Annotated in this window: 52 protein-coding genes, 1 tRNA gene and 1 other RNA gene (1 of these 54 running past the window's edge); 29 read left to right on the top strand and 25 right to left on the bottom strand. The window is 37.6% G+C overall.

Annotated features, from left to right (window positions below; genetic code table 11):
* The 4 genes from rtxA to HMPREF3129_RS18680 all read right to left on the bottom strand — a co-directional run.
* Positions 1 to 3,368, bottom strand: the 5' portion of a protein-coding gene (gene rtxA, locus HMPREF3129_RS19160; RefSeq protein WP_254668241.1) for an MARTX multifunctional-autoprocessing repeats-in-toxin holotoxin RtxA. The gene continues 901 nt to the left of window position 1, outside the view; only the first 3,368 of its 4,269 coding nucleotides appear in the window; the start codon lies at positions 3,366 to 3,368; its stop codon lies beyond the left edge, outside the window.
* Entirely contained in the window at positions 3,331 to 4,110 is a 780-nt protein-coding gene (locus HMPREF3129_RS18895) for a hypothetical protein (protein ID WP_223302943.1), read from the bottom strand. Before HMPREF3129_RS18895 ends, rtxA begins: the two co-directional genes overlap by 38 nt.
* A gap of 208 nt (positions 4,111 to 4,318) precedes the next feature.
* Positions 4,319 to 4,513 (bottom strand): hypothetical protein, encoded by a 195-nt coding sequence (locus HMPREF3129_RS08245; RefSeq protein ID WP_223302942.1) that lies wholly within the window; start codon positions 4,511 to 4,513, stop codon positions 4,319 to 4,321.
* Positions 4,514 to 4,546: 33 nt separating this feature from the next.
* Positions 4,547 to 4,693 carry a hypothetical protein gene (locus HMPREF3129_RS18680; protein ID WP_164527127.1) on the bottom strand — a complete coding sequence of 49 codons (147 nt, stop codon included), beginning with the start codon at positions 4,691 to 4,693 and terminating at the stop codon, positions 4,547 to 4,549.
* A gap of 673 nt (positions 4,694 to 5,366) precedes the next feature.
* Between HMPREF3129_RS18680 and acnB the strand changes: the two genes are divergently transcribed.
* From acnB to HMPREF3129_RS08220, 5 genes are all read left to right on the top strand, one after another.
* On the top strand, positions 5,367 to 7,964 hold the full coding sequence (gene acnB / locus HMPREF3129_RS08240) for a bifunctional aconitate hydratase 2/2-methylisocitrate dehydratase (protein WP_004244067.1): 2,598 nt from the start codon (positions 5,367 to 5,369) through the stop codon (positions 7,962 to 7,964).
* A gap of 170 nt (positions 7,965 to 8,134) precedes the next feature.
* Positions 8,135 to 8,506, top strand: a complete 372-nt coding sequence (locus tag HMPREF3129_RS08235; RefSeq protein ID WP_004244066.1) for a YacL family protein — start codon at positions 8,135 to 8,137, stop codon at positions 8,504 to 8,506.
* Positions 8,507 to 8,597: 91 nt separating this feature from the next.
* Positions 8,598 to 9,458: a small-conductance mechanosensitive channel MscS gene (mscS, locus tag HMPREF3129_RS08230; RefSeq protein ID WP_004248539.1), complete on the top strand. Its 861-nt coding sequence runs from the start codon at positions 8,598 to 8,600 to the stop codon at positions 9,456 to 9,458.
* A gap of 168 nt (positions 9,459 to 9,626) precedes the next feature.
* Positions 9,627 to 10,250 (top strand): arginine exporter ArgO, encoded by a 624-nt coding sequence (argO, locus tag HMPREF3129_RS08225; protein ID WP_004244063.1) that lies wholly within the window; start codon positions 9,627 to 9,629, stop codon positions 10,248 to 10,250.
* A 90-nt stretch (positions 10,251 to 10,340) separates the two neighbouring features.
* Complete coding sequence (locus HMPREF3129_RS08220) at positions 10,341 to 11,075, top strand: oxidative stress defense protein (RefSeq protein WP_004248538.1); 735 nt, start codon at positions 10,341 to 10,343, stop codon at positions 11,073 to 11,075.
* Between the two features lie 167 nt (positions 11,076 to 11,242).
* Here HMPREF3129_RS08220 and HMPREF3129_RS08215 read toward each other — a convergent pair whose 3' ends face one another.
* The 3 genes from HMPREF3129_RS08215 to HMPREF3129_RS08205 all read right to left on the bottom strand — a co-directional run bounded on the left by HMPREF3129_RS08215 (position 11,243) and on the right by HMPREF3129_RS08205 (position 13,062).
* Complete coding sequence (locus tag HMPREF3129_RS08215) at positions 11,243 to 11,773, bottom strand: hypothetical protein (RefSeq protein ID WP_223302941.1); 531 nt, start codon at positions 11,771 to 11,773, stop codon at positions 11,243 to 11,245.
* A complete protein-coding gene (locus HMPREF3129_RS08210) occupies positions 11,739 to 11,960 on the bottom strand; it encodes a hypothetical protein (RefSeq protein WP_004244060.1) in 222 nt (73 codons plus the stop codon). The genes HMPREF3129_RS08215 and HMPREF3129_RS08210 overlap by 35 nt, the downstream gene beginning before the upstream one ends.
* A 202-nt stretch (positions 11,961 to 12,162) precedes the next feature.
* Entirely contained in the window at positions 12,163 to 13,062 is a 900-nt protein-coding gene (locus tag HMPREF3129_RS08205; RefSeq protein WP_004244059.1) for a LysR family transcriptional regulator ArgP, read from the bottom strand.
* A 160-nt stretch (positions 13,063 to 13,222) separates the two neighbouring features.
* Here HMPREF3129_RS08205 and rpiA point away from each other — a divergent pair, with 160 nt between their 5' ends.
* Both rpiA and serA read left to right on the top strand, forming a co-directional pair.
* Positions 13,223 to 13,879, top strand: coding sequence for a ribose-5-phosphate isomerase RpiA (gene rpiA, locus HMPREF3129_RS08200; RefSeq protein ID WP_004244058.1), 657 nt, complete (start codon positions 13,223 to 13,225; stop codon positions 13,877 to 13,879).
* A 355-nt stretch (positions 13,880 to 14,234) separates the two neighbouring features.
* Positions 14,235 to 15,485, top strand: coding sequence for a phosphoglycerate dehydrogenase (gene serA, locus HMPREF3129_RS08195; protein WP_004248535.1), 1,251 nt, complete (start codon positions 14,235 to 14,237; stop codon positions 15,483 to 15,485).
* A gap of 76 nt (positions 15,486 to 15,561) precedes the next feature.
* Here the strand turns inward: serA and HMPREF3129_RS08190 are convergent, their stop codons facing one another.
* From HMPREF3129_RS08190 to zapA, 6 genes are all read right to left on the bottom strand, one after another.
* Complete coding sequence (locus HMPREF3129_RS08190) at positions 15,562 to 17,685, bottom strand: type I secretion system permease/ATPase (RefSeq protein WP_036918794.1); 2,124 nt, start codon at positions 17,683 to 17,685, stop codon at positions 15,562 to 15,564.
* A gap of 13 nt (positions 17,686 to 17,698) precedes the next feature.
* Positions 17,699 to 19,039: an HlyD family type I secretion periplasmic adaptor subunit gene (locus HMPREF3129_RS08185; RefSeq protein WP_070486934.1), complete on the bottom strand. Its 1,341-nt coding sequence runs from the start codon at positions 19,037 to 19,039 to the stop codon at positions 17,699 to 17,701.
* 32 nt (positions 19,040 to 19,071) lie between these two features.
* On the bottom strand, positions 19,072 to 21,138 hold the full coding sequence (locus HMPREF3129_RS08180) for a peptidase domain-containing ABC transporter (RefSeq protein WP_070486933.1): 2,067 nt from the start codon (positions 21,136 to 21,138) through the stop codon (positions 19,072 to 19,074).
* An 89-nt stretch (positions 21,139 to 21,227) separates the two neighbouring features.
* The gene (locus HMPREF3129_RS08175; RefSeq protein ID WP_036918790.1) at positions 21,228 to 21,845 is read right to left on the bottom strand and encodes a 5-formyltetrahydrofolate cyclo-ligase; all 618 of its coding nucleotides are present in this window, start codon (positions 21,843 to 21,845) and stop codon (positions 21,228 to 21,230) included.
* A 170-nt stretch (positions 21,846 to 22,015) separates the two neighbouring features.
* Positions 22,016 to 22,200, bottom strand: a non-coding RNA gene (gene ssrS / locus HMPREF3129_RS08170) — 6S RNA.
* Positions 22,201 to 22,310: 110 nt separating this feature from the next.
* The gene (gene zapA / locus HMPREF3129_RS08165; protein WP_004244048.1) at positions 22,311 to 22,640 is read right to left on the bottom strand and encodes a cell division protein ZapA; all 330 of its coding nucleotides are present in this window, start codon (positions 22,638 to 22,640) and stop codon (positions 22,311 to 22,313) included.
* Between the two features lie 176 nt (positions 22,641 to 22,816).
* Between zapA and HMPREF3129_RS08160 the strand changes: the two genes are divergently transcribed.
* From HMPREF3129_RS08160 to gcvP, 7 genes are all read left to right on the top strand, one after another.
* Positions 22,817 to 23,401, top strand: a complete 585-nt coding sequence (locus tag HMPREF3129_RS08160; RefSeq protein WP_004244047.1) for a YecA/YgfB family protein — start codon at positions 22,817 to 22,819, stop codon at positions 23,399 to 23,401.
* A gap of 53 nt (positions 23,402 to 23,454) precedes the next feature.
* Positions 23,455 to 24,765 (top strand): Xaa-Pro aminopeptidase, encoded by a 1,311-nt coding sequence (gene pepP, locus HMPREF3129_RS08155; protein WP_070486931.1) that lies wholly within the window; start codon positions 23,455 to 23,457, stop codon positions 24,763 to 24,765.
* A gap of 13 nt (positions 24,766 to 24,778) precedes the next feature.
* On the top strand, positions 24,779 to 25,951 hold the full coding sequence (gene ubiH, locus HMPREF3129_RS08150) for a 2-octaprenyl-6-methoxyphenyl hydroxylase (RefSeq protein WP_004244045.1): 1,173 nt from the start codon (positions 24,779 to 24,781) through the stop codon (positions 25,949 to 25,951).
* A 29-nt stretch (positions 25,952 to 25,980) separates the two neighbouring features.
* Positions 25,981 to 27,216 (top strand): FAD-dependent 2-octaprenylphenol hydroxylase, encoded by a 1,236-nt coding sequence (gene ubiI, locus HMPREF3129_RS08145; protein WP_004248529.1) that lies wholly within the window; start codon positions 25,981 to 25,983, stop codon positions 27,214 to 27,216.
* A 414-nt stretch (positions 27,217 to 27,630) separates the two neighbouring features.
* A complete protein-coding gene (gene gcvT, locus HMPREF3129_RS08140) occupies positions 27,631 to 28,725 on the top strand; it encodes a glycine cleavage system aminomethyltransferase GcvT (RefSeq protein WP_004244043.1) in 1,095 nt (364 codons plus the stop codon).
* 32 nt (positions 28,726 to 28,757) lie between these two features.
* Positions 28,758 to 29,150, top strand: a complete 393-nt coding sequence (gcvH, locus tag HMPREF3129_RS08135) for a glycine cleavage system protein GcvH (RefSeq protein ID WP_004248528.1) — start codon at positions 28,758 to 28,760, stop codon at positions 29,148 to 29,150.
* 108 nt (positions 29,151 to 29,258) lie between these two features.
* Positions 29,259 to 32,135: an aminomethyl-transferring glycine dehydrogenase gene (gene gcvP / locus HMPREF3129_RS08130; protein WP_004248527.1), complete on the top strand. Its 2,877-nt coding sequence runs from the start codon at positions 29,259 to 29,261 to the stop codon at positions 32,133 to 32,135.
* Positions 32,136 to 32,232: 97 nt separating this feature from the next.
* Here the strand turns inward: gcvP and HMPREF3129_RS08125 are convergent, their stop codons facing one another.
* Both HMPREF3129_RS08125 and ygfZ read right to left on the bottom strand, forming a co-directional pair.
* Positions 32,233 to 32,835 carry an HD domain-containing protein gene (locus tag HMPREF3129_RS08125; RefSeq protein WP_004248526.1) on the bottom strand — a complete coding sequence of 201 codons (603 nt, stop codon included), beginning with the start codon at positions 32,833 to 32,835 and terminating at the stop codon, positions 32,233 to 32,235.
* 26 nt (positions 32,836 to 32,861) lie between these two features.
* On the bottom strand, positions 32,862 to 33,848 hold the full coding sequence (ygfZ, locus tag HMPREF3129_RS08120; protein ID WP_004248524.1) for a tRNA-modifying protein YgfZ: 987 nt from the start codon (positions 33,846 to 33,848) through the stop codon (positions 32,862 to 32,864).
* Positions 33,849 to 34,108: 260 nt separating this feature from the next.
* Here ygfZ and sdhE point away from each other — a divergent pair, with 260 nt between their 5' ends.
* A complete protein-coding gene (gene sdhE / locus HMPREF3129_RS08115; RefSeq protein ID WP_026090407.1) occupies positions 34,109 to 34,384 on the top strand; it encodes an FAD assembly factor SdhE in 276 nt (91 codons plus the stop codon).
* A gap of 307 nt (positions 34,385 to 34,691) precedes the next feature.
* Positions 34,692 to 35,099 (top strand): protein YgfX, encoded by a 408-nt coding sequence (locus tag HMPREF3129_RS08105; protein ID WP_004244035.1) that lies wholly within the window; start codon positions 34,692 to 34,694, stop codon positions 35,097 to 35,099.
* A gap of 100 nt (positions 35,100 to 35,199) precedes the next feature.
* On the opposite strand, the gene fldB is transcribed toward HMPREF3129_RS08105, so the two are convergent.
* Entirely contained in the window at positions 35,200 to 35,718 is a 519-nt protein-coding gene (gene fldB / locus HMPREF3129_RS08100; protein WP_004244033.1) for a flavodoxin FldB, read from the bottom strand.
* Positions 35,719 to 35,825: 107 nt separating this feature from the next.
* Between fldB and xerD the strand changes: the two genes are divergently transcribed.
* From xerD to HMPREF3129_RS08070, 6 genes are all read left to right on the top strand, one after another.
* Complete coding sequence (xerD, locus tag HMPREF3129_RS08095; protein WP_036918788.1) at positions 35,826 to 36,767, top strand: site-specific tyrosine recombinase XerD; 942 nt, start codon at positions 35,826 to 35,828, stop codon at positions 36,765 to 36,767.
* Between the two features lie 33 nt (positions 36,768 to 36,800).
* On the top strand, positions 36,801 to 37,508 hold the full coding sequence (gene dsbC / locus HMPREF3129_RS08090) for a bifunctional protein-disulfide isomerase/oxidoreductase DsbC (protein WP_036918785.1): 708 nt from the start codon (positions 36,801 to 36,803) through the stop codon (positions 37,506 to 37,508).
* A 9-nt stretch (positions 37,509 to 37,517) separates the two neighbouring features.
* Positions 37,518 to 39,251 carry a single-stranded-DNA-specific exonuclease RecJ gene (gene recJ, locus HMPREF3129_RS08085; RefSeq protein ID WP_036918783.1) on the top strand — a complete coding sequence of 578 codons (1,734 nt, stop codon included), beginning with the start codon at positions 37,518 to 37,520 and terminating at the stop codon, positions 39,249 to 39,251.
* 171 nt (positions 39,252 to 39,422) lie between these two features.
* Positions 39,423 to 40,521 (top strand): peptide chain release factor 2 gene (gene prfB / locus HMPREF3129_RS08080; protein WP_096043105.1). Its coding sequence is split into 2 segments (ribosomal slippage): positions 39,423 to 39,497 and positions 39,499 to 40,521, totalling 1,098 coding nucleotides; the frame shifts between segments, so codons are not numbered across the junction.
* A gap of 8 nt (positions 40,522 to 40,529) precedes the next feature.
* Positions 40,530 to 42,044 carry a lysine--tRNA ligase gene (lysS, locus tag HMPREF3129_RS08075; protein WP_004244024.1) on the top strand — a complete coding sequence of 505 codons (1,515 nt, stop codon included), beginning with the start codon at positions 40,530 to 40,532 and terminating at the stop codon, positions 42,042 to 42,044.
* Positions 42,045 to 42,208: 164 nt separating this feature from the next.
* Positions 42,209 to 42,282, top strand: a tRNA-Gly gene (locus tag HMPREF3129_RS08070).
* A gap of 71 nt (positions 42,283 to 42,353) precedes the next feature.
* On the opposite strand, the gene HMPREF3129_RS08065 is transcribed toward HMPREF3129_RS08070, so the two are convergent.
* The 6 genes from HMPREF3129_RS08065 to HMPREF3129_RS08040 form a co-directional block, all read right to left on the bottom strand.
* Positions 42,354 to 42,713, bottom strand: coding sequence for a DUF4156 domain-containing protein (locus HMPREF3129_RS08065; RefSeq protein ID WP_017827173.1), 360 nt, complete (start codon positions 42,711 to 42,713; stop codon positions 42,354 to 42,356).
* Positions 42,714 to 42,875: 162 nt separating this feature from the next.
* A complete protein-coding gene (locus HMPREF3129_RS08060; RefSeq protein WP_017827172.1) occupies positions 42,876 to 43,424 on the bottom strand; it encodes an Ail/Lom family outer membrane beta-barrel protein in 549 nt (182 codons plus the stop codon).
* Positions 43,425 to 43,639: 215 nt separating this feature from the next.
* Complete coding sequence (locus HMPREF3129_RS08055) at positions 43,640 to 44,122, bottom strand: hypothetical protein (protein WP_004244020.1); 483 nt, start codon at positions 44,120 to 44,122, stop codon at positions 43,640 to 43,642.
* Positions 44,095 to 44,835, bottom strand: a complete 741-nt coding sequence (locus HMPREF3129_RS08050) for a winged helix-turn-helix domain-containing protein (protein ID WP_036918780.1) — start codon at positions 44,833 to 44,835, stop codon at positions 44,095 to 44,097. Before HMPREF3129_RS08050 ends, HMPREF3129_RS08055 begins: the two co-directional genes overlap by 28 nt.
* A gap of 225 nt (positions 44,836 to 45,060) precedes the next feature.
* Positions 45,061 to 45,561 carry a hypothetical protein gene (locus HMPREF3129_RS08045; RefSeq protein ID WP_004244018.1) on the bottom strand — a complete coding sequence of 167 codons (501 nt, stop codon included), beginning with the start codon at positions 45,559 to 45,561 and terminating at the stop codon, positions 45,061 to 45,063.
* Positions 45,534 to 46,280, bottom strand: coding sequence for a winged helix-turn-helix domain-containing protein (locus tag HMPREF3129_RS08040; RefSeq protein ID WP_036918778.1), 747 nt, complete (start codon positions 46,278 to 46,280; stop codon positions 45,534 to 45,536). Before HMPREF3129_RS08040 ends, HMPREF3129_RS08045 begins: the two co-directional genes overlap by 28 nt.
* Positions 46,281 to 46,797: 517 nt before the next feature.
* On the opposite strand from HMPREF3129_RS08040, the gene HMPREF3129_RS08035 reads away from it, so the two are divergent.
* The 5 genes from HMPREF3129_RS08035 to HMPREF3129_RS08015 are packed head-to-tail and all read left to right on the top strand — an operon-like array spanning position 46,798 to position 52,740.
* A complete protein-coding gene (locus HMPREF3129_RS08035) occupies positions 46,798 to 47,334 on the top strand; it encodes a fimbrial protein (protein ID WP_004244016.1) in 537 nt (178 codons plus the stop codon).
* Positions 47,335 to 47,392: 58 nt separating this feature from the next.
* Entirely contained in the window at positions 47,393 to 48,151 is a 759-nt protein-coding gene (locus HMPREF3129_RS08030; protein WP_017827170.1) for a fimbria/pilus periplasmic chaperone, read from the top strand.
* Positions 48,135 to 50,699, top strand: coding sequence for a fimbrial outer membrane usher protein (locus tag HMPREF3129_RS08025; protein ID WP_036918776.1), 2,565 nt, complete (start codon positions 48,135 to 48,137; stop codon positions 50,697 to 50,699). The genes HMPREF3129_RS08030 and HMPREF3129_RS08025 overlap by 17 nt, the downstream gene beginning before the upstream one ends.
* A gap of 3 nt (positions 50,700 to 50,702) precedes the next feature.
* A complete protein-coding gene (gene stbD, locus HMPREF3129_RS08020; RefSeq protein WP_026164610.1) occupies positions 50,703 to 52,046 on the top strand; it encodes a fimbrial usher protein StbD in 1,344 nt (447 codons plus the stop codon).
* Positions 52,012 to 52,740: a fimbrial assembly chaperone gene (locus HMPREF3129_RS08015; protein WP_004244011.1), complete on the top strand. Its 729-nt coding sequence runs from the start codon at positions 52,012 to 52,014 to the stop codon at positions 52,738 to 52,740. The genes stbD and HMPREF3129_RS08015 overlap by 35 nt, the downstream gene beginning before the upstream one ends.
* Positions 52,741 to 53,008: 268 nt before the next feature.
* Here HMPREF3129_RS08015 and HMPREF3129_RS08010 read toward each other — a convergent pair whose 3' ends face one another.
* The 3 genes from HMPREF3129_RS08010 to HMPREF3129_RS08000 all read right to left on the bottom strand — a co-directional run bounded on the left by HMPREF3129_RS08010 (position 53,009) and on the right by HMPREF3129_RS08000 (position 54,784).
* The gene (locus HMPREF3129_RS08010) at positions 53,009 to 53,218 is read right to left on the bottom strand and encodes a sigma-S stabilization anti-adapter protein IraP (RefSeq protein WP_004244007.1); all 210 of its coding nucleotides are present in this window, start codon (positions 53,216 to 53,218) and stop codon (positions 53,009 to 53,011) included.
* A 307-nt stretch (positions 53,219 to 53,525) separates the two neighbouring features.
* Positions 53,526 to 53,735, bottom strand: coding sequence for a hypothetical protein (locus tag HMPREF3129_RS08005; RefSeq protein ID WP_004244005.1), 210 nt, complete (start codon positions 53,733 to 53,735; stop codon positions 53,526 to 53,528).
* 500 nt (positions 53,736 to 54,235) lie between these two features.
* Positions 54,236 to 54,784 carry an NADPH-dependent FMN reductase gene (locus HMPREF3129_RS08000; RefSeq protein ID WP_036918774.1) on the bottom strand — a complete coding sequence of 183 codons (549 nt, stop codon included), beginning with the start codon at positions 54,782 to 54,784 and terminating at the stop codon, positions 54,236 to 54,238.
* A gap of 462 nt (positions 54,785 to 55,246) precedes the next feature.
* On the opposite strand from HMPREF3129_RS08000, the gene HMPREF3129_RS07995 reads away from it, so the two are divergent.
* Positions 55,247 to 55,699: an outer membrane protein assembly factor BamD gene (locus HMPREF3129_RS07995; protein ID WP_036918772.1), complete on the top strand. Its 453-nt coding sequence runs from the start codon at positions 55,247 to 55,249 to the stop codon at positions 55,697 to 55,699.
* 5 nt (positions 55,700 to 55,704) lie between these two features.
* A partial coding sequence (locus HMPREF3129_RS07990; RefSeq protein WP_254668240.1) for a sugar transporter occupies positions 55,705 to 57,671 on the top strand: 1,967 nt, incomplete at its 3' end.

Here is a 57,671-nt window from a genome sequence, read left to right as displayed (position 1 = left end):
CCTGGAATGGTAAAAATAAGACGATTATTTTCTGCATTTGCGGTTAATTTAATTTGTTGTTGTTGCCATGCTATTGACTTATCATCACTTGATGAAGTGAAGACAACCTCACCATTCCAGATAACACTTAATTTATTCTCTGTTGGCGTATTATCTTGTCGTTCATACTCAAAACTTAATTCAATCACCTCATTTTGCATTAAACCACTAATATCTTGATATATAGCGATATTTGGTTCATGTTCTTCCTTGTATTCTGCTATAAGTCCACCATCCCAATAATCTTTATTATTAGTATTAGTTGGTGTATCAATAGAGGCTCTATGTCCATATTGGCTAATTGCTGTAATTTTATCCTGAGTATATGCAATATTCCAACTTTCTGTTACAGGTTTAAATCCATGTTTAAAGTCACCATTTATGATCAAATTCGGACTGTTATTGGTTAAGTTGGATTCATCTGTATTAACATCACTTAAACTAGGGGTTTCTACCTCTGTGATATGACCTTTTAAATTTATATCAATGTTACTCTTCACTTCGTCGATTTTGTTCATTTTGAAACCGTCGATTGAAGATTTTTCAATTAAATGAATAGCGCCTTTGCCTTTGCGGGAGCCGGAAGTGGTTACATCATCACCTTGTACTAAATAGTTAATAGCCTGACTCCCGATCATACCAAGTACACTCTGTTTTATATTGCCGAAGAAAGTAGCGAGTTTATTACTTTGAGTATTACTAGAAGCAACCGATAAGCTGTAGATATCACCATTACCAATTTTAACGATGACATTGTTTTTTGCGTAAGAGGCGTTAATACCTAAACCGTTACCAACATGGATATTTGCATTAGCGGTACCTTTCATGACCGAAACATTTAAGCCGTCACCCACTTTGGTACTTACGTTATATTTCCCCCAAGCAACGTTTACAGATACACCATTCCCCACTTTAGTATTGATATTTGCGTTGCCGTATGTAACGGTAACACCTAGGCCATCACCTACGGTTGTTGTAATATTTGCTTGGCCTTTTGCTATGGTGACTTGCGTGCCATTACCTACTTTTGTCGAAATATTGGCTTTACCCCAAACTATGCCATAGTTGTCACCTTTTCCGAGCATAGTGACAATATTTGCATGACCTTTTGCTAAGGCGACCTGACGACTATCACCAATTTGTGTTACAACATTCCCATTGCCCCATGCACCAGTATAATTATTTCCACTACCTACGTGTGTAATAATATTGATATTACCTTTAACAACAGAGGTTTCTTGTCCATTACCTACTTTGGTAATGATGTTGGCATTTCCTTTGGCGAAGTTATATCGTTCACCATCGCCGATATGAGTGAAAATATTAGCTTTACCCCATGCCGCATTAATGCCTAAACCATAGCCTACTTTTGTGATGATATTGGCGTTGCCTTTGGCAAAACCAATCGTGGTGCTATTACCAATATGGGTCATAATATTTCCCACCTTTGAAATCAGCAGACCTACGGTGAGCCCATCGCCCACTTTTGTGGCTATATTGCCTATCGCTAACATTAGAGCAACCGACATTCCATCACCCACATGAGTGAACACATTCCCTTTGGCGATCATTAGTGCCAAAGTATTCCCATTGCCTATTTTGGTATAGACGTTGCCTAAACCTCCCATTAGTGCCCAAGCTTCACCATTACCTATATGGGTGAATATATTGCCACCACCGACCATGGCACCCATACTGGTTCCATTACCGACTTTAGTGAAAATATTCCCCACAGCGCCCATTATACCTAGGGTTTGCCCATCGCCAACATGTGTTAGTACATTACCAATACCTAGCATAATGCCTGAAAGATCACCATTACCTACTTTAGTTAAGATATTGGCACCTCCAAGCATAACGCCATGTATGTTACCGTTTCCGATATGTGTTAGGACATTGCCACCTCCCCCCATTATGGCTAAAATATCACCTTGACCTTTTTTTGTTAAAATATTTAATCCACCTAGGGTGATAGTGTAAGTGTTTGATTTTATTTTGTTATTGCTGATATGTGTAATGATATTAGCACCACCTAACATGATGCTACTTAGGTCGCCTTCACCCATTTTAGTCAGGACATTTCCACCGCCGCCGAGTAAAGATGTAATAGTACCAGCACCGACTTGTGTCATGACATTAAGTCCGCCTAATGCTCGCCATAAAGCCTTATCACGCTGATGACTATCAATCTGGGTATGGGTATTTAATCCTCCTAACATTGTGATATGACTATCACCTTGTCCTTTGTGAATAGAAACATTCCCTAATGCCGTAAGATGTGCTTTATATTCACCGTCACCAATTCGGATTAATACATTCGTGGCACCAGTAGCATTAATGTTCATTCTTCCTTCTTTACTTTGATGTAGTAAGACATTTGCTAATCCTCCTCCATCAAATGTTAGGTCTCCTCTTTGACCTTTTTTTACAATGATGTTGGCTGCGCCTCCACCAGTAAAGTTGGTATTACCATAATTAGAGTTATGTTTTATTACATTTGCTATGCCGCCACCTGTAAAATTGATATCACCTTGTGTAACATCAGATTTAATGACATTACCAGCGCCACCACCTGTGAAATTGATATCACCAGAGCATTCAGCAGAATTATCGTCTTTAAAAAGTTCTTGTGCTACGCCCAACTTGATTGTTTCTAGAGACTTTCTTTGGATTTGTTCTGTATTAATGTGTTGAAATACTTTTAAATTAGATAATTGATAGTGGCTATCAGCATTTATTTTTGTGAAACGTGGTGATTCGATAATTTCTTGTTTTTCTAATGTATTCCAACAATTATTGACCACACTAAGATTATAGGTATCCTCAAAATTTTTTTTATCAAAACGTATGTTCCTAATGTCCCCACTATCAGGCGTTATACGCCAAAGTTCGGAATCGTATTGAAGTTTTCCCGTTTCAGGATCATTGTAAATTTTGACTTTATTAAAGGTATAATCTCGACGACCATAGTCTGATATGAATAAATTGGTATCCTCAGGGCCCGGTGTTTTAAACAAATAAGTATTTGGTTCTCGCAATGATTTAATCGCTTTTACTTCAACAGGTTTACCGGATTCGAAATTTTGCTTATTATCACTTGTTAGAAAATTAATACTTTTATCTAAGTCTAGATTTAACATATAAGCACTTGTTAGAAAAATATTTTCAGCTTTCGTATATTCAACTAATAAATCATTATGAGGATGAACTTGAGTTGTACGAATGATCTCATTGTAAGCCCCAGCTCCATAAAATGTGATATTGCCTTGTGCTATATTGGAATAGATATGATTATAACCTCCCCCCCCCCGAAAAATAGATATTGCCACTTGTTTCTTTATAGGTATCAGTATTTCGGCTGATACGTGTAAGCCTATTATTGGCTCCTGCTCCATACATAAAGATATCGCCTGATTTACCTTCGCGTATTAAGACGTTTTCTAAGCCACCTCCGGTAAATTTAATATCACCTGTTTCAACGCGAGAGAAGATTCCGTTGCCTCCGCCTAATCCTTCAAAATTAATATTTCCTTTTGAATTTTGATAGCTATTAAACCAAGTACGAACCAATTTATTATGGCCTCCCCCCCCTTTAAACGTCATATTGCCAGTATTGGTTTCATGCCAAATTTGATTGTAACCGCCAGCACCTTGGTAGTTGATATTACTAATTGCGCCTTTACGGGTGATGATATTTGCAATAGCAGCTCCTGAATAATTGATATTTCCATATTCATATCCAGTATGATTAATCTTAATCGCGGCAGAAGCACCAACATATTTCAGATCGCCATGACCGGACTTTTCAATTTCTCCCCATGCATTTAATCCTCTGACATCTAAATCACCGTTCTCATCAATAATCTTAAGATAAGCACTTCCCCCTCTGACAAAATCGTGCCCGTCTCCGGTGTAAGCGGTAACTGCTAATGTTCCGACTGTGATTGTATCGTGTCCCTTTCCTGCATAAATGATCCCTCCAAAACCTATGGCATCAATATCGTCATTTCCATCTGTACCATAACGTTTTCCTGTAAAAGTAAACTCTAAATCTTTTAAAATTTTTGACATCATTTTCCCTCAAACTTATTTTTAATAAAAAGTACAGTAATTTTTAAATACAGTAGTTCTAGCATCTCTATATACCCTTCTAGCGTCTGACTTGACTGAATTGTCTTTTTTAAGACAAAAAAACTGAAGAGAGAAGATTATTGTAAATAATCGTTTCCTCTCTTTAATTAGTTGTATTTATTTCAGTTATTAATAAACAGGGTAAGAGTTAATTTATGATGAATAAGTTCTTATATAAAATTATTCTTCTATTATTTGTTTTTTTTATTAAATGAAGGGCAGTAAAATTTTCAGTCATATTAGTTTCATTTTGAAGAATAGGAAGTAGATCTGCTGCAATTAGCTTTTCAAACTCTTTGTTTATGCATGGATTTTCCAGCATGCTTTTAATTATTGAAGCCATATAAATAAAACCAGAAGCAGGAATGTGGATCACTTACTTTAGGGCTAATTCTTCATCTTTTTCTGGCATGATACCTTGTGCTATTTTATGAGGATCTTGACCGACAAAATAGAGTGAAAATATACCATTATTATAATTAATGCTTGATATTTCTTGGACAAATTTTTCGTTAATTGCCATAAAGACTTTCTCCATATAATTAATCATTTTAATGAATAAATCGATAATTTTCTTTTTTTAAATGTAAAGGTTGAACGTAATTGCTAAGTGCTATTTGTAAATGAACTTAATGAAATTATTGTTTAAATAATTAGCATGGTAAAGCTATTTCATATTAATATGTTAGATTTTAAAACTCTATCAAAAAATAATTATTATATGGGGTTTATAGTAGTTTATTGATTAAGTTTTTATTTGTTGGTGATGTTGGGTTTATTTTTATAAGCATTCTATTTAAAATAATTCTAAAGGATGTATGTGTAAGGTTTATTGTTCTAGTTATTTATTACTTAAATCAAATGACTTTAATTTACAAGATAAGTTACGTTTACCGAGTAGCACTGATATCTATTTATTAACTGAGTTTATTGGTAAAAACGAGGCTGGTGAAAAATGCCTATTAGATTGAGTGTCATAATATGAATAAGGTGAGATTTACGTTTGTTGTATGTTGCTTTTATGTGAACGAATTAACATAGTGTTGAAAATTTGCTATGCTGATAGCCCTTAGCTGGGCATAATTTCACAACCATAGATGTTTTATGCGAGCAAAAGATCCTCTGACCTGGCATCCAACTAGATAGGGTGCAGACAGCCGGGTTATACAAAATGACAAAGAAGCGAGGAGAAAGTCGTGCTAGAAGAATACCGTAAGCACGTAGCAGAGCGTGCAGCTGAAGGTGTCGTTCCAAAACCTCTCGATGCCACACAAACAGCCGCACTTGTTGAGCTATTAAAGTCCCCCCCAAAAGGCGAAGAAGAATTCCTTCTTGATTTAATTGTTAACCGTGTTCCACCCGGCGTTGATGAAGCCGCTTATGTTAAAGCCGGTTTTTTAACGGCTCTCGCAAAAGGTGAAACAACATCACCGCTTATCACGCCAGAAAAAGCCGTAGAATTATTAGGTACTATGCAAGGTGGCTATAATATCCATGCATTAATTGAAGCGCTAGATAACGACAAACTGGCTCCTATTGCGGCAAAAGCACTTTCTCATACCTTATTGATGTTTGATAGCTTTTATGACGTTGAAGAAAAAGCGAAAGCTGGCAACGTTTACGCGAAACAAATTATGCAATCTTGGGCTGATGGAGAATGGTTTACTGAACGTCCAGAACTTGCTGAAAAAATCACGGTAACCGTGTTTAAAGTGACGGGTGAAACCAATACAGATGATTTATCACCAGCACCAGATGCTTGGTCTCGTCCTGATATCCCATTACACGCTCTAGCTATGCTAAAAAATGCCCGCGAAGGCATTGAACCCGACCAACCGGGTAGTGTTGGCCCGATTAAACAAATCGAAGCACTGAATAAAAAAGGTTTCCCACTGGCTTATGTGGGGGATGTTGTCGGAACAGGCTCTTCACGTAAATCTGCAACCAACTCGGTACTTTGGTTTATGGGGGATGATATCCCTTATGTACCAAATAAACGCGGTGGTGGAGTTGTATTGGGTGGCAAAATTGCCCCTATCTTTTTCAACACGATGGAAGATGCCGGTGCATTACCTATTGAGGTTGATGTTTCTAAATTAAATATGGGTGATGTTATTGATATTTACCCATACAAAGGTGAAATCCGTAACCATGAAACCAATGAGTTATTGGAAACCTTTGCACTAAAAACAGAAGTACTGATTGATGAAGTGCGTGCGGGTGGCCGTATTCCTTTGATCATCGGTCGTGGATTGACCTCAAAAGCTCGTAGCGCCTTAGGTTTACCACCTAGCACTTTATTCCGTCATGCCAAAGCAGTGGAACAGAGCGATCGTGGTTTCTCACTTGCACAAAAAATGGTGGGACGCGCTTGTGGTCGTGATGGTATTCGCCCTGGTGAATATTGCGAACCCAAAATGACCTCCGTTGGCTCTCAAGATACTACAGGGCCAATGACACGTGATGAACTGAAAGATTTAGCATGCTTAGGTTTCTCCGCTGATTTGGTTATGCAATCATTCTGTCATACCGCCGCTTATCCAAAACCTGTTGATGTAACCACCCATCACACGTTACCTGATTTTATTATGAATCGTGGAGGGGTTTCACTGCGTCCGGGTGATGGCATTATTCACTCATGGTTAAACCGCATGTTATTGCCAGATACTGTTGGTACTGGTGGTGACTCACATACACGTTTCCCTATTGGTATTTCATTCCCTGCAGGTTCAGGCTTAGTCGCTTTTGCAGCGGCTACAGGAGTAATGCCATTAGACATGCCAGAATCGGTGTTAGTACGCTTTAAAGGTAAAATGCAACCGGGGGTAACGCTACGTGATCTGGTTCATGCCATCCCACTTTATGCCATTAAAGAAGGGTTATTGACCGTTGAGAAAAAAGGTAAAAAGAATATTTTCTCTGGTCGTATCTTAGAAATTGAAGGTTTACCTGAACTTAAAGTTGAGCAAGCTTTTGAGCTAGCTGATGCATCTGCTGAGCGTTCTGCTGCGGGTTGTACGATTAAATTAGATAAAGCACCGATTATCGAATATCTACAATCTAACATTGTCTTATTAAAATGGATGATAGCAGAAGGTTATGGTGATCGTCGTACACTTGAGCGTCGTATTACGGCAATGGAAAATTGGTTAGCTGATCCGCAATTACTTGAAGCAGATGCGGATGCTGAATATGCTGCTGTAATTGAGATCGACTTAAATGAAATCAAAGAGCCTATTCTTTGCGCGCCAAATGATCCTGATGATGCTCGTCTATTATCAGAAGTTGCAAACAGCAAAATTGATGAAGTCTTTATTGGCTCTTGCATGACCAATATTGGGCATTTCCGTGCGGCGGGTAAATTACTCGACCAACATAAAGGTCAATTACCGACACGCTTATGGGTTGCACCACCAACAAAAATGGATGCAGCACAACTGACTGAAGAAGGTTATTACAGCGTCTTTGGTAAGAGTGGCGCTCGTATCGAAGTGCCGGGATGTTCATTATGTATGGGTAACCAAGCGCGAGTGGCGGATGGGGCAACGGTTGTTTCAACATCAACACGTAACTTCCCGAATCGTTTAGGTACGGGGGCGAATGTCTACCTTGCATCCGCAGAGCTTGCGGCAGTGGCTTCACTGTTAGGACGTCTACCAGAGCCACAAGAGTATCTTGATTTCATCAATAAAGTCGATGAAACGGCGGAAGATACTTACCGTTATCTCAATTTTGACCAACTAGAGCAATATACAGATAAAGCAACACAAGTGATTTTCCAAACCACGGTATAACTGAGTTTGATTTTTCACTAAAAATTGATTACAACTGCGTTCCAACATATAACGTTGTTCAGCAGTCTGAAACAGGAGGCAATGCCTCCTGTTTTTTTGTTATTTTTGCCATAATAACAATAGATATTTTATATAGAAAAAGGCGACAGCTAATTTAAGGGGCATACACCATGGACTATGAATTTCAGCGTGATCTTACTGGCGGTATATTGGCCCGTTTTTCAATGGATCATGAAGCGATTGGTTATTGGTTAAATGATGAGATCCAAGGTGATATCAGCTTAATCGATCAAATTTTGACTGAGATGGACGAAGTTAAAGGCAGTGAGAAACAGTGGCAATTGATTGGTAAAGAATACAGCTTATCTATTGATGATGAGGAAATTATGGTAAGGGCGAATACTCTCCATTTTGAAACCGATGATTTAGAAGAAGGGATGAGCTACTACGATAATGAAAGCATCGCATTTTGTGGATTAGATGATTTTGCTACTATGCTACAAAAATATCGGTTATTTATTCTGGAAAATAGAAGAAGTTAACAAATCCCATATATTTATTAAATAAATCTGCCACAATATACTATTGGTTGCTATTCTTTTTATTAGGATTATAAGTTTAAAAGGTGGTCTAATGAATGAATTACCTGCGAGTTTAGATGAAGCAACAGGTTGGTTTGTTGCTAATCAAGAACTCTTTATTCAATATGCTGTGAATATCGTTGCTGCATTCTTGATCCTATTTATTGGTCTTTTTGTCGCTAAAATGGTCAGTAAAGGGGTTGCACGAATTTTAACGTTACGCCATATCGACGCAACTGTTGTGACATTCTTGTCTGTCTTGGTGCGTTATACCGTTATTGCATTCACTTTGATTGCAGTATTAGGTCGATTAGGGGTTCAAACAGCTTCTGTTATCGCAGTACTTGGTGCGGCAGGTTTAGCGGTTGGTTTAGCATTACAAGGCTCACTCTCTAACTTTGCAGCGGGTGTTTTAATTGTTATCTTCCGTCCTATTCGTGCTGGTGAATACGTGATGATTGGTGCTGTCGAAGGTACGGTGCGAGATGTACAAATATTCTCGACCACATTACGTTCAGCGGATGACCGGATCATTGTTATTCCAAATAGCAAAATTATCAGTAGTGAGGTTATTAACCTTAGCCGTGAGCCAAATCGTCGTACACAAATTATTGTCGGCGTTGCTTATGATGCTGATATTGATAAAGTCAAAAAAGTGCTCGGTGATGTTGTTGCGCAAGATAAACGTATTCAACATAACCAAGGCGTGACAATACGTTTACATGAAATGGCGCCTTCTTCATTAAACTTTGTGGTACGTGTTTGGACCACCAATGATGATGCATGGCCAGTTTATTGGGATCTTATGGAAAACTTTAAACGCGCGCTAGATGCAAATAATATTGGTATTCCATTCCCACAAATGGATGTCTATATGCATCAAGCACAAAATACCGTGATGAAAGCAGAATAAGCACTATTGTTATAAAACACATCTCAAGAGCCACCGATTAAGCGTGGCTCTTTTATTTTTACCGCTATTAGTTTTTCTTATTATCAATAAGAATGATTCATTTCCTCTAATAACAAAATCCTTTTATTATTTTTCTTAATTTAATGAATAATTATTAGGATATTTTGCATGTTAACAACATTTTTTCAGGGGTTTTTATTAAGCGCAGCAATGATATTGCCCATTGGTGCGCAAAATGCCTTTGTTTTGCAACAAGGCAGTAAAAAACAATACCATTTAATGAGTGCATTTTTATGCGCTTTAAGTGATGTGATATTAATTAGCGGGGGAGTCTTTGGTGGAAGTGCATTACTGAGCCAATCAGAATATCTTTTATTACTGATCACTTGGGGCGGTGTGGCTTTTTTATTGTGGTATGGCTGGAATGCGTTTAAAACCGCTTTTACAAAAGAGATTGAATTATCACAACATAAAAATCAAGTGAAAAGTCGTTGGCGGGTGATTGTAACTTTAGTTGCCGTCACTTGGCTAAATCCCCATGTTTATCTTGATACCTTTGTAGTGCTTGGCAGTATCGGAGGGCAATTATCAGCAGAATTACGTCCTTGGTTTACTTTTGGCGCGGTATTCGCATCGATTAGTTGGTTTTTTGCTTTATCACTACTAGCGGCTTGGTTTTCACCTATTTTAAGCCAAGTGACCGCTCAACGTATCATCAACTTGTTTGTGGGGTGTGTGATGTGGTTTATTGCTCTGCAATTGGCCGCTCAGGGATGGAAAAACCTCTTTTAATCTGAAAGAACTTTACAACAGATATGCTAATGTTGTTATAACCGTAATTTAGTGACAATACCCATACATGATTTTTGTCAGGAGGTTTTTGTGAAAGTAAAAGCAATGGTATTAGCATCCATGTTAGCCCTTGGAGCACCCTCAATCGCTTTAGCCGGGGCGGTACCTGAAGGACCCCATATAACTACATCAGGTAATGCAACAATTAAAGCGACTCCTGATATGGCGACACTTAATATTCAGGTTAGTGAAAAAGCAAAAGATGCAGCTCAAGCTAAAAAACAAGTGGATGAGCGTGTTGCAAAATATTTTGCCTTTTTAAAAGAAAACGGTGTGACGAAAGAAGATATTGATGCTGCCAACATTCGTACACAGCCTAATTATGAGTATGATAAAAAAGCAGAACGTTCGGTGATAAATGGCTATACAGCAACACGAACCGTAGATGTAAAAATCAAAAAACTTGATCAGCTTAATACCTTACTGGATGGGGCATTAGCGGCAGGGCTAAATGAAATTAATAACGTTGAGTTTGGCGTTAATGATCCAGAACAGTACAAAGCTAAAGCACGAGAAGTGGCAATTAAAAATGCCATACAACAGGCAAGTTCAGTGGCAAAAGGGTTTGGTGCTGATTTAGGGGCTGTTTATAGCGTAAGTTATCGCGCACCAGAAGCAACACCTTATCCAATAGCACGAATGAAAATGGATGCTATGGCATTAAGTGCCCCGTCACCGGAAGCAGTAAAAGAGACCTATCAACAACAAAGCATTGAGTTTAAAGATTACGTTGACGTGGTATTTGAATTAAAAACAGCTAAATAATCTTTACCATCAAAGGATAAGATGTATTGGCTCAGCAGTGAGCTGATACATCTATGTTATAGCGCAGGATCAGATCTGGTAGTTCTTTTGGGTGCGAAAAATGGTTATTAAGCTTATATTTTAAAATGATTTTATGTCAGAAAATATTACATATATAAAAAGCATCTTTACTTATTTTCTTGGTCAGGCGAATCATTGTTATTTTTATTAACGTTTTGAACTGAAGATGAAGGTTCGGAACTAATTTTTTTTCCATTTTCAATACGGCGTTTTAAATCAGATGACCGTCTTTCAATATGAGATTTAGTTTTACCTGCACCCGGTGAACCAAAATAGGTTCTATGATCAATAATGGTCTCAATGAACATAAAATCGTCTTGTCCAACAACGGGATCAAAAGTAATTATTAGAAGTGGATCATTGTCCTTTGGCTTGGCACGAGTATGAAAGTAAGTTGCATAATATACGCTTTCCTCACCAGAGGCGTTAAAACGTGAAGACTTGATCCTACCATATCTAAATTCATAATTTTCCGTATAAATTTCGACCTCTAAGCCATTCCTCCATTTAGCTATTAATGTGGCAATATCAGCCATTAATATTGCCTGTTTATTTGAAGGATATCCTAAACTTTGGGAAGTCAAATAAAAACTTGCACGGAGATCAACGCCCGAAATAGGTTTTTTTATGATTGGCACCGTGAGATCCTTTCACGTAAGGTTGTTGTTTTGTAGTTGGAATAGATGCAGTAAACTCACCTAAGCTTTTCAGCAGGCTGGCTTGAATATCAGCAGGGGTATTACCTTCTATGTTAGCACTACCACTTTTACGTCCAGCATCAATGGCTAGAGCAACGTTGCGACTTCGACGAATAAAAGTGCTCATCTGAATCTCCTTTTCCTATGTTCATTTATTATACAATATTATGCCCGTTAAATGCCAATAAAACTTAAATTTGCTTCTTCCGGTAGAGGAAAACATCAACTCCTCACTGTGAGTTAAACCGGTTGATGGAACACACTGGTTAAATCCCTTTCTAAGAATAGCGATAATATTGATCAAGAAACAATATCATCAACGTTACTTTTTACTCTTCATCTTGCTTAAGCACTTTACGACCATAATCAAGTAACGCATCCGTTACCTTTCTCATCGTTCTGCTTTCTGGGGCAAAACGGTGCCAATACAACATGCGGCGTTGGCATAATCCTGGCGTTAAATCAATCAATTCACCACTTTTTAGCTCATCGGCAATTTGTAGATGAGGGATCATACAACATGTTGAGCCTTGTTTAGCTAACTGAACAAAGGCTTCGGAAGAATTAACAATATGGCAGGGCACACTACCGGGAGATAAACCGAAGTTTTGCTGTAAGAAAGCCTGATGCATATCATCAAGATGGTCAAATGCGACGGCGGGGGCTTTTAACAGAGATGATTTAGTGACCCCATTAGCAAAATAACGTTGGGCAAAATCAGGGGATGCCACAAAAAGATAGTCTAATGCGCCTAATTGGTCGACTAGACAGCTAGGCAATGCTTGAGGCTGAATACTGATAGCGCCAACCACTTCACCACGTCTTAATCGCTCTTGGGTACGAGTTTCATCTTCTACTTGAATATTAAGCCGGATAGGAAGTTGTGTTAATACCGGGTGCAAAGCAGGCAATAACCAAGTAGCTAAACTATCCGCGTTGACAGCTAAAGAGAGTAAAAGAGGCGTCGAGCCACTATTTTCATCACCTAACCACTGCTCTTCTAACATTTCGACCTGATGCAGTAATGCGAGTAGCTTTTGCCCTTGCTCTGTGGGTTGGGGCGGAACCGTACGTACTAATAAAGGTTGTCCAAATAGATTCTCAAGTTGTTTTATTCTTTGTGAAACGGCAGATTGCGTAATACATAGTTTTTGTGCGGCTCGTTCAAAACCACGCTCTCGAATAACGGCATCAAGGGCTTGCAGGGCCCGATAATCAGGACGTTTCATTGACAGATTCTCTTTGATTTTATGTTCTACTGTGTACTATGCCATATTTTTAGTTTTTATGAGTTAAAATGTTGTGTCTCAAATTTTGATACACCTTGTGCGGATTTTATGGGCACTATGCTATTCTTATTCGATAAATGTGAAAAATAAGGTTTTGTAAATGACTCAAGATGAATTAAAAAAAGCAGTAGGTTGGGCCGCCCTTGAATATGTAAAACCGGGTACTATCGTGGGCGTTGGAACAGGCTCTACGGCTTCTCATTTTATTGATGCTCTTGCAACAATGAAAGGTCAAATTGAAGGGGCAGTTTCTAGCTCAGAGGCTTCAACGGCAAAACTAAAAAGCTACGGCATTCCCGTTTTTGACTGTAATGAAGTTGATTCGCTCGATATCTACGTAGACGGTGCTGATGAAATTAACCATCAAATGCAGATGATCAAAGGTGGTGGTGCGGCATTAACCCGTGAAAAAATCATTGCAGCGGTGGCAAAAACCTTTGTGTGTATTGTCGATGAATCAAAACAAGTGGATGTTTTGGGTAAATTCCCTCTGCCTGTTGAAGTTATCCCAATGGCTCGCTCTTATGTGGCTCGCGAGCTGGTTAAATTAGGTGGGTTACCTGAATATCGTGAAAACGTCGTGACGGATAATGGTAACGTGATCTTAGACGTTTATAATCTCACTATTCTGAATCCTATTGAGCTAGAAAATAAAATTAATAGTATTGCAGGGGTGGTCACTGTCGGGCTTTTCGCTAATCGCGGAGCAGACATTGTATTAATGGGGACTTCTGAAGGTGTGAAAACCATTAAATAACACGATTAAATTGTATCTCTAGTCAGAGATAACAACATCCTCTTAAAGAGAGTGGGAGAACTATATTGTTTTCCCACTCTCTTTTATCTTTCCCCTTAGATAATCAGAATGATGACTTTTTGCAAATTATTTTGAAAACCATAAATTCAGTGATATATATCACACGATAGAGATATCTCTCTTTAAAATGCTGCCATTTTTATTGTCAAAATCATTTTGCTCGGTAGAAAATCACTTTATCTATCGCTTATTCTGTCAACAGTGCAATCGGTTGTATTGCCTCAAAATCTATTTTTGTTATGTTGGTGAAACAGGATTTCGTTTTTATTCATGTAACACAAATAGGGCAGGGTAAATGGTCAAGGTATCTTTGGAAAAAGAAAAGATAAAGTTCCTACTATTGGAAGGTGTACACCAAAGTGCGGTAGAGAATTTAAGAGCAGCAGGTTATACCAACATCGAATATCATAAAGGTGCATTATCGGGAGAAGAATTAAAACAAGCTATCCGTGATGCACGCTTTGTGGGGATCCGTTCCCGCACTCACTTAACAGAAGAAATTTTTGCAGCCGCTGAAAAATTAGTTGCTGTAGGCTGCTTCTGCATTGGTACTAACCAAGTTGACTTAGATGCGGCTGCCCGTCGTGGGATCCCTGTTTTTAATGCACCTTTTTCAAACACTCGTTCCGTGGCTGAAATGGTGTTAGGGGAATTACTGTTATTACTGCGTCGTATTCCAGAAGCTAATGCTAAAGCCCATCGTGGTATTTGGGATAAACAAGCTAAAGGCTGTTTTGAAGCGCGAGGTAAAAAACTGGGGATTATTGGCTATGGTCATATAGGCACCCAGTTAGGGATTTTGGCGGAAAGTGTTGGTTTAGATGTCTATTTTTATGATATTGAAAACAAACTTCCTTTGGGAAATGCAACCCAAGTTCGCCACTTATCCGAACTGCTGAATATGTGTGACATTGTTAGCTTACACGTGCCAGAAACGCCATCAACAAAAAATATGATTGGTCACGAAGAGCTATTACGAATGAAGCCAGGCGCTATTCTTATTAATGCCTCTCGTGGAACTGTGGTTGATATTCCGGCATTAGCACAAGCGCTAGAGAGTAAACATTTATCAGGTGCAGCGGTGGACGTTTTCCCAACGGAGCCGGGGGCAAATAACGATCCGAACGATCCTTTTGTATCAGAATTAATTAAATTTGATAATGTGATCTTAACGCCACATATTGGTGGTTCAACCCAAGAAGCCCAAGAAAATATTGGTTATGAAGTTGCTGGTAAGTTAGCTAAATATTCTGATAATGGTTCTACATTATCTGCGGTTAATTTCCCTGAAGTATCATTGCCTAGTCATGGTGATGATGTAAACCGTTTACTGCATATTCATGAAAACCGTCCGGGTATTATGAATAGTATCAATAACGTATTTACAGAAGAAAATATTAACGTTGCTGCACAATATCTACGTACAGCTGGTAATGTGGGTTATGTAGTGATTGACGTTACTACACAAACGAAAGCACAAGCTGAGTTAGTATTGCAGAAACTAAAAGGACTACCGGGTACCATTCGTGCTCGTATGTTGTACTAATATCGCTATTTTTATATTAAGTATAAAGGCTCAATAATTAGAGCCTTTATTTTTATGGTTCATTAGTTATCACGGTTTATTGCTGTGTCTGTTGTTGCCACAATTGCTGATAAAGTGTTTTCTTATTTAATAAATCGCTATGTGTACCTTCTTCTAATATACGACCTTTATCAATAACATAAATATAATCTGAAATAGAAATAGCATTAAGTCGGTGAGCAATACAAATTACCGTTCTATTTTTACAAATAGCCGGAAGATTGGCTAAAATTTCCGCTTCTGAGGCATAATCTAACGCCGATGTTGCCTCATCTAAAATAAGAATTCGTGGATCAGGTAAAAGTGCTCTTGCTAGCGCAATACGCTGACGCTGTCCTCCTGACAAATTACTACCTCTTTCACCTACTTGTGTATTAAATCCCTCAGGGAGTTGAGTAATAAAATGAAAAGCGCCGGCTAATTTACTCGCTTCAATAATATCTTCTTCACTACAATCGGGTTTTGATAACCGAATATTTTCCATAATAGTGCCACTAAATAAAAAATTATCTTGTAAAACAACACTAATTGATTGGCGTAAAGTAAGGGGATTGGCAATGGCGAGATCCATACCATCAATATAAATCTGGCCTTGTTGAGGAGTATAAAAACGTTGAATTAAACGTGTGATAGTACTTTTTCCTGAACCAGAGGGGCCTGTAATACCAATAAATTTGCCCGCGGGGATCGAAAAAGAGAGTTGCTCAATCACATCTGGAGTATTGGCTGTATAACGAAAGCGTACATGAGAAAATACTATACTTCCTGCAATATTAGGTACAGTAGCAAGTCCTTGATGTTGATGCTCTGTGGGAGTATTAACGATCTCGCCAATACGACGTATAGAGATGCCTGTTTGTTGAACATCTTGCCAAAGTTGGGCTAAACGTAAAATAGGTTGTGTAATATGGGTGGCAAACATATTAAAAGCCACTAATTCTCCCACACTTAATTGCGCTTTCATAATCAGATTAACACCATGCCACAAGATAATTGCCATAGTAATTTTATGAATAGCCCCAATTAATTGCTGAGCAAATAACGCTTTTTTGGCCGCTGAAAAACGCTTAAGGATATAATTAGTGAGTTTATATTGCCACTTTTCAATAAATTGATGTTCTGTTGCTGTTATTTTTATGGTTTCTATACCATTAATAGCCTCTGTTAATAAGCTCGTATTATCAGCATTTGCTTGATACTCTTGTTCAACCCAATAACGGATCATGGGGCCAAGTATCAGCCAAAATAAAAAGTAAACGACTAATGCTGCTATGGTTATCCAAGTTAATAATACGGAATAAGCAAACATTACTGAAAGAAATACGATAATAAAAATAAAATCCAGTACCATCATCAACGCAGAGCCAGTAATAAACTGGCGAATATGAGCAAGCTCTTGAATACGAGCAATAATTTGCCCAGATTGACGTTGATTAAAAAACTGACTGGGTAGCCGAATGAGGTGTTGATAAATTTTCCCTGAGAATTCGGCACCTAGGGTACAAGAAACAAAAGCATAAAGTTTATCTCGTAATAAAAGATAGATAGGCTCTATAATAGCAAGCAGCACGAGGAGTACCCCTAAAACTTGCAAATTAGAGAGGCTTCTCCCCGTTAATACTTTATCAATAATTTTTTCAAAAATAATTGGATTAACTAAAGCAAATAATTGAATAAAACAAGATAAAATAAAAATTAAATATAATGATTTTTTTTGTTTTAATAGTGATGGAATGCACCACATTAAGCTAAACTTGCTCTGTTTAGGGGTAAATATCTTATTAATAATTAGCAGTGTGGTATAAGTAATTTTTTTATCAATATGATAATGACTCTCTGTGTTAGTGCTTGGGTCAATAATAATTAATTTATCACTTGTTCTATTTTTTAGAATATACCAATAACCATTAATTTCGATAAGTGTATCAATAATTATTTTATCTTTATACTCACTTTCACTATTAAAAAATGAAAATTCGCATTTTAAATTGAGTTGTTGAGCGGCTTCTATGATATTTAATTCAGAGAGATTGTCGTCATTACCTAAAAAATGAATAAGCTGCTCTTTTTTTAATGTTCCTTTATTTTTTTTTGAAAAATAAATAAGCCCATCAATAATTGAAGGATGAAGAGATGGCGTGTTTTTAGTTATATAGTTCATAGATATCTCGCTATTATTTTTCTCTTAATGCTTCATGTTGATAAACTTCTATTGGACTGAGTAAATAATCAATCACTCGACGTTTTTCAATTTTTATATCGGCAACTAAAGACATACCTGTGGCCAGTTTATATTGTGCTTCATCTTCACCCATCACTTGCTTATCAAGTTCAATCAGGACGGGATAAACTAAGCCTAATTGTTCATGTTGTATGGAATCTTTTGCTATATTGACAATGGTAACTTCAATGGTGCCATAACGGGTATAAGGAAAAGCATCAATTTTAATCACCGCTTTTTGACCCGGATAGATAAAACCAATATCTTTATTGAGAATATTCACCTCAGCAACATTATGCTGAGTATCGGGCACTATCACCATCACCGCTTGTGAAGGTTGCAATACGGCTCCTAGGGTATGAACAGCGAGTTGTTGTACTGTACCTGTAACAGGAGAACGAACAATTTTTAATTGTTGACGTTTCTGAACATGATAAAGATTTTGTTGATAAATAAAAACTTCGCTTTCATATTGTTTAAATTTGTCATGCCACTCTAGGTGTTTTTGTTTTTCTAATCTATCGCGATTTTTTATATATTGTTGCTCTTGACTGGATAAAATAACCAGTTCTGATGATTTTCTTTTAATGATTTGATTAATTTCTAATAACTCCTTTTTATTTTCTAAAAACTCCATGGTACTAATGATTTTTTTATCATAGAGTTTTTTCTTTATATTAAAACGTTTTTCAATATTGTTTTTTAATTCATTTAATGAATTGATTTCTTGGTGAGTAAGAAGCTTGTTTTTATTGTTGGTTTCTATTTCAGAGTTAATGTGATTAATACTAGCATCAAATTCATCCTTTTCTTTTTGATAACTTAATAGAATCGCTTCTTTTTTTTCTTTATTTAGTAAATTAAAATCATCAATTGCATCAGGTCGGGTGTTTTGACCTAATGCTTGATAACGAATTTTTAGTAATAATAGATTTTCTATCTTATTTTTTAGATTATTAATCTCCTCATCAACACCTAAAATATCAAGTGTTAATAACGCTTCTCCTTTGGTAACTTGTTGGCCATTTTTTACATGAATGGCGCTTAAGCGACTATGTTCATAAATTTGAATTTGTTGCGAATAACCTGAAACCACTAATTTTCCTATAGCTGAAGAAAGCACATCTAATTTACCTATATATGCCCAGAGTAAAAATATAATCACACTTAATGAAATTATTATTGCAATAATACGACTATAAGGTGTCGGCGGTTTCTCAAGTACGGCGATATGATTAGGGTAAAAATCATAGTTTTTAGGCTCTTTTTTAGTTTTAAAGTAGTGAGCAATCATTTATTTTATTTTTGATTTCATCATTGTTATCCTTATTGATGTTGCCAAAGTTTCTTATAAGCGCCATCTTTTCTAATCAATTCATTATGTTTGCCTTCTTCAATTATCTGGCCTTTTTCTAATACAATAATGCGGTCACAGTTTTTTATTGTGGAAAGGCGATGAGCAATCATAATGACGGTCTTATCTTGGGTAATAAGGGGAAGATTTTTTTCGATGATGGCTTGAGACTCACCATCCAATGCGCTGGTAGCTTCATCAAAAATTAAAATTTTAGGGGATGAGAGTAAGGCTCTAGCAATTGCAATACGTTGGCATTGTCCCCCAGATAAAGATCTGCCATTTTCAGCAATGAGTGTGTCGTACCCTAAAGGAAGTTTCAAAATAAACTCATGAGCACCTGCTAATTTAGCTACATGAATAACATCATCTAATGAGGCTGATGGCTGCGTTAAACGGATATTGTCGAGCACGGTTAAATGAAATAAAAAATTCTCTTGTAAGACAAAACCTATTTGTTGACGTAATACTGCGGGGGGAATTTCACAAACCGGAATGCTATCAAGCTTAACTTGACCTAATTGTGGGATATAAAGCCCTGCGATGATGCGCGCTAATGTACTTTTCCCTGATCCAGACGTCCCGACGATACCAATAGTTTCATATTTATTTATTCTAAATGAAATTTGCCTTACAACAGGGGGGGCATCATGTTGATAACTAAAACTGACATTCTCAAAACTCACTTCACCTTGTAAGGTCATTTTCTTATTGGCTTTTTCTTGCTCTATTGGGAGATTAAGAATGTCTTGTAAATTATAAATAGCCGTTTTGGCTCGGATATACTTTCCCCAAACTTCTATTGCAGAACTTAAAGGTTGTAGACAGTGGTTTAATAGCATATTAAAAGCAATGAGTTGACCTATTGTCATTGCAAGTGAAATGACTTCAAAAGCACCTAGACATAAAAGTATCGCTGTCGTTATTTTTTGTAAAAATGAAACAATGTATTGCGATAAGTTATCAATATTTTGTAATTTTAAATTTTCATTAGTCAGTTGATGGATTTGCGTATGCCACTGTTGTGTAAAACGTGGTTCTAATGAAAGGCTTTTTATTGTTTCTATACCTCCTAGGGTTTCTGTTAAAAAAGCACTATTTGTTGCTGAATATTGATAAAGTTGTTGTACGGTTTTTTCTATTTTAGGGGCAATTAATTTAGCTAAGATAAAATAGAGTGGGATGGTGGCAAGAAAGATTAATGTTAACTTTAATGACAAATAAGCCATAACAAATAGGAAAATAAAGATAAATGAGAAATCAACTAATAACATTAATAAGGTTTTTGTTATAAACTCTCGAATGATATCAAGCTCTTTTACTCGTGTAACAATAATACCTGTTTGGCGAGATTTAAAATAACTGATAGGAAGTTTGAATAAATGATTAGTTAATTTCAAACTTAGCAACATATCAATTTTATTTGCTGTATGATGATAAATATACTCTCTTATCCCCTTTAATACAGATTCTGAAACGGCGACAAAAATAAGACCTATTATTAACACATCAAGCGTGGATAGGGCTTGATGGATAATTACCTTATCCATAATTATTTGCGTAATAATCGGGGAGGCAAGTGCTAGCAGTTGAAGAATTAACGAGTAAAATAATACACTTTGAAATAATATACGATATTTCATAAAGGTTGGAACAAACCAAGTGATATCAAAAAAATGCTTTTCTGCAAAGTCCAGATAGTAATAGTGATTTATACTGTTATTTATTAATCTCTCTTTATTCCATGTCTCCATATTGTCAGTTTGTAGATTATAAATTAGAAATTCATTATTGTTATATTTTAAAAGAATAAATATATTTTTAGAACGATCTAAAAAAATCATAGGGTAGTGTAATTGTTTTTTAAAAATATAATGAATGTTTTTTTTCTTTAGTTTAAAAGCATGTTTTTTTTCTAATGATGCGATAGTATCATCGTATTTATTAATGTTTGGTTTTGTATTATCTAATTGTTTTCCCGAAAGATTAAGAATGATATTAATGCTTTTTATAAATTTCGTACTTTCTCTATTTTTCATATTAAATACAATGTGGTTAAAAATAGAGATTTAACCTTATAAAATAAGATAATAATATAAAAAAACAAAGATAGCGTTAAAAGCTCGTCTTAATTTCTCTGTATCAGTTGTTCATTAAAACGCCATACTTTATCAGGTGTAATAATTTCAGGTAACGGTATATCCCAATCTGCGCTCGGTAACGAATGAACTTGTTGGCATGTGTGAGCAAGTCCCATAGGATAAAATGACTGCCGTTGCCAATTTTCTAATGTTCTATCATAAAAACCTCCGCCCATACCGAGTCGTTGACCGCTTTCATCGAAGGCAACCAGTGGCGTAAAGATAATATCAATATCAGATATTGGAATAATGTTATTCACATTGAGTGGCGGTTCAAAAATATTAAAACGATTTTTCACTAACTGCGTGGTGGGAGCGTAACGTAAAAAAAGTAAATGATGGCGATGAAAAGGGTGTAATACGGGCAGACAAACCTGTTTATTTAAATCCCATAAATGAGTGATTAGGGGAGTAGTATCAATCTCGCCGTCAAAAGAGAGAAATAAGGCAATTGTTTTAGCTTGCTTGACTTTGGGATGATGGAGTACCCGTGCAGAGAGTTTATGTGCAGCATCTTGCTGCTGTGCCACAGTAAGTTGACGGCGTTTTTGGCGGATAGCTTTACGTATCTGATCTCTTTGCTGGAAAACAGGGGGTTGTGTCATGATTAATCCATCAGCAAGGAATTAGTATGAATAAAAATATATCACTTCTATGAATTTATTACACTTTAGAGGTAAAAAAGAGAAAAGCCAAGAAAGATAGGGGCCAAAGAAATAAAAAAAGCTCTAAACATTAAATACTTAATCAGTACTCAGTGTTTAGAACTTGAATTGGGGTCTCCAAGATGCCGTTGTAGGCTGTAACCCTTGAACCCGTGGTCCAAGGTGAACATAGTGCTATCACCATTAGGCTGCCTGAACGAATCAGGTATGCTCACAAGTAATAGATCACCACATTCTATTTTTTTTGAAATATCGGCTCAGGGGACTTACCCACTGACGAACATCTCAGAGAAATTAGGTGGGTGCTGTTAAGCACCTTATCTATGAACTATTGTATTATTTTAATTGTAGAAAGCAACCTATTATCTGTTAATTTCGTGGTGTGCGCATGCTTTCTGAACAAATCTACTTTGATGTTGAAAAAGTGCGATCATGGTGCTTGCCTTGATCGTGTAAAGCTTGTTCAATAGATTGTTGTAGCATTTTTATTTTCTCTTCCATATTGTAGGCATAGTCTCTCGTTTTTAACTTTTCTTCTGCCAACTCATGACTCATATTTAATGCCACGATAAAAATTAAGTGCTCAGTATTGGAAACACCACTGCGTTCTTTGAGATCTTGTAATCGTTGTTCAAGTTCAGCAGCAGAAGCCAGTAAAGCATCTTTTTGTTCTGGTGGGCAATTGACACGTAATGAGCGCCCAAAAATTTGAAGATCAACGGGTTGTGCGGACATGATTCCTTCCTGACATAAAATCTGTGCTACGTGTTTAGTAGTGTATACGGTTATAAGGCAGTATTAAACGCTATTACTGCAAAAATTCCAATGTTTAACATAGCTTAACTGGTACAGTGCGTTCTATTGATGGTAGCATATCTTGAACTATTCCCCTAAATGCGACGTTTATTCTTATGTCAATACAAAACACATTACCAGATTACTCAGCAATTGATTCATTATTACAACAACATGCCGTGCCTTTAACTGCCGCAGAGATGCATGGCCTAATTACTGGGTTTATTTGTGGAGCAGTACATGACAATAGTTGGAAAACTTTGTTACATGAACTGACTAATGAGGGCTTAGCGTTCCCTAAATCGTTATCAGAACCCCTTGAATCACTTTATCACGTCACTCATGAGCAACTTGATGACAGCGTATTTAATTTTTCTATGCTGTTACCTGACGATGCAGAATCTGTTTTTCCTCGAGCTGATGCCCTTGCAGGGTGGGTTAATCATTTTCTATTAGGATTAGGTGTTGCACAACCTAAGTTATCTGAGCATAAAGAGTTGACGGAAGTTATCACTGATTTGCGTAATATTGGTGCATTAGGCTATGAAGAAGATGAAAATCAACAAGAGCTTGAAGATGCACTCGAAGAAGTTACAGAATATGTCAAAGTCTCTGTTCAGCTGTGCTATATCACTTTTGTCGCCTCAAAAGAGACAACAACAGAAAATGATAAACAAGATGAACAACGGACATTACATTAATAATTGCCTTATTAATTAGATAACCAAAAGATCAATAAAGGATAGGAGTGGGTATGAATAAGCAAGAATTTTTATCCCGTCGTCAGGCATTATTAGCTCAGATGAAACCAGCAAGTGCAGCTATCTTTTTTGCTGCTCCAGAAGCACAACGCAATGCTGATAGTGAATATCCCTATCGCCAACATAGTGACTTCTTGTATCTCACCGGATTTAGTGAGCCAGAAGCTATCCTTGTGTTGATTAAAAGTGATGAAACACATAATCATAGCGTACTGTTTAATCGGGTTAGAGATTTAACCGCGGAAATCTGGTTTGGTCGTCGTCTTGGGCAAGAAGCTGCCCCTGAAAAATTAGGTGTTGATAAAGCGCTACCTTACGAAGATGTAGGTGAGCAACTTTATCAATTACTCAATGGATTGGATATTGTTTATCATGCCCAAGGTGAATATGCGTTTGCCGATGAAATCGTCTTTAATGCTCTGGATACCTTAAGAAAAGGCTCTCGCCGTAATTTAAAAGCGCCACAAACGCTTATTGATTGGCGCCCAATAGTGCACGAACTGCGGTTATTTAAATCTGATGCTGAAATTGAATTACTGCGCAAAGCCGGAAAAATTTCTGCGTTAGCCCATACTCGCGCAATGCAAAAATGTCAGCCAGGTATGTATGAGTATCAATTACAAGGGGAAATTGAACATGAGTTTATCTCTCATGGTGCGCGTTTCCCTTCCTATAACAGTATTGTCGGTAGTGGTGAGAACGGTTGTATCTTACATTATACTGAAAATGAAACTAAAATGCGTGATGGGGATTTAGTCCTCATTGATGCAGGCTGTGAATATGAAGGTTATGCGGGTGATATTACGCGAACTTTCCCTGTTAATGGTAAATTTAGCCGTCAACAACGTGAAATTTACGAGATTGTTTTAAAATCACTCAATGTATCCCTCGAATTGTATAAACCGGGTACAAGCATCAAAGAAGTCACTAAACATGTCGTGTATATCATGGTGGAAGGCTTAGTTAAGCTCAGCATTATGCACGGTGATATCGAACACCTCATTGAGACAAAAGCCTATCAGCGCTTCTTTATGCATAGCTTAAGTCACTGGTTAGGTCTTGATGTTCATGATGTTGGACACTATGGCACCGATCGTGATCGTATCTTAGAGCCGGGTATGGTGTTGACTATTGAACCAGGACTTTACATTGCGCCAGATGCAGATGTACCACAAGAGTATCGTGGTATTGGTATTCGCATTGAAGATGACATTGTTATTACTGAAACAGGTAATGAAAATTTAACGGCTATGGTTGTTAAAGATCCTGATGAAATTGAAGCTCTGATGGCAGGAAAAATTTAAGGCTAAAATCAGCATGAATGTGATTATTGTGGGTGGTGGAATGGCGGGTGCAACGTTAGCACTAGCACTTTCTGCATTAAATAAGGGTAATATTTCCATTTCGCTTATTGAAGCGCGAGAGCCAGATAATGGGCATCCCGGATTCGATGCCAGAGCGATCGCTTTAGCGCATGGCACAGCAAAGCGATTAGCACAAATCGGATTATGGTCGGTCTTAAAACCCTTTGTGACACCTATTAATCACGTTCATGTTTCTGATAGAGGCCATTGCGGTTTTGTGAACATAAATGCGCAGGACTACGATATTGACGCACTCGGTTATGTTATTGAATTACATGATGCGGGGCGTCAACTGTTTGCACAGTTGAAAAAACAACCCAATATTACGCTATATTGTCCCGCTAAAGTGGAGCATGTTCAGCGCCATCTCGATAACGTTGAAGTGACACTTGATGATGGTACACAACTTAGCGGTGATTTACTGGTTGCCGCAGATGGTACACATTCACCCATTGGTCATCAATGTCATATTCAATGGCAGAAAACGCCTTATCATCAAGTTGCGGTGATCGCCAATGTAAAAACAGAGATTGATCCCAAAGGTTGTGCATTTGAGCGATTTACACAATTTGGTCCATTAGCAATGTTACCCATGAGTGAAGGGCGTAGTTCATTGGTGTGGTGCCATCCTATTGAAAAATTAGAACAAGTTTCACAATGGGATGATCAAACAACCATTGCACAGTTACAACGGGATTTTGGCTGGCGTTTGGGTAAGATTGAACAAGTAGGGCAGCGTCATTGCTATCCATTAGTTTTGCAAAAAGCACAGCAAATGATCAGCCATCGTTTAGCATTGATAGGTAATGCATCTCAAACCTTGCACCCTATTGCAGGGCAAGGTTTTAATCTTGGTTTACGCGATGTAATGACATTAGCCAATACATTAACCTCGGCCATACAATCAGGTCTTGATATCGGCAGTTATCGCGTATTATCACAATATCAACAGCTTCGCGAACAGGATAGAGAAAGTACTATCACGATCACTGATGGCTTAGTGAAAGTGTTTGCGAATCGTTGTATGCCGTTAATTATCTCCCGTAATCTAGGCTTAATGACGATGGAATTAGTGCCTGCACTTCGTAACAAATTAGCACACCAAACATTAGGTTGGACAAACTGAGCATAATTGCTTTTTAGGATACTTTTATTATGAAATCATTTGATGTTGTTATTGCTGGTGGTGGAATGGTCGGGCTTGCATTAGCCTGCGGATTACATGGCTGTGGATTACGTATAGCGATAATAGAAAATCACCCAGTCACCACGCATTTCCATCCGCAAGATGATTTTGCATTACGGGTATCTGCGATTAATACTGCCAGTGAGTTATTACTCAAGAAATTGGGGGTATGGGAAAACTTAACGGCATTACGTACAGCTCCTTATCAAGGTATGGAAGTATGGGATCAAGATAGTTTTGGACGTATTGCGTTTTCAGCGCAACAAGAAGGGTTATCTCATCTTGGCACTATTATTGAAAATCATCTTATTCGTGAAGTGCTGTGGCAAAAGGTCACCAGTCATAGTGATATTACCTGTTATTCCCCAGCTCAAATTGAACGCATTGTGTGGGGAGAAAATGAAGCCTTTATCAGCTTAAATGACGGTGAAATGTTAACCGCTAGGCTGGTTGTTGGCGCCGATGGTGCGAATTCTTGGTTGCGTAAAAATGCTGATATTCCACTGACTTTTTGGGATTATGAACATCACGCTTTAGTCGCAACCATACGCACAGAACAACCCCACGATAATGTGGCGCGCCAAGTATTTCATGGTGAGGGGATTTTAGCCTTTTTACCTCTTGCAGATCCTCATACTTGTTCTATTGTGTGGTCGCTACCTAGCTCATTGGCTGAAGATTATAAGAGTGCAGATAAAACGCGATTTGAACGTACGCTAGGTGTTACTTTTGATATGTGCTTAGGCCAGTGTGAATTAGTCAGTGAACGTATGACAATTCCATTAACGGGTCGCTATGCACGTCAATTTGCCGCTCCACGGTTAGCGCTATTAGGTGATGCCGCGCATACCATCCACCCTTTAGCTGGACAAGGGGTTAACCTTGGCTTTATGGATGTTGCTGAATTAATTGGTGAAATCCGTCGTTTAAAAGCAGAAGGTAAAGATTTTGGTGAGTATCTCTATTTAAGACGTTTTGAGCGCCGCCGTAAACATGCCGCTGCGGTCATGTTAGCGACTATGCAAGGGTTCCGCGAATTATTTGAAGGTAATAACCCTATTAAAAAGTGGGTGCGTGATATCGGTCTTTCGTTAGCAGATAGTTTACCAGGAGTAAAACCAAAGTTACTTGAACAGGCGATGGGACTTTCTGATTTACCAGAATGGCTAAAGCATAAAAATTCTGTTTCAGCTGAAAAAATCTAATTCAACAGCCATTTCACATTACTTTTCTTTATAACAGACTGGAAAAATAACACTAAAAATAGCTATTTTTTCAGTCTATTCTTTGTATTGCTCCCCTTTTTTTAGTCATTATTCACTAAAAATGAGGGCTGATACGCATAATTACAATCATTCATTCTGCATACTTATTTCTCTACATTATGATTGGTAGAGGTAATACCCTATTTTAACTTATGGTTTATTTTTTCTCTTAGTGATAAGTTCAAAGTAAAGGTATCGTTTGCGTTGTACGTTAATTGCTCACATTTGTTAAAATAATGTTTAAAAATAAACTTAAGCTTGTAATTAACACGCTGATTTTTAATCAAGTTTAATTTTATATTTAACAAATTGCGTTCTCTGGATCATCTAAACTAAAAATAGAAAGAGGGAAGAATGGCAAAACAGACTCCGTTATATGATGAGCACGTCGCCTGTGGTGCTCGTATGGTTGATTTTCATGGTTGGATGATGCCACTGCATTATGGCTCTCAAATTGATGAACACCATAATGTGCGTCAAGATGCAGGTATGTTTGATGTATCTCACATGACGATTGTTGATTTACATGGCCCGCAAGTTAAAGACTTTCTACGTTATCTATTAGCGAATGATGTCGCTAAACTCACCGAAAAAGGCAAAGCACTTTATACTGGTATGCTAAATGCGTCTGGTGGTGTGATTGACGATCTGATTGTTTACTACTTTGATGAGACTTTCTATCGTCTGGTGGTTAACTCCGCAACCCGCGAAAAAGATTTAGCGTGGATCACTGAGCATGCCAAAGATTATGTCGTCGATATTCAAGTACGTGATGATTTAGCATTAATTGCAGTACAAGGCCCTCACGCACAAGAAAAAGTACAGCGTTTATTAAGTGAATCGCATCGCCAAATAGTGGCAGCGATGAAGCCTTTCTATGGCGTACAACTTGATGATCTCTTCGTCGCGACGACAGGTTATACCGGTGAAGCAGGTTATGAAATCGCCATGCCAAAAGAGCAAGCCGTTGATTATTGGCAAAAGTTATTAGCAGTGGGGGTTAAGCCCGCAGGGTTAGGTGCTCGAGACACTTTACGTTTAGAAGCGGGTATGGATCTTTATGGTCAAGAGATGGATGAAACTATTAATCCTCTTGAGGCTAATATGGGATGGACGATTGCCTGGTTACCCGAAGATCGTCAATTTATTGGTAGAGAAGCATTAGAAAAATTACGCGCAACAGGCACAGATAAACTGGTTGGTCTGGTGATGCGAGAAAAAGGGGTGTTACGTGCAGGTAGTGCCGTGCACTTTACCGATGATTTAGGTGAATTAAGAGAAGGCGTTATTACTAGTGGCACATTTTCACCGACATTGGGCTTTAGTATTGCATTAGCCAGAGTACCCGCAGGTATTAAAGATAGCGCAATTGTTTTATTGCGTAATCGTGAAATACCGGTAGAGGTGGTAAAACCTGGTTTTGTTCGTTCAGGTAAAGCATTGGTATAAAGCATTATTATTTTAAATGGAGAGTACGGTCAATGAGTCAAATACCTAGTGAATTAAAATATGCGCAATCTCATGAGTGGATCCGTTCTGAAGGCAATGGCGAATACACTATCGGCATCACTGAACATGCTCAAGAGTTGTTAGGTGATATGGTGTTTGTTGATCTTCCTGATGTAGGCAGTGAAGTTGATCTTGGGGATGATTGTGCTGTGGCTGAATCAGTAAAAGCTGCATCAGATATTTATGCCCCATTATCTGGCGAAATTATTGCAGTAAATGAGGAGTTGGATGGTTCACCAGAGCTGGTTAATAGTGATCCTTATGGGGATGGATGGTTATTTCGCATAAAAGCAAAAGATGAAAGCGAATTAAACGATCTCCTTGATGCGGCTGGCTACCAAGAGTTAGTTGAAAACGAAGAGTAAAAATAAGCGCCTCGTCATTAAAAAGTCGAGGCGTTTTTATTTATCAGCCTATTTTCAAATCAGTAAAAACAGCTTATCCATTTATTGTGAATTCAGGAATTACCCGCAATGACACAAACTTTAACTCAATTAGAATATCGTGATGAATTTATTCGTCGCCATATTGGCTCATCGCCAGAACAGATTAAAGAGATGCTTGATGTTGTTGGCATCTCCTCATTAAATGAATTAACACAAAAGATTGTTCCCGATAATATCCAATTAGCAACGCCGCCTAATGTCGGAGGGGGGGCTACTGAACAAGAAGCATTAGCAGAACTAAAAGCGATAGCCCGTAAAAATAAACGTTTTACCTCTTATATCGGTATGGGATATGCGCCTTCTGTATTGCCTCCTGTTATTTTACGTAATTTGCTAGAAAATCCAGGTTGGTATACTGCTTATACTCCTTATCAGCCAGAAGTTTCTCAAGGGCGTCTTGAATCATTACTTAACTTTCAACAAGTAACCATTGATTATACTGGCATGGATTTAGCCTCTGCTTCGCTATTAGATGAAGCCACTGCTGCCGCTGAAGCTATGGCAATGGCAAAACGTGTTAGTAAACTAAAAAATGCGGAGCGTTTTTTTGTCGCTGATGATATTCATCCCCAAACACTAGACGTAGTAAAAACCCGAGCTAACACCTTTGGTTTTGAAGTGATTGTCGATAAAGCTGAAAAAGTGTTAGAGCTAGAAGGTGTCTTTGGTGTGCTATTACAGCAAGTCGGCACAACCGGTGAAATTCATGATTATAGTCAGCTCATTAGTGAACTAAAAACGCGAAAAATTATTACCAGTGTAGCGGCTGATCTAATGGCACTGGTGTTATTAACGGCTCCAGGGCAACAAGGAGCGGATATTGTATTAGGCTCAGCCCAACGCTTTGGGGTGCCAATGGGATATGGTGGTCCACATGCTGCTTTCTTTGCCTGTCGAGATGAATATAAACGAGCCATGCCAGGACGTATTATCGGTGTCTCGCGTGATGCTGCAGGTAACAGAGCGTTACGTATGGCAATGCAAACTCGTGAACAGCATATTCGCCGTGAAAAAGCTAACTCGAATATTTGTACTTCACAGGTATTACTGGCCAATATTGCTGCCATGTATGCGGTATATCATGGGCCTGAAGGTCTAAAAAATATTGCTCAGCGTATTCATCGCTTAACGGATATTTTAGCCGCGGGTTTAATTCAAAATGGCATGACATTACGCCATCAGACATGGTTTGATACTTTAACCGTTGAAACAGCGGATAAAGCGGGTGTATTACAACGTGCTAAAGATGCTGAAATTAATTTACGAACCGATATTGTTGGCGCAGTAGGTGTCACTTTAAGTGAAGTGACGACTCGCGAAGATGTTGTCAGATTGATTGAGATTATCAGTGGTAAAGCTTTCTCTGATGACATTGATACATTAGATGCATTGGTAGCTTCTTCATCGACCTCAATTCCAACGGCAATGTTGCGTAAAGATGCGGTGTTAACCCATGAAAACTTCCATCTTTATCACAGTGAAACTGAAATGATGCGCTATATGCATCGTTTAGAAAATAAAGATTTAGCGCTTAACCAAGCAATGATCCCGTTAGGCTCATGTACTATGAAGCTTAATGCTGCGGCTGAAATGCTGCCGATCACATGGCCTGAATTTACCGAAATGCACCCATTCTGCCCACCTTATCAAGCGCAAGGCTACCAGATAATGATTGAGCAGCTATCTAATTGGTTGGCTGCCATAACGGGTTATGATGCGATGTGTATGCAACCTAACTCAGGGGCGCAAGGGGAGTATGCTGGATTGTTAGCTATTCGTCGTTACCATCAAAGCCGAGGAGAAGGAAATCGCCATATCTGTTTAATTCCAAGCTCAGCCCATGGTACAAACCCTGCATCAGCCCATATGGCGGGTATGACGGTGGTTGTTGTGGGGTGTGATGAAAATGGTAATATCGACATTGCAGACTTAAAAGCGAAAGCAGAGAAGCACCAAGCTGAGCTTTCTTGTGTGATGGTGACTTATCCTTCAACTCACGGTGTTTATGAAGAGGGTATACGTGAAGTTTGTGAGATCATTCATCAATATGGCGGACAGGTTTATCTTGATGGCGCTAATATGAATGCGCAAGTGGGGATCACGACCCCAGGCTTTATCGGCTCTGATGTATCACACTTAAACTTACATAAAACTTTCTGTATCCCCCATGGCGGTGGTGGCCCAGGTATGGGACCTATTGGCGTAAAAGCACATTTAGCGCCATTTGTACCTGGACATAGTGTCGTGGAAATGGACGGTGTTACGACCCAAGGTGCCGTGTCAGCAGCACAATTTGGTAGTGCCTCAATATTACCCATTAGCTGGATGTACATCCGTATGATGGGCTCAGAAGGGCTTAAACAAGCGAGCCAAGTAGCGATTTTAAATGCTAACTATATTGCTCAACGCTTAAAAGATGACTATGACATCCTCTATTCTGGGGCGGAAGGTTACGTTGCCCATGAATGTATTATTGATATTCGTCCACTCAAAGCTAACTATGGTATCAGTGAAATGGATGTGGCGAAGCGTCTAATTGATTACGGCTTCCATGCGCCAACCATGTCATTCCCTGTTGCGGGGACATTAATGATTGAGCCAACAGAATCTGAAAGCAAAGTTGAAATTGACCGCTTTATTGATGCGTTACTCTCGATTCGTGCTGAAATTGCACAAGTCGATGACGGGGTATGGCCGATTGATGATAATCCGCTAGTGAATGCACCACATACACAGTATGAATTAGTGCAAGAATGGTCACATAGCTATAGCCGTGAATGTGCGGTATTCCCAAGTGAAGCAACGAAACGCAATAAATATTGGCCGGCAGTAAAACGCCTTGATGATGTTTATGGTGATCGTCATTTGCATTGTTCTTGTGCACCAATAAGTGATTATGAATAAAGGTTAATTTAGCGCTATTACTAAATAAAATACCGAGGGTAAATTCAAAATCTACCTTCGGTATTTTTTTGGTCAGTATCAAATGAACAGCAAAAAATTATTTTAACCAGCCTTTTTTCTGTGCCTCTAGTAATTGAGGATAGAGGTATTGCCAAAATTCTGGCCACTGTTTTTCGATAAATAGATTTCGTGCAATCACTTGTTCTAAACGGATATTATTTTCAACCCAGCTTTGCCCTTCGTTATGTAGATTCATTAACATTGGCATTGCGCGATCTAAAATATTGGCAAATTGTGACTCAGGGGTTTGTGCTGCATCATATTCAAGCCAGAGATTAAGAAAATATTCACTTTGTGGTGCAGGTAACAACGAAAAAATACGTCTGGCTGCTTTTTGCTCTTGCTCTTTAATCGCTTCACGAGCAGCAACATCATAAACCATCACATCGCCAGCATCGATTTCGACAATATCATGCACTAAAGCTAGCTGGATCGCTCTACCTATATCAATATCACCGGCATAAGGTTGAAAACTCATTGCTGCAACAGCAAAGTGCCAACTATGCTCAGCGGTATTTTCAGCACGGCTATTGTCTAATACATTATTTTTGCGGTAAACGCGTTTGAGTTTATCAAGTTCAATAATAAAATTGATGGTATCTGAAAAGGGGCCAAAAGCCCCATTAGTTTGTTGTGTCATAAAAATCCGTTCATATGGAAGTGCTATCACTCATCTTCTAAAGAGTAAGGCAAAGGTTTAATCGTTAAGCGGCTGGTGGTATCACCTTGGACACGAAATACGCTGTCAGCATCCATATCATTATTCATCACCACTTCGGCGATAATCGTGTTATCGGCCATACGAACCGCACTTAATACCGTGCCTGTTTTGCGCCATTTATCTTCACCTAATTGCCACTCAACGCTACCGCCAATGTCGGGCAATTGTGCTGCGCCACCTGATAACAGATACATAGCACGTTTATTTGCGCCTCTGAATTTGGCACGAGACACCATTTCTTGACCTGTATAGCAACCTTTTTTAAAGCAAATACTTAATGGTAATGCTTGTAAGTTAGTCGCTTGTGGTAAGAATTGTTCGATATTAGGGGTATCAATAATGGGATAACCCGCCTCGATATCAAGGGCTAACCACTGGTCACTATCACTGGTTTCTGCGGGCAATGTCGTGGCTAGTTTTTTGGCAGTCTCTTCATCTGTAACAATTAAAAAGCGCTCTGTAGGTAACGGGAGTTGCAGTAAGTAGCTATTTTGGTGATTAACCACTTCATTGGCTTTACGGGGGATCTCAGGGAAGAATTCCGCTAAGGCTTGTGCCGCGCCTTGCCCCGCAAGTCCTAATAATACCGCATCTGTATTTTCAGTAAAAGTCACTTTTGAAAATACGGCGTATTTTTTAAGCTCAGTAAGTTGTTTTTCAGCAACATTTTTCCGCAATATATAAGCAAATCCTGCTTGTTGATGGAAAATGCGCAATGTACTCCACATTTTCCCTTTAGCTTCACAATGAGCGGCTAAAGTGTGCTCTGTAGTCGGTAATGCGGCAATATCCGCTGTTAGTTGGCCTTGTAAGTATTTTTCACTATCAGCCCCTGTTGCAGTTATCAATGACCAATCATCTAAAGAGATCAAGGTGAGTGGTAAATTGATTGCGGCATGAGGGCGTTTTGTCTGAGTAGAATTTTGAGTCATGACATCACCCGCTATGTAGTTAATCCGATACACTGTTTATGGTAAAAGAGTCACAAGACAATGCAAGTCATTATTATTTTCAGCGCACAGAAAGAATTTTGTGCATAACAATTTATTGATGCTTCAAAGCGTTGCTATTGGACGAAAGCGACAAATTGTGATCATTTTGATGTTAAAAAGAGTGCGATAAGACTATCATCAAGGCAGGAAGAAATAGTGGTATTTCTTGAAGTGAACATATTAAAGAGCAGAATATGACTATCGATATAGAAAATAAAGCACGAATAAATTGGGCATGTCGCCGTGGAATGCGTGAACTAGATATTTCTATCATGCCTTTTTTCGAAAACGAGTACGACACACTCTCTGATGACGACAAAAGGCTCTTTGTTCGTTTACTTGAATGTGCTGATCCTGATTTATTTAATTGGTTGATGAACCACGGCCGCCCTGATGATGAAGATCTTTATTACATGGTAAAGTTAATTCAAGAGCGTAATAGAATTCGTATGGCTGAAATTGTTAATAAGTATTAGTACTAATAAAAATAGAATATAAAACCAAGTGCATTAAATAAAGCCTGAAGTACTAAGTATCACGCCCTTATTCATTAAATGAATAAGGGCGTTTTAGTAAGTAAAAAACGAAGAATAGAAAATTTTAATGAGGTAATATTAAATCTTAGTGACAATAATTTTGCGTGGCATTTCAAAGAAAAAATAGAGGATCGTCATTTTATTTTTTATATTCTCCTTTTTTTACAAAAATCAGTTATGCTATTAAAAAACGACGACGATATCTTGTTGTAATAATAAGATATTAAAGCAGGAGCTAATATCACTCGTGACTTTATGGAAATCACATTTAACAGTTTCTTGGTTTACACAGTTATTTTCAACTAGTGTTTACGTTATTTTTGAAATAGCATTGCTGTTATATCCTTGGCCACCTGGCTTTATTTATATCTGGGTTCCTTTGTTACTTTTACTTATATTAGGTTGGTATTTTAGCCAAAAAAATATCAATAAAAGGAAAGGGGATTTAGTGCTGCTTAATGGCAATCGTATTCAATGGAAATATCATGAATGGCAGATTGCAAAACAACCGTGGATCAGCCGATTTGGTGCAAAAATAACGTTAGATTCTATCTTAAATAATAAGCAAATCACGCTATGGGTTGCTTTTGATAGTATGCCGGAAAATGAGTGGCGAAATTTTTCACAACTGCTGATGCAATACCCAGATATTTAATTCTGGGTATGTATATAAACCGTTAGAATGCTTACTGATTGACTAAGGTTAAAAGTGTTACCTTGCGGTAGATAACCTGAAGCAATAGATTGATTGCGATTTACAAGTTTTCTTCTATTTCTCGTAAAATTTGCATACACCACTGTGATAAACGTTCATCACTTTCTTCAAATTGATTCACCTCATCTAATGCGAGCCCGACAAAATGTTTACCATCATCAGTAAGTGGTTTAGGACTGGTAAATTCATACCCTTCAATAGGCCAAAAACCGATAAATTTAACACCACTTGGCAGTAAATGGTGGTAGAGCATACCTAATGCATCTAAAAACCATTCACCATAATCAATTTGATCCCCCATTCCATACATAGCAACGAGTTTATCTTTGAGATCTAATGTTGGTAGCGTTTCCCAAATTGCGAGCCAATCTTCTTGGATCTCACCAAAGTCCCAGGTTGGAATACCTAAAATAAGAATGTCATACTCTTGCATCAGAGTAATATCGCACTCTTGAACATTATGAAGATCAATAAACTCTTCACCGAGAATGTCACGAATTTTTTCTGCCGCCATTTCGGTATAACAGGTGCTGGAACCGTAAAATAGACCAATTTTCATAAAGATTTTTAGGATATTTTTGCTAATAAAGGTCACTATTGTACCAGAAAACTTTTTCTATGAGGCATAATGTACAAGTAACAACGTAAAGAAGAGAGAGTAAACCCGTGACCCAGACCAAGTTATCGACACAAACGACAACAAATAATAACCAAGAAGATAATGACGTTATCATAGAACAATTTCTCGATAGTATTTGGCTAGAGCAAGGGTTATCTGCGAATACACTCAGCGCTTATCGTTTAGATTTGCAGGCGTTAAGCCAGTGGCTGGTCACACAAAAACTCAATTGGTTATCGGTGACGACGTTAGATTTACACGCTTTTCTTGCCACTCGTTTGGATGAGGGCTATAAAGCAACCAGTGCGGCACGACTGTTAAGTACCTTACGTCGGTTTTTCCAATATCTTTATCGTGAGAAATTACGCCAAGATGATCCCAGCGCTTTGCTTTCTACACCTAAATTACCCAAACGTTTACCCAAAGACTTAAGTGAACAGCAAGTAGAAAATTTACTTAGCGCTCCTTGTATTGATGAGCCAATAGAATTACGCGACAAAGCGATGCTTGAGGTTCTTTATGCCTGTGGATTACGGGTTTCTGAGCTAGTAGGATTGTCTTTATCTGATATTAGCTTACGGCAAGGGGTGTTACGTGTGATAGGTAAGGGCGATAAAGAACGATTAGTTCCTTTAGGTGAAGAAGCTATTTACTGGTTAGAACAATATCTGCAATATGGTAGACCAGCCCTTATGCAAGGGAAAACCGATGATATTGTGTTTCCAAGCTTAAGAGGCCAAAAAATGACGCGACAAACATTTTGGCATCGTATAAAACATTACGCGGTGATCGCCGGAATTGATTCAGAGAAATTATCACCCCATGTGTTGCGGCATGCCTTTGCAACACATCTATTAAATCATGGAGCAGACTTGCGTGTTGTACAGATGTTATTGGGGCACAGTGACCTCTCTACAACACAGATTTATACCCATGTTGCTACAGAGCGCTTAAAAGTGCTTCATCAGCAACATCACCCAAGGGGATAACCGCCGAATGGCTGGTGTTAAATAGGAATTCAAATGAAAAAGAAATTACTCTGGTTACCCATTTTATTCAGTATGGTGTCAATGCCAGTGTTTGCAGATAACGCTGCTATTAAAGCGCAACTGGCAAAAATGCAGATAAAAGCAGAGAGCATTCAACCGACATCGATAGTGGGTTTAAATGCAGTGCTTTCTGATAAAGGCATTTTTTATATTACTGATGATGGGAAATACCTTACTGCAGGGCCGATTTATAATATTAATGGTGAGGAGCCTGTCAGTATCGCTAATCAAGTGATCATGAAAAAAATTGATTCACTTGAAAATGAAATGATTGTTTATAAGGCTGCTAATGAAAAATATGTGATCACGGTTTTTACCGATATTAGTTGCCCTTATTGCCAAAAATTGCATCAAGAAGTACCAGAGCTAAATAAACAAGGTGTCACGGTACGTTATTTGGCATTTCCTCGTAACGGGGTGAAAAATAATGTGGTCAGTCAACAGATGAATGCCGTATGGTGTAGCGGTTTTCCTAAAAAATCACTCGATAGTGCGTTTAAAGGTGACAAAATTATTGCGATTGATGACTGTAAAAAAATTAATATCAATGAGCACTTTAAACTTGGCACTATGATGGGCATTCAAGGTACGCCTGCGATTGTATTACCTGATGCGAGTATTTATGGCGGATATATATCGGCGACTAATCTACTTGAATTATTAAATAAAAAAGAGAAGTGATAGCGTTTTATGGTTACTATTGAACCGACATTACGTCGGCGTGTGGCGAAAGCAACAGCATTGCCAGAAAGCCTCGATCCCTTATTACGGCAAATTTATGCCAATCGAGGTATTACCTCTGAAACTCAGCTCGAGCGCTCGTTAAAGGGCTTATTGCATTATCAAGATTTAAACGGTATTGATGTTGCTATCTCTTTATTAGTTGAGGCATTAAAGCTGCAATCGCGGATCGTTATTGTAGGGGATTTTGATGCCGACGGGGCAACCAGTACAGCTCTTGCTATTAAAGCGTTACGGCAAATGGGATTTCAGCAAGTAAGTTACCATATTCCTAATCGTTTTGATGATGGTTATGGACTTAGCCCTCAAGTGGTTCATGATGTGGCGAAGAAAGGCGTAGATCTGATTATTACGGTTGATAATGGGATCTCCTCTTTTGAAGGTGTTGATGTTGCTCATGAATATGGTATCCGTGTATTGGTTACTGATCACCATTTGCCGGGTCACTCCCTTCCTCAAGCTGATGCAATTATCAATCCTAATTTAGCGGATTGTGCCTTTTTGTCGAAATCATTAGCGGGTGTCGGTGTCACTTTCTATTTAATGACCGCATTAAGAGCTGAATTAGAAAAACAAGGTTGGTTTACAGCACAGGGATTAGCTCGCCCCAATATGGCCGATTACCTTGATTTAGTCGCATTAGGCACGGTTGCTGATGTGGTTCCTCTTGATGAAAATAATCGTATTTTTGTTTATGAGGGATTACGCCGTATTCGTGCAGGACGTTGCTGTGCAGGGATCAAAGCCTTGACGGAAGTTTCACGTAAAACGTTGTCACAATTAGTCAGCAGTGACTTAGGTTTTGCATTAGGGCCAAGACTGAATGCGGCAGGGCGTCTTGATGATATGTCTGTTGGCGTTGCTTTACTGTTAACTAATGATATTGGTGTCGCCCGTGAAATTGCCAATGAACTGGATAGATTAAATCAGACTCGTCGTGAAATAGAAGCGGGAATGCAAGAAGAAGCGTCGACAATCTTTCGCCAATTTATTACTACCCAAGATGACTTACCGAATGGATTAGCTATTTATCATCCTCAGTGGCATCAAGGTGTGGTTGGCATTCTCGCCTCACGAATTAAAGAGAAACTGCATCGCCCAGTGATTGCTTTTGCCCCAAGCGGTGATGGTTTACTAAAAGGCTCTGGACGCTCTATTCATGGTGTACACTTGCGAGATGCATTAGAACGTTTGAATACGTTAAATCCGGGATTAATGGTGAAGTTTGGTGGCCATGCGATGGCGGCCGGACTATCTCTGGAAGAAGATAAATTTCCACTTTTTCAGCGTCACTTTTCGGCACTTATGGCGGAATTAGTTTCTGCTGAACAATTACAAGGCGTGATTTTAACAGACGGCGAGTTAAGCGACAGTCAGTTATCTTTACCTATTGCGGAAATGTTAAGAGAAGCAGGGCCTTGGGGACAAGCTTTTCCTGAGCCGCTTTTCGATGGCAAATTCACCTTACTACAGCAACGTATTGTGGGAAGCAAACATTTAAAAATGATGCTTCAACCGATAAATAGCCATGTAATGATTGATGCTATTGCATTTAATGTTGATGTTAATATATGGCCGGATAACAGTATTAAAACGGTTGAGCTTGCTTACCGATTAGACGTCAATGAATTTAGAGGACAGCGCAATGCACAACTGCTGGTGGAGCATATTTGGCCTTGTTAATCGCGATAGATAAGTCATTTTATGGTTGTATTGAGCAGCGCGCTGTTATGAGCACAATAATCCGATAGACAATTGTATATAAATGCTATAAACCCGCGCTGAGATCCGTTACAATATGCGGTTCAAAATTTATTCCAATTGTTTTTAAAAACAACGTTAAGACGAAAAAGTATGTTTGAAATCAATCCAGTAAAACACCAAATAGAAGAAGTCGCTGAGCGGACTCAAGTCCTCAGGGGGTATCTTTGACTATGATGCCAAGAAAGAGCGTTTAGAAGAAGTCAACGCAGAATTAGAGCAACCTGACGTGTGGAATGAGCCTGAAAAGGCGCAGGCGTTAGGAAAAGAACGCTCATCTCTTGAAGCTATTGTAGAAACAATCGACCAACTCGAACAAGGACTAGAAGATGTTTCTGGTTTACTTGACCTTGCTGTTGAAGCCGATGATGAAGAAACATTTAACGAAGCAGTTGCTGAGTTAGAAGGATTAAACAAAAAGCTTGAGCAATTAGAGTTCCGTCGTATGTTCTCTGGTGAATATGACAGTGCTGATTGCTATCTTGATTTACAAGCAGGCTCTGGCGGTACAGAAGCACAAGATTGGGCAAGTATGCTAATGCGTATGTACTTACGTTGGGCTGAATCTAGAGGCTTTAAAACAGAAATTATTGAAGAGTCTGACGGTGATGTTGCAGGTTTAAAATCAGCAACAATCAAAATCATAGGAGAATATGCCTATGGTTGGCTACGTACAGAAACCGGGGTTCACCGTTTAGTGCGTAAAAGCCCATTTGACTCCGGCGGACGTCGCCATACTTCATTTAGCTCTGCTTTTGTTTACCCTGAAGTTGATGACAATATTGATATTGAAATCAACCCAGCCGATCTGCGTATCGACGTTTACCGCGCATCAGGCGCTGGTGGTCAGCACGTTAATAAAACAGAATCTGCGGTACGTATTACCCACGTTCCTACAGGGCTTGTCACACAATGCCAAAATGATCGCTCTCAGCATAAGAACAAAGATCAGGCAATGAAACAGATGAAAGCGAAGTTGTATGAACTGGAAATGCAAAAGAAAAATGCAGATAAGCAAGTGATGGAAGATAATAAGTCAGATATTGGCTGGGGTAGCCAAATCCGCTCTTATGTTCTAGATGATTCACGAATTAAAGATTTACGCACTGGTGTGGAAACGCGTAATACACAAGCAGTGTTAGATGGTGATCTCGATAAATTTATTGAAGCTAGCTTAAAAGCGGGCCTGTGAGGAAAAACATGTCGCAACAGCAACAAGGTGCGGAGCAGGCACCTGATTTAAATAACGAACTGCAAACTCGCCGCGAAAAATTATCAGCTTTACGTGATAATGGTAACGCATTCCCAAATGATTTCCGCAGAGATGCCATGTCTGACGAATTACATCAAAAATATGATGCAATGAGTGCAGAAGAGTTAGACGCTGCTAATGTGGAAGTTGCTATTGCAGGTCGTATGATGACTCGCCGTATTATGGGGAAAGCATCTTTCGCTACATTGCAAGACATGGGCGGCCGTATCCAGCTTTATGTCTCTCGTGATGATCTGCCTGAAGGCGTTTATAACGAGCAGTTTAAAAAATGGGATCTCGGTGATATTTTAGGTGGCCGTGGCCGTGTATTTAAAACCAAAACAGGCGAACTGAGTATTCATTGTACTGAGTTACGTTTACTGACTAAAGCGCTACGTCCGTTACCTGATAAATTCCACGGTCTAGCTGACCAAGAGACACGTTATCGTCAGCGTTATTTAGACCTGATCTCTAATGAGAATTCACGTAATACTTTTAAGATCCGCTCGAAAATCATGTCTGCTATTCGCCAATTTATGGTGAATAAAGGCTTTATGGAAGTAGAAACACCGATGATGCAAACTATCCCAGGTGGAGCAAGTGCACGTCCGTTTATCACTCACCATAACGCACTAGATATTGATATGTATCTACGTATTGCACCTGAATTATATTTAAAACGTTTAGTTGTTGGTGGGTTTGATCGCGTTTTTGAAATCAACCGTAACTTCCGTAATGAAGGTGTATCACCACGTCATAACCCTGAGTTCACAATGATGGAACTCTATATGGCTTATGCTGATTATCGTGATCTTATCGAATTGACTGAAGAGTTATTCCGTACATTAACTCAAGATGTATTAGGTTCGACTATCGTCAAATATGGTGATGAAGAGTTTGATTTCGGTAAACCGTTTGAAAAACTGACCATGAAAGAAGCTATTTGCAAATATCGTCCAGAAACCAATATGGCTGATCTAGATGATATGGATAAAGCCGTTGCCATTGCTCAATCTATTGGTATTAAGATTGAAAAGAGTTGGGGGTTAGGCCGTGTTCAATGTGAAATTTTTGAAGAAGTAGCTGAAAGCCATTTGATCCAGCCAACTTTTATCATTGAATATCCAGCAGAAGTTTCACCACTGGCTCGTCGTAATGATGATAATCCATTTATTACCGATCGCTTTGAGTTCTTTATTGGTGGTCGTGAAATCGGTAATGGTTTCTCTGAGCTTAATGATGCGCAAGATCAAGCGGAGCGTTTTGAAGAGCAAGTTCGTCAAAAAGAAGCGGGTGACGATGAAGCCATGTTCTTTGATCATGACTATATCACTGCATTAGAGCATGGGTTACCACCTACAGCAGGTTTAGGTATTGGTATTGACCGTATGGTAATGCTATTTACCAATAGTCATACTATTCGTGATGTTATTTTATTCCCAGCGATGCGTCCGGGAAAATAATTATCGAATCACGATAAATACGCTATATGAAAAAAGCCATCGCAAGATGGCTTTTTTATGTCTAAATTTCAAGGGATTACACTCTATATTGTCTATTTGATAACCATTTAAATAGGCAGGGGATTGCCGTTAAAATTTGCTGGAGTATAATCAGAAAATCTACTGCGGGCGTAGTTCAATGGTAGAACGAGAGCTTCCCAAGCTCTATACGAGGGTTCGATTCCCTTCGCCCGCTCCATCTATTTACTCAACTCTATCAATCCTGATCAATGAGTTTGATCATGTATCTAAAGCTACATAAGACGACTATTATTGTGGACAGTGATATACAGCACCACTTAATGTAACGTTGGTTTGTTGACTTGAGCCACTTCCACGGTAAGCGCTTCCCGTTTGTCCTGCCCGTTGAGTTAATAATACAACCACATTTCCCCCCATTTTCCATGCTTTATTTTTTAGATCATTGCGGGCGCCTGTTTCTAGGTTGCTATTTGATGTCCAGCCACCAGTGAAGAAGTTTCCCTGACTTCCTGTGACATCACCTAAATATCGGCAAGATGCATTTGGCTCATTGTGTGTAATACGTACCATTTGTGCACCTGAGTGAAGTGAGTTGGCACTGCATGCGGTTAATAGTAATGTGGTAATAAAAATAAAGATCTTGTTCATATGATTTTCCTGAAAATCAAAAAATACAAGGCTAGTCCTTTCTATATTTGAAAGACTCATATATTGTTAATGTGTTAATAAAAGAGCTCGTTATTTATAGGGTATAGCCAGTAATATCATTGTGATAATCATCGTTGACTCAATTTATCGAGATAATCGGGCTTAAAAACGATAGCCAATACCCATGCCAAAAGTATTTGTATTTGCAAAATCGAACTTACTTGCTTCCCAAGAAAAATCGAGTGAAAGGTTAGTAAATGGCTCCATAATAAAACCTGCACCATAGGCAAATGAAGTTTCTGATTCACTAGCTCGCTCTTTATGTTTTATTTTCATCGCCGCTCCACCAATATTGCCATATAAGCTCAGAAAATTATTAACACGATAAGTGGGACCCATCATAAAGGATCCATATCTTACGGTATCATTATTCTCTTTATGTAATTTTCCATCTTCCCAGCGATAGTTGGTTATATCGCGGGTTGTTACTGTATAAGAGGCCAATAATCCCCAATTGGCATTAGATACTGCGCTAGACTCATAACGGAGCCTTACACTTAATCCCCGAAGGTCGTTACTGGCAGAGTTTTTTAATGCTCCCATATGGGTTTGAGCATAGCCGAGTGATACCGTGGTATTTTTTGTCGCAAACGCAAATGGCGTGGCGAATAATAGTGCTGACAGCATGAATAACGACAATATACGCTGCATTTAAAAACCCCTTGTTAGTAGAAAAATGACTATATCTATATCTATGGCAAATCGTAATAAGACATAATTGCGCCAACTATATAACCAGAAATGGTGAGTGAAAGTTATGAAATTAGTCTTACAGATTTTTTACTAACATTTTCAGAAAATTTAATATGCAGTTATTAAGATTGTAAGTGGTATATCAATCTTTATTTTTCAAATAATTAATAGAACTATTGTGCAGTACAAACATTATAAATTTGCTTATTTAATGAATATAAATAAGTATTATTCCCTACTTTTGTGATCCGTATTTCATTCGCTGCACCTGAGTGTAGTAGCCTAAAATGAGATAAAAAATCGCCCGCTGTATCAGTGGCAAAAATTTTCACTGAGTCAACATCGAAAGTATAAACACCCGGTTGTGGAGTATGTAGGTTATTAATGTAGATATCTCGATAGAGTACTTTTTTCACCTGTTCATTTGTGATGATGTCATACTGCAAAGTGATTCTTTTCTTTTTAAAATCAAGAACGATACTACCACTTACATTAAAATTCTTAGGTTGAATATTCGTTACTGTTTTGGCTGTGCATAAAAAGGAATCAGGATTAGGTTGGCGTTGGCGTTGTATTAATAAAATCAGTAACACAATAGCCACCGCTAAAATAAGCAATGTGCTTCCTCTCAGTATATTTCTTTTATAGTTATGCATTTGGGCTCCTCAACATTCAGCTGATTAAGACACTGAACAAAAATATTCGTATTAGGAACACGAATATAATAAATAAAATTACCATTTTGCTTATACACTTGGCTACTGAGTTCCGTATAAGCTTCTACGGCATTTTCTAAAGTACGATTATCTTTGGTGACACCATAAAATTGATAACCATTGTAGGTTCCAAGTGGAGAAAAATAGTCGGTATTCTGCTTGTTAAATAGAAATAGTAAGCTCACAAGGAACAGGATAGCACAAACTAAAAAAAACCATTCTTTACGCAGAGAAACTCGCCGAGGTATGAGTTTTGTTACCACAGGTAGTTCTATAATTGGTTCATGTGTATCATTCAACGGAGCTTCTGTTGAATAAGGGGGTTCAATTTCATCAGGAAGTTTTTCAATAGTGACAGAAAGCGTCACACCTACTTTAGGGCGAGTTAAAATAGCGGATGCCGAAAGACCTATTTTTTCAAATGAACCTCGTAATTGATTAAGTAATTTATAATAACTGGCATTAGAAACAATGACACCTTTACGTCCCCATACCCAATCAATTAAATCCTCTTTTTTAAAGAGTCCCTCATGAAAAGCACATAACAAATTACACTCAGATTCAGAAATTTTAATACTTTCATGATCGTGTGATAGTGTCATTCTATCGATATCAAGAATGACCTTATTATCAATTAAATACTTATTACTCATTACTTATACGGCCTTCTGTTAAGATATCATCATCGGACTCAGCCATAATAATCGCTGTGTTGAATATGGCTATATTAAAAGATCACAATATAACTATCATTATTTTTAATCAGTCATATTTGAAGCGAAAAATAAACAAGAGCATCATAATTCTCCTAGCATCTCATTAATCTTCCAAAGGGGATATGGTTGCCATCAAAATCACCTTATATCGTTTTATAAAAACTACAATTTTTCTCTTCCTCCTGTTGTACAGAAATTATATATCTGCCTATTAAGTGAAAAAAGATAGGTGTTTTGACCTATTTTATTTATCGTCAGCTCGTTAATGGTTGTTGGTTGTAAAAGGCGTAACCAAGCAAACATTTCTCCTGTAGTATCTGAATCAAATTTATGCACTGACTTAACGGCGAAAGTATAATTTTGCACTCCTGTACGGCTAAGAGGACTGATAATGATATCTTGAAAAAATAGCTGTTGCTCCTGTTGGTTATGTTGAACGGTATAGTGGATAGCGATTCGATTCGATTGTAAATCAAGAACCAATGTCCCTTTCATTATAAGATGTTTAGGTTTTATATAGATAGTTGATTTTGCTGTACAAATAAGATTTTGTATTTCCAGCGTATCACGTTTATAGCTGCCTAATACCCAAATTACTAGCGCGATACATCCACATAACAAAAGACATAGGATGATTAATAACGTTCTTTTATTGTCATGCATTTAGGTACCGCCGATTCAACAGGATTCAAACATTGTAAAAAAAGATCCATATTTGGCTCTCGGATATAATAAATATAGTGCCCATTTGCGCGACATATTGGTAGTGTCAGACTATCGTATGCTGCAACCACTTCTTCAAATGCCACTTTATCTGTAGTCATTTTATAAAAATGATAACTATCATAGTGACCAAGGAGCTGGAAGTGACTATGGTATCTATGTGATTCATGACCATGCACTATCAGTAACGCTATCGTAGACAGTAGAATTAGGATACTCCCCAAAATAATCAATAATTTTTTTCTGGGGATTATGCTATTGCTAGAAATTATTTTTGGTTGTTGATCCCTTGTATTCTCTAACTCTTTACTGCTTTCGTATGGTGTAGTTTTTTCCGTTACTATTGGCTCTAGTGTTACCGTTAGTGAGATACCAATTCTTGGACGAGTCACTATGTCATCTGCATTTAAACCTATAAGGGTAAAATTATTACGTATCTGATTAATAAGTTTGTAATAACTCGATTCAGAAACACAACCTGCACGGTTTTTCCAAACAAAATTAATAATATCTTCTTTCTTATATATCCCCTGATAGAAAGCAAGTAATAAATTAGATTCTGATTCCGAGATCTTAATAATTTTATTATTGTTAGCTAATATCATTTTATTGCTGTCAAATATTACTTTTTCATCAATTAAGAATTTTTTCTCATCCATAGTAAGCCTGAATTTAAATTCATCTAATACTACTATCTAGTTTTGTGCGTAGAACACTATATTAACATGGATAAAAGCAATATATTCACATTATTAACATCTCTCATATTAGGATAAAGGGCATGGATATGATTTTATAAGGTGTATTAAGATATTTATTTATTAATTATCAATGCATTATTCTTGTTTTGGGCTATTTTTTTACCTTTATTCTAACTTCTGAAATTTAACTTAATTAGTGAGTAAGAAAAAATTAAGAGTTATTCAGATGTGTTGTAAGCACTTTTATAAAGTTGTTTCTTAATCTTAGCTTAAGATTAATGTGACAAATTAATTTATTTATAGGGAAAGTTGCGATTAATGTATCAACATATAAACATTAAGGCACCCTCTGTATATAAATATAACGAGAAAATAATGTCATATAAAGTGAATAAATATATCTACTTTATCTGTTTTCTTATAGAGAGAAGTAATATTAATTAAAAATAAATATCAATAAAGGAAATATACGAATATGTTAAAAAAAACAACACTAGCTTTATTTGTTGCAACGTTCTTTCTTTCTACTAATGCATTGGCGTTATCTGATAATACTATTACTTTTCAGGGGGAAGTTTCTGATGAAACTTGTTCTGTCTCAATTAATGGTAATCAGGCAAAACCTGTGGTTATTTTACCGACTGTTAGTGCCAAGGAGCTAAAAGATAGTGGAGATACCGCAGGACAGGTAACATTTGATATTGGTCTTTCTGGTTGTACAGGTAATACAGATAAACCCACTAAAATATCGACGGTTTTTGTCGGCAATCAAGTTACCAGCAATGGCAACCTTGGCAATACGGGAAACGCTACCAATGTGGAAATTCAACTTCTGGATACTGCTCAGAAAGTTATCAATTTAACTGGTGGTTTTAAAGGTGAGGGAGATCTGCAATTAAAGCCAGGAGAAACGCAAGCCAGCGCAACTTACACTGCACAATACTATGCTACAGGTGCCGCATCAGCGGGTACTGTTGAAGCAACTCTACAATATGCGGTTTCTTATCTGTAACACCGTTATTCGGCCCGATATCACTTGTCGGGCTTTTAATCATCATGGAGTTATTAAGATGAAAAAGGATGCTACTTGCGTTGCAATTCGTTATCTCGTTACGCTAATGCTATTTATTTTTCCCATGACTATATCATGGGCCAGTGTGACTATTATTGGTAGTCGTATTATTTATCCATCAACCGCTCCTTCAGTTGATGTGCAACTAAAAAATAACGATGCATTCCCTTATATTGTGCAAACTTGGTTTGATGATGGCGATATTGATCTTAAACCAGAAAACGCGAGTACTATTCCTTTTATCTCCACCCCACCAGTGTTTCGTATTTTACCGAAATCAGGGCAGATAGTACGCATTGTTTATGGAGCTAATAAATCTTTACCACAAGATCGTGAGTCTTTATTTTGGTTTAATGCGTTACAAGTTCCTCCAGCCAATATAGGCGGGGAAAAACAAAATAAAGTCCTGGTGATGTTACGCACTCGTATTAAACTCTTTTACCGACCAGAACAGATCGGCTCACCAGATAATCTAGTCAAAAAACTCCATGTAACTATGTTTCGTGATACTAAAAAAGGGATTGGCATCACCGTTGATAACCCTAATCCATGGTTTGCATCAATGAGTAACTTAAGCGTTACATTAAATGGTACGACGCATCAACTTGATATTGAAATGATATCCCCTTTTTCTCACCATACTTTTTGGTTACCTCGCAAGCTTAATCTCAAATCACTACGAGGTACTGTTACCGTGACACTCATTAATGATCAAGGTGCAAGGATAAGTGAGCATTATCATGTTAACGAAGGTTAAATTTCACTATAAAAATATGGCCTTTATGATAGCGATTTGCTTTACCTGTCAGGCGGCGGAGGAAGAGTACTATTTTGATCCCACTCTTTTACAAGGTTCTGCTTATAGCAAAAGCATTGCCAGTATTAATGGAGGTGAAATATTGGCAGGTGAGTACATTGTGGATGTTTTTGTGAATGATACTCTCATAAAATCAAGCCTGAAAATTATTTTCAAATCCATTAATAATGGAAAACAAGTGGAACCGTGTTTACCTTTATCTTTAATGCAAGAAGCACAAGTTAAATCGCTATCAGATAAGGCGGTAGATCATGGTAAAAGTTGTCGTTCTCTTAGGCAATGGGTATCACAAGGGGAATGGCATTTTGATCGAGCTACTTTACAATTACGACTTAGCATCCCAATGAATGAATTAATTCATCGGCCACGGGGCTATATATCTCCCTCACAATGGGATAGTGGTGTACTAGCTCTTTTTTTACGTCACAATACCAATTGGACTTATACTGAAAATACAGACCAGCACTTGCACTCACAATATTTATGGAGTGGCATCAATGTTGGTAGCAATTTTGGATTATGGCAGGTGCGGCATCAAGGAAATCTACGCCATACCGATAGTCATAATCAGGGTAGCGACTGGTATTACACGAGTGTTCGTACATGGTTGCAACGGCCAATTTCTGCGATTAACAGTATCATGACACTAGGAGATAATTACACAGATCCTAGTCTATTTGGTAGTTTATTGTTTAGTGGCATAAAGTTCGCAACTGATGAACGTATGTGGCCACAAGGTAAACGTGGCTATGCACCAGAGGTGCATGGTGTAGCGGCTAGCAGTGCTCAAGTCGTGATTAAGCAGTTGGGAAAAGTAATTTATGAAACTCACGTTCCACCAGGTCCATTCTATATTGATGATCTTTATAACACAAAGAATCAAGGGGATTTACAGGTTGAGGTAATTGAAGCTAACGGAAAAATTTCACATTTTATTGTTCCTTATTCATCGGTTCCTGATTCGGTACGTCCTGGTAATTGGCATTACTCTTTTTCTTTGGGGAAGGTGAGGCAATATAAGCATGTTGATAACCGTTTTTTTGAAGGTACTGCTCAGTTTGGTATTAATAACAACCTCACCATTAATCTTGGATCGCGATTAGCCAAAGATTATTACGCCTGGTTGGGGGGCGCAGTATGGGCAACTCGCCTTGGCGCTATTGGCATGAATGCAACTTTGTCTCATGCGCGTATACAGCATGATGATCGCAAACAAGGTTGGCGTGCAGAGTTAAGTTATAGTAAAACGTTTTCTTCAGGGACTAACTTAGTTTTAGCCGCTTACCGCTATTCAACGGATGGTTTTCGTGATTTACAAGATGTACTTGGTGTACGTCGCCAACTGAAAACGGGTATTGATTACTATTCCGATATTCTTCACCAAAAAAATCGTCTTTCTGCAACAATCAGCCAGCCATTAGGCCAGTTCGGTACTGTTAATCTTAGTGCCAGTACCGCTGATTATTACCATAATCAATCGCGGATCACTCAGTTACAAATAGGTTATAGCAACCAGTGGCGAAAGTTAAGCTACGGTCTTAACCTTGCAAGACAGCGTACTACTCAGGATTATGGTGATCATTTTTATCACCATATTGATGAATTGCAAGATCAAAGCCAAAAGCAAAAATATACTGAAACAATACTGTCATTGACTCTTTCTATTCCATTTGATTGGAAAGACAACCGTACTTCGGTAGCAATAAATTATAGCCAATCACGAAACAGTCAATCTTCAACGCTATCTATTACTGGCTCTAGTGGAGATCAAAGTGATTTTTCTTGGTCATTATATGGTGGTTATGATCACCATCGTTATGGTAAGGAACATTTATCGACAAACTTTGGTGCTGGCTTTCAACAAAATACTCGCTTGGGAACACTGAGAGCAGGTTTTGATCAGGGTAAAAATTATCGTCAATTATCCCTAGGTACGTCAGGAACCTTAGTTTTGCATTCTGGTGGGATAACTTTAGGCCCTTACACTAGTGATACCTTTGCCTTAATTCATGCTGATGGGGCGCAAGGTGCTGTTGTACAAAATGGGCAAGGAGCCGTCATCGATCATTTTGGTTATGCCATTTTGCCCACTTTATCACCATACCGTCGCAATAATATCTCCCTTGATACCCGCCATATGAACCGTGATACCGAATTGTCAGGGGGAAGCCAGCAAGTTGTTCCATATTCAGGTGCAGTGGCTAAAGTCAATTTTGCAACAATTACAGGTAAGGCGGTACTAATAGACGTGAAAAAGAAAGATGGCAGTATACCACCAATGGGCGCTGAAGTGCTCAGTGATGAAGGGGCGGTAATAGGAATGGTCGGACAAGGAGGGCAAGTTTATGCCCGAATTAATCATAATTCAGGAAGACTACTTATTCGTTGGGGAAAAAGTGTTAATCAATATTGTCGAGTTCCTTACCAGATTGATTTACATTCATCTAAAAAGGTGATTTATCTAACGACAATTTGTGAGGATAAATAAACCATGTTGTATTTTCACCGAATGTTACTATTAGTTATTTGTTTCATTAGTCTGATCTTTAGCGTTGTAAGCAAAGCGGTATGTATTAAGGTAACAGATAATAGTTTTCTATCCGATAGTGCAATTAAGGCAGGCTATACTGCTCGTAACTGGTATGGTGCCTTTGATGATAATATTGGGCATTTAGGCTTACCATCTGTAATTAGTGTGAGTACCAGTAATAAATTTCAACCTGCTGGTACTGTACTAGCGAGCTCTATTGCTAATTTTCTTACATCAGCAACTCGAACACCATATAGTGCGAAACAGATCCTTTTTCGTTGTGAGCTAAAGGATGCAGGGCAACTTTATGAATTGTATTCCACCAATGGTGATAACATATTTGTGGGAGGGCGTCCGGCGAAAGAATTGGAAGGAGCCTATTATGATGTAGAACGTAATGTCGCTGTACGTATGACTAATCTTAGTACAGGAGAGTATTATAGTCGTTATTGGAAACAGCGCCAACTTACGGCAGATAGTTGGTTTCAAGATGATCACGCTATTTATATTCCTGCTAGCGCATTTAGCAATATATTGTATGAGATGATAAAAATCTCAGCCTCAGATCAGTTTATTTATGCGGGTAGAATTAATAAAGATACTTATAACCAACCTCGAGGTTATATTGCTTTTAAAGGGCCTGGCTTAGATACTTTTGCTATCCAAGAAGGAGATGATCATGCCAATAAATATTTGGGATGGCCATATGTATGGCCGGGCGCATGGGGAACTTATAATCAAGTTACTTATATTCGAGGTGCAACTTGTACAATAGAGGATTATCCCTCAATAGTTATCCTGCCTCAAATTACTGTTAGGGCACTCTCTTCAGGGCAAAGCAGTCAAGCAACATTTAGTCTTACACTTAATTGCGAATCAGGAGCAATGTCTTCAACTCACCCTACAACTAATATTGCGAATGTAGCAATGGGCTTTTTAGTTAATCAACCTACGGCGGTTGCGGCCGCCCGTCGTTTAGGTCTAACAACATCTGGTGGTGGATTAACATGGCTATTGGATACACATTATGGTGAAAAAGGCGTTGCTTCTGGGGTTGGGATCAAAATCTATGATAAACAAGGTGCTGCAATTAATTTGCTACCAGACAGGATGGTGACGGGAAGTGGAAGTACTCGAGGGTGGTATGCGTATAAAGATCTTACTACGTTTTCTGGTACAAAAGAAAATGGTTCTATAGAAACTTGGCATGGTGATTTTACTGCTTCTTTAGAAGCTCTTAGTGGACAAACCGTAACCGTGGGGAGTGTTAATGCACAATTACAAGCCGTGGTTAGTTTTCAATAAGCTAGTTATATTACTATTTCTATCAATTGGTATTGTCATATCATCATTTGCTGCGATTAATGTTGATCGAACTCGGATAGTTTTTGCAGCAAATGATATAAACCAATCACTAACACTTGCAAATGATAGTGCGATACCTATGTTGGTACAGGTTTGGTCCGATATTGGTGATATTCACTCTTCACCAGATACGAACAGAACACCACTTATTATATTACCACCTATCTTTAAAATGGCTCCTGGTGAGTTGAGGTCACTTCGTTTAGTGCTTAGTTCTCGTGATAATTTACCCACCGATAGAGAAAGTGTATTTTGGCTTAACCTTTATCAGATACCACCAGAAAACCTCGCAACACAAGATGTGTCACGAAAATTAATTTTACCACTACGTTTGCGATTAAAAGTTTTTATTCGCCCCGCAGGATTAAAAGTACCGACAGAAAAGGATGAACAGCGTCTACATTTTAGTGCTACCTCACATGGTGTGATGATAACAAACCCCACACCGTGGTATATGAGTCTAGTGATCATGACTAGCATTGATAAGCGTAGACAGCATAATATTATGCTGGCGCCCTATGAAAAAAACTATCTTGATTTACCACAATCCGTTGTTGAAGGAACTAAGATAGATTATGCCGTGATCAATGATTCAGGAAATTGGCGAGTGTATTCAACAACTTTAACAAACTGATCAATGGGAGAGAATGGGTAGAGAATATCTAAAAAAATAATATACTAGATTTAATATTTTAACTGTATGTAATTTATTAATAAATTTAATAATTCTTTGTGTTGTTGTTTTTTTTATAACATGGCAAATAATAGCCATATATTATAACTCAATCAATCATTGATGATGTCATATTAAAATAACTCAGCATTTATAGATATAAAGCTAAAAATAATGAATAACAATATAAATAGTTATAGCTATTTACTGATAGTGATGTAAATCACAACTATTTTTGGAGTATCTTTTTTATGTATTGTTCGGTTTTTTCTATTATATCTTGGTATTGTGGATGTTCAGCATAAGCATTTCTAATGGTTTTGTTTATATCATATATAACAGATTCCTTTTGTTTATTTGTTAATGTAAGTAATAGTGATTTTAAAATCACTTTTAATGCCGCAACTTCATGTTCTATGTTAACTAATTTTTTTTCCATATATTCTTCCGAGGAACTATTACGATAGCAATGCGATAATTTTGCATATTAATTAATTATTTAAGTAAATCCAAGTAAAAAATGTATTAGTACAGAAAGAACGTTTTTACAGATGCGCTTTATCTAAAGAGCTCTATTTTATTAACTTAATCACTGGAGGATAAAGATAGAGTGTAAGAGGTTATATTTGACTTAAGTAATAGAAAAGAGTGAACGTTATTTTAGTAAAAAGAAGAGCATAGGATGCAATATTGTGCATCCTATGATGTTAAATTGGTGGGGAAACCATTAAAATCATATAATGAGTCTATGCTTGGATAAGTTTTTTCACATATTGCTCAGTAAGATTTATAACTTCATTGTGATGTGGATATCTGCTTGAAGTATCTTCAATAACTAAAGATATATTGCCTAACATATCGCGTCGTTGCTTATCATTTAATGCACAAAGTAGAGATTTAGTGACTATTTTTAAAGCAGCGAGCTCGCATTCGATTTCTCTTAAGTTGTTATCCATGATTTACCTGTCAGTATCTAATGGATTATTAATATAAGTAATTTTTTTATATATCACAATTATAGAAAGAGATTATTGAGAGATATAACGCACAATATGTTTAATAGGAGCAAGATGTGTGAAATGAGTGATAATAATTATTTCTCCCTTGTTTTGGTAACTAAAGTAATATCTAATTTGTTAATTTTTATGAGCTAGATAGAAAGAATAACATAATGATTTTATTGATTGTTTTTTTAATTGCGCTAACTAATAGACTAAAAATACCATACCATTTACTATTTTAAATAGATTATTAAATGTCATTTTTATACATGGGTTACTTGCTATAATAAAGTTAATTATTATTAGGAGGTACTATTTAAATATTGATAATTAATAGTTAATTATATTTTATTGATTGGTTAGCAAGTTAGTTTTACTTTCCCTCTTTTTAAAATAAGACAGAGTGTAATTATTATAAACCACACTCTGTGAAATCTATTTAGGATTATTTTAAGCTATTTTTGATTATGCTTTACAAAGTTAATATAGCTATTAACCCAGTTTTGCATAAAACCTGCTGTTTTTTCAGAAAACTGACCGTTTTCTACCATTCCATCATACCATTTTAAAAAACATTCTGGTTGATTTAAGGTTGGCATATTTAAAAATGCTAATGAATTACGCAGGTGCTGTTGTGCAATAGCAGTACTAATATTACCGATTGAAACACCGATGATCCCAGCAGGAATACTATCCCATGCATTAGTACCATAAGGGCGAGAGGCTTGATCTAACGCATTTTTTAGCACACCAGGGATTGAGCGGTTATATTCAGGTGTTACGAAGATAATGCCTTGGCATTGCTTAATTTGTTGCTTAAACTCGACAACGGCTTCAGGTGTTTTGTCGTCATCATCTTGGTTGTAGAGAGGAAGAGTACCGATATCAAGGAACTGAAAAGTAAATTCTTGAGGAAATAGCGAGATTAATGCTTTTGCTGTTTGTTTATTATAGGAATCTTTTCTTAAGCTTCCGACTACAACACCAATGTTAAAATGACTCATCTTAACTCTCCTATATTGAAGGATAACAATGAATATCAATTACTATTTTGATATTCATATTTTGATTTTATCCTGATAATAGAAAACAGCAACAAAATAAAAGTAATTATAACACATTAAAAGAGTATTATTTTACACCTTATAAAGGTAATTAAATGATAAAATTAGATGTTATTATTTTTCTGATTATCTGCTATTATCTTCATTGTGTAGAAATAACTGCTTCTAACACGACAACATTTTTCCAATTAAAAATACCGATACTCATTTAATGATGATTTTAATGTGACGGATGCAATGTTGTAAGAAAAAATAATGAAATGAAAGGATAGGAGCCGTTATTGTCATTTATGCGCTAGGTTATTGACTTAGTACGCAATAGACAATAGAAAATTATAATAAGATAGCTTAAAATGCGATACTACATACGCTCTTATTTAGACTGATCGGAATTAAGGAAAAATGATGTCCTTATTGAAAAATAAAAACAATGTTTTAGCTCTGTCTATGGCAGTTACTGTTCTCACACTATCGGGATGTAGCATTTTATCTGGTGATAGCCAACCTGTGGAGGTAGTGCCAACACAAGTGAAATCCACGGTAACTTCACCTGCTGATAATAATTATCAACAGATGAACGTAGGGGAGCAAAAACTGGCATCACAAACGGCATGTATCAAGCAACTTGATTCTTTAAAAACATTTTCACCAGCAGAGTATAAATCTATGGTGGATGAATTTAAGGAAATCAGTGAAATTAATGCGTTATACCGTAGTGTTGAAAATACAGCCAGTAAAGATAGCTTAGCATTATTAAAAATGAGTATCGAATCTAAGACCGAAGTACTATGTGCTAAAGTGCGCTATCTTTCGGTTATGTCTGTGAATTCGACATTGAAGAAATTAGGTGAATAATTACTATGAAATTAAAGCAGAGTGCTTGTCTCGCTTTTATGATGTTTCCGGCGCTGTCTTTTGCTAATAATGAGTTTAATTTTGTCATTGAAGATTTTGACCGTTATTTAGAAGCACAACAGCCCGTTGATATTAAGCCTGAACCCTCTGCAACAATTTCATCTTCATCTACTCCCGATCAGCGTAGTGGAACGGTGCGTTCCACTGTGACATTAAAGGAAAAGCCACCACAAAAACCACAACAAAAAATTCAGCCTAAACAGCCTGTTGTACGGAATGAACATCAAACCGTGGTACGCAATGAGCATCGGCCAGTAGTGGCGACTCCCTCTGTACCTCAGGTGACTTTGTCTGAACAATGCTCTGTGGTATCTACAAATACCAACAAAATAAACAGTGATTACACTCATTATTTAACACCACTGCTTTCGTTTGTACCGATTAAACCGCAATTTACCCCTGAGGACTTGAATCGGTATTATCAAAGTAAATCCGTGGTCTATAATCCTCTAATGCTTTATACGCGTAAGCGTTATCCAGGGCAGCCATATCAGTCTACTGATAATACTTTATTAGATTTTATTCCAAATACAGTGTATTCAGTGACTGAAATACCTTTTCATTTTTTATATCAATTTAAACGTTCTTTGCTTGACCATAAGCAACCTCTCTTTAATAAAGAGCTATTAAATCGTTTAGCAAATACTCGCGAAAAATATCAACGTCTGTATCAGAAATTTACTGAACAAACCGCGTTATTAACCGAAAGTTTAACTAACCTGCAAACCGCAGAAGAAAAAGTTCAACAATTAACAGCGGAATTGGCAAAAACGCAAGATAAACTGGCTGTAGCGAATAATTTACTTAATGATGATAGCCTAAAACAGTCTGTGGCTAAGTTAAAAAATGAATTAGCACAGTCTAAAAAAGAGCAGGATACCTTGCTTGCACAATTAGCTGAAAAAGATCAGTTGCTGTTTGATGCGACAGAAAAAAATAAAGTATTAACTAAACAGCAAGAAGATTTTGATATTCAGGCACAAAAATTAAATCAATTGACTACCCATGTTGCTCAACTTGAGCAACAAAAACAGCAGCTACAATCACAATATGGGCAGGCTCAACGGTTATTAACAAATAACAGTGCTAAAAAAGAGATTGAGGTACTACAAAATTCTTTAACTAATTTATCAGCAGTGCGTCAATCTTTAGAAAATCAATTAGCTAAAAACAAAGCCTCTTTTGAAGCTACTCTAGCTAAGAATAATCAGTTAATTGATACCCAACGCCAACAGATAGCTCAACTTAACGATCACATAAAAAAAATAAACCAAGAGCAACAACAGTTAAATCATTCGTTAGTGACTCTTCAACAACAAAAAGCACAAGCAGATGATAAATTAACACAGATCCCAGCGTTGAAGCTTGAGTTACAAAATAAGGTTAATGAATTAGCTGAGCTGAAAAAAAGTTTATCTACGGGCGAGGAAGCTTTTGATGCTTTGATTTCAGAAAAAAATGGTGCAATCGCTAAATTAGAGAAAGCTCAGGCAGATCTCGCCAATAAGTATCAAGCATTGGATACCCAATTTAAAGAGAACAATACCACCATTGGGCAACTTAAAGAGAGCAAAATAGCGAACGATAACGCTTATGCTCAATTAGAGAAACAACTAGCAGAAAAACAATCGCTTACTGATAAATTAACGACACAATTAACACAAGCTAAAGATCAGTTAGCAAAACAAAATTCTGAAAGTAACCAACTAATTGCTTCATTAAAACAGCAGCAAGTAGAATCGACGGCTCAATTTAAGCAACAAGAAAGTGTTTTAGCGAATTCTCAAAAAGAGTTTAATGAAGTCTCTAAGCAGCTTGAAGCTCAGCGTGCGCTAACGAAAACACTTGAAGAAAAAGAATTAAAATTAAGTGAGCAACTAAAAGAAAAAGAGAGTGAAATTAAAAAAATAAA

This window comes from Proteus sp. HMSC14B05, from assembly GCF_001808035.1.
GTDB lineage: Bacteria > Pseudomonadota > Gammaproteobacteria > Enterobacterales > Enterobacteriaceae > Proteus > Proteus mirabilis.
Note: the sequence above shows the minus strand (reverse complement) of the source record. Positions and strands in the feature narration are given on the sequence as shown.

Coding starts and splice junctions, on each gene's coding strand:
- HMPREF3129_RS18895 (WP_223302943.1), bottom strand. CDS start 4,110: ATGTCAAAAATTTTAAAAGATTTAGAGTTTACTTTTACAGGAAAACGT.
- HMPREF3129_RS08245 (WP_223302942.1), bottom strand. CDS start 4,513: ATGGCTTCAATAATTAAAAGCATGCTGGAAAATCCATGCATAAACAAA.
- HMPREF3129_RS18680 (WP_164527127.1), bottom strand. CDS start 4,693: ATGGCAATTAACGAAAAATTTGTCCAAGAAATATCAAGCATTAATTAT.
- HMPREF3129_RS08235 (WP_004244066.1), top strand. CDS start 8,135: ATGGACTATGAATTTCAGCGTGATCTTACTGGCGGTATATTGGCCCGT.
- mscS (WP_004248539.1), top strand. CDS start 8,598: ATGAATGAATTACCTGCGAGTTTAGATGAAGCAACAGGTTGGTTTGTT.
- argO (WP_004244063.1), top strand. CDS start 9,627: ATGTTAACAACATTTTTTCAGGGGTTTTTATTAAGCGCAGCAATGATA.
- HMPREF3129_RS08210 (WP_004244060.1), bottom strand. CDS start 11,960: ATGAGCACTTTTATTCGTCGAAGTCGCAACGTTGCTCTAGCCATTGAT.
- HMPREF3129_RS08205 (WP_004244059.1), bottom strand. CDS start 13,062: ATGAAACGTCCTGATTATCGGGCCCTGCAAGCCCTTGATGCCGTTATT.
- rpiA (WP_004244058.1), top strand. CDS start 13,223: ATGACTCAAGATGAATTAAAAAAAGCAGTAGGTTGGGCCGCCCTTGAA.
- serA (WP_004248535.1), top strand. CDS start 14,235: ATGGTCAAGGTATCTTTGGAAAAAGAAAAGATAAAGTTCCTACTATTG.
- HMPREF3129_RS08190 (WP_036918794.1), bottom strand. CDS start 17,685: ATGAACTATATAACTAAAAACACGCCATCTCTTCATCCTTCAATTATT.
- HMPREF3129_RS08185 (WP_070486934.1), bottom strand. CDS start 19,039: ATGATTGCTCACTACTTTAAAACTAAAAAAGAGCCTAAAAACTATGAT.
- HMPREF3129_RS08180 (WP_070486933.1), bottom strand. CDS start 21,138: ATGAAAAATAGAGAAAGTACGAAATTTATAAAAAGCATTAATATCATT.
- HMPREF3129_RS08175 (WP_036918790.1), bottom strand. CDS start 21,845: ATGACACAACCCCCTGTTTTCCAGCAAAGAGATCAGATACGTAAAGCT.
- zapA (WP_004244048.1), bottom strand. CDS start 22,640: ATGTCCGCACAACCCGTTGATCTTCAAATTTTTGGGCGCTCATTACGT.
- HMPREF3129_RS08160 (WP_004244047.1), top strand. CDS start 22,817: ATGTCAATACAAAACACATTACCAGATTACTCAGCAATTGATTCATTA.
- pepP (WP_070486931.1), top strand. CDS start 23,455: ATGAATAAGCAAGAATTTTTATCCCGTCGTCAGGCATTATTAGCTCAG.
- ubiH (WP_004244045.1), top strand. CDS start 24,779: ATGAATGTGATTATTGTGGGTGGTGGAATGGCGGGTGCAACGTTAGCA.
- ubiI (WP_004248529.1), top strand. CDS start 25,981: ATGAAATCATTTGATGTTGTTATTGCTGGTGGTGGAATGGTCGGGCTT.
- gcvT (WP_004244043.1), top strand. CDS start 27,631: ATGGCAAAACAGACTCCGTTATATGATGAGCACGTCGCCTGTGGTGCT.
- gcvH (WP_004248528.1), top strand. CDS start 28,758: ATGAGTCAAATACCTAGTGAATTAAAATATGCGCAATCTCATGAGTGG.
- gcvP (WP_004248527.1), top strand. CDS start 29,259: ATGACACAAACTTTAACTCAATTAGAATATCGTGATGAATTTATTCGT.
- HMPREF3129_RS08125 (WP_004248526.1), bottom strand. CDS start 32,835: ATGACACAACAAACTAATGGGGCTTTTGGCCCCTTTTCAGATACCATC.
- ygfZ (WP_004248524.1), bottom strand. CDS start 33,848: ATGACTCAAAATTCTACTCAGACAAAACGCCCTCATGCCGCAATCAAT.
- fldB (WP_004244033.1), bottom strand. CDS start 35,718: ATGAAAATTGGTCTATTTTACGGTTCCAGCACCTGTTATACCGAAATG.
- dsbC (WP_036918785.1), top strand. CDS start 36,801: ATGAAAAAGAAATTACTCTGGTTACCCATTTTATTCAGTATGGTGTCA.
- recJ (WP_036918783.1), top strand. CDS start 37,518: ATGGTTACTATTGAACCGACATTACGTCGGCGTGTGGCGAAAGCAACA.
- lysS (WP_004244024.1), top strand. CDS start 40,530: ATGTCGCAACAGCAACAAGGTGCGGAGCAGGCACCTGATTTAAATAAC.
- HMPREF3129_RS08065 (WP_017827173.1), bottom strand. CDS start 42,713: ATGAACAAGATCTTTATTTTTATTACCACATTACTATTAACCGCATGC.
- HMPREF3129_RS08060 (WP_017827172.1), bottom strand. CDS start 43,424: ATGCAGCGTATATTGTCGTTATTCATGCTGTCAGCACTATTATTCGCC.
- HMPREF3129_RS08055 (WP_004244020.1), bottom strand. CDS start 44,122: ATGCATAACTATAAAAGAAATATACTGAGAGGAAGCACATTGCTTATT.
- HMPREF3129_RS08050 (WP_036918780.1), bottom strand. CDS start 44,835: ATGAGTAATAAGTATTTAATTGATAATAAGGTCATTCTTGATATCGAT.
- HMPREF3129_RS08045 (WP_004244018.1), bottom strand. CDS start 45,561: ATGCATGACAATAAAAGAACGTTATTAATCATCCTATGTCTTTTGTTA.
- HMPREF3129_RS08040 (WP_036918778.1), bottom strand. CDS start 46,280: ATGGATGAGAAAAAATTCTTAATTGATGAAAAAGTAATATTTGACAGC.
- HMPREF3129_RS08035 (WP_004244016.1), top strand. CDS start 46,798: ATGTTAAAAAAAACAACACTAGCTTTATTTGTTGCAACGTTCTTTCTT.
- HMPREF3129_RS08030 (WP_017827170.1), top strand. CDS start 47,393: ATGAAAAAGGATGCTACTTGCGTTGCAATTCGTTATCTCGTTACGCTA.
- HMPREF3129_RS08025 (WP_036918776.1), top strand. CDS start 48,135: ATGTTAACGAAGGTTAAATTTCACTATAAAAATATGGCCTTTATGATA.
- stbD (WP_026164610.1), top strand. CDS start 50,703: ATGTTGTATTTTCACCGAATGTTACTATTAGTTATTTGTTTCATTAGT.
- HMPREF3129_RS08015 (WP_004244011.1), top strand. CDS start 52,012: ATGCACAATTACAAGCCGTGGTTAGTTTTCAATAAGCTAGTTATATTA.
- HMPREF3129_RS08010 (WP_004244007.1), bottom strand. CDS start 53,218: ATGGAAAAAAAATTAGTTAACATAGAACATGAAGTTGCGGCATTAAAA.
- HMPREF3129_RS08005 (WP_004244005.1), bottom strand. CDS start 53,735: ATGGATAACAACTTAAGAGAAATCGAATGCGAGCTCGCTGCTTTAAAA.
- HMPREF3129_RS08000 (WP_036918774.1), bottom strand. CDS start 54,784: ATGAGTCATTTTAACATTGGTGTTGTAGTCGGAAGCTTAAGAAAAGAT.
- HMPREF3129_RS07995 (WP_036918772.1), top strand. CDS start 55,247: ATGATGTCCTTATTGAAAAATAAAAACAATGTTTTAGCTCTGTCTATG.